The 53,439-nt window shown below is 40.6% G+C and carries 65 protein-coding genes and 1 other annotated feature; of the genes, 49 read left to right on the top strand and 16 right to left on the bottom strand.

The annotated features are described in order from the left end of the window. Positions 1 to 141: 141 nt before the first annotated feature. From J7I80_RS04145 to glsA, 4 genes are all read left to right on the top strand, one after another. A complete protein-coding gene (locus J7I80_RS04145) occupies positions 142 to 1,407 on the top strand; it encodes a LysM peptidoglycan-binding domain-containing protein (protein WP_214736131.1) in 1,266 nt (421 codons plus the stop codon). A gap of 166 nt (positions 1,408 to 1,573) precedes the next feature. Beyond that, positions 1,574 to 1,957, top strand: coding sequence for a phasin family protein (locus J7I80_RS04140; RefSeq protein WP_214736130.1), 384 nt, complete (start codon positions 1,574 to 1,576; stop codon positions 1,955 to 1,957). A gap of 15 nt (positions 1,958 to 1,972) precedes the next feature. Beyond that, positions 1,973 to 3,646: an ABC1 kinase family protein gene (locus J7I80_RS04135; protein WP_214736129.1), complete on the top strand. Its 1,674-nt coding sequence runs from the start codon at positions 1,973 to 1,975 to the stop codon at positions 3,644 to 3,646. 121 nt (positions 3,647 to 3,767) lie between these two features. Then, positions 3,768 to 4,694 carry a glutaminase A gene (glsA, locus tag J7I80_RS04130; protein ID WP_214736128.1) on the top strand — a complete coding sequence of 309 codons (927 nt, stop codon included), beginning with the start codon at positions 3,768 to 3,770 and terminating at the stop codon, positions 4,692 to 4,694. A gap of 194 nt (positions 4,695 to 4,888) precedes the next feature. On the opposite strand, the gene J7I80_RS04125 is transcribed toward glsA, so the two are convergent. Both J7I80_RS04125 and J7I80_RS04120 read right to left on the bottom strand, forming a co-directional pair. Further along, entirely contained in the window at positions 4,889 to 5,263 is a 375-nt protein-coding gene (locus tag J7I80_RS04125) for a hypothetical protein (RefSeq protein ID WP_251027579.1), read from the bottom strand. 5 nt (positions 5,264 to 5,268) lie between these two features. Then, the gene (locus J7I80_RS04120) at positions 5,269 to 6,459 is read right to left on the bottom strand and encodes a ParM/StbA family protein (RefSeq protein ID WP_214736126.1); all 1,191 of its coding nucleotides are present in this window, start codon (positions 6,457 to 6,459) and stop codon (positions 5,269 to 5,271) included. Between the two features lie 202 nt (positions 6,460 to 6,661). Here J7I80_RS04120 and J7I80_RS04115 point away from each other — a divergent pair, with 202 nt between their 5' ends. The 3 genes from J7I80_RS04115 to J7I80_RS04105 all read left to right on the top strand — a co-directional run bounded on the left by J7I80_RS04115 (position 6,662) and on the right by J7I80_RS04105 (position 9,750). Then, complete coding sequence (locus tag J7I80_RS04115) at positions 6,662 to 7,429, top strand: CsxC family protein (protein WP_214736125.1); 768 nt, start codon at positions 6,662 to 6,664, stop codon at positions 7,427 to 7,429. A 327-nt stretch (positions 7,430 to 7,756) separates the two neighbouring features. Then, complete coding sequence (locus J7I80_RS04110; RefSeq protein ID WP_192471762.1) at positions 7,757 to 8,536, top strand: CsxC family protein; 780 nt, start codon at positions 7,757 to 7,759, stop codon at positions 8,534 to 8,536. Between the two features lie 221 nt (positions 8,537 to 8,757). Continuing rightward, a complete protein-coding gene (locus J7I80_RS04105) occupies positions 8,758 to 9,750 on the top strand; it encodes a hypothetical protein (RefSeq protein WP_214736124.1) in 993 nt (330 codons plus the stop codon). Between the two features lie 43 nt (positions 9,751 to 9,793). Here the strand turns inward: J7I80_RS04105 and J7I80_RS04100 are convergent, their stop codons facing one another. Both J7I80_RS04100 and J7I80_RS04095 read right to left on the bottom strand, forming a co-directional pair. Then, the gene (locus J7I80_RS04100; protein WP_214736123.1) at positions 9,794 to 10,606 is read right to left on the bottom strand and encodes a CsxC family protein; all 813 of its coding nucleotides are present in this window, start codon (positions 10,604 to 10,606) and stop codon (positions 9,794 to 9,796) included. A gap of 242 nt (positions 10,607 to 10,848) precedes the next feature. Next, positions 10,849 to 11,526: a CotY/CotZ family spore coat protein gene (locus J7I80_RS04095; protein WP_214736122.1), complete on the bottom strand. Its 678-nt coding sequence runs from the start codon at positions 11,524 to 11,526 to the stop codon at positions 10,849 to 10,851. A gap of 195 nt (positions 11,527 to 11,721) precedes the next feature. Here J7I80_RS04095 and J7I80_RS04090 point away from each other — a divergent pair, with 195 nt between their 5' ends. From J7I80_RS04090 to hutG, 6 genes are all read left to right on the top strand, one after another. Continuing rightward, positions 11,722 to 12,303 carry a branched-chain amino acid aminotransferase gene (locus J7I80_RS04090; protein WP_214736121.1) on the top strand — a complete coding sequence of 194 codons (582 nt, stop codon included), beginning with the start codon at positions 11,722 to 11,724 and terminating at the stop codon, positions 12,301 to 12,303. 162 nt (positions 12,304 to 12,465) lie between these two features. Then, positions 12,466 to 12,900 (top strand): histidine utilization transcription antiterminator HutP, encoded by a 435-nt coding sequence (hutP, locus tag J7I80_RS04085; protein ID WP_214736120.1) that lies wholly within the window; start codon positions 12,466 to 12,468, stop codon positions 12,898 to 12,900. Positions 12,901 to 13,004: 104 nt separating this feature from the next. Then, a complete protein-coding gene (gene hutH, locus J7I80_RS04080) occupies positions 13,005 to 14,525 on the top strand; it encodes a histidine ammonia-lyase (RefSeq protein WP_214736119.1) in 1,521 nt (506 codons plus the stop codon). Positions 14,526 to 14,553: 28 nt separating this feature from the next. Beyond that, a complete protein-coding gene (hutU, locus tag J7I80_RS04075; RefSeq protein WP_214736118.1) occupies positions 14,554 to 16,221 on the top strand; it encodes a urocanate hydratase in 1,668 nt (555 codons plus the stop codon). A 79-nt stretch (positions 16,222 to 16,300) separates the two neighbouring features. After that, complete coding sequence (hutI, locus tag J7I80_RS04070; protein WP_251027578.1) at positions 16,301 to 17,581, top strand: imidazolonepropionase; 1,281 nt, start codon at positions 16,301 to 16,303, stop codon at positions 17,579 to 17,581. After that, a complete protein-coding gene (hutG, locus tag J7I80_RS04065; protein ID WP_214736116.1) occupies positions 17,550 to 18,491 on the top strand; it encodes a formimidoylglutamase in 942 nt (313 codons plus the stop codon). The genes hutI and hutG overlap by 32 nt, the downstream gene beginning before the upstream one ends. A gap of 75 nt (positions 18,492 to 18,566) precedes the next feature. Here hutG and J7I80_RS04060 read toward each other — a convergent pair whose 3' ends face one another. The 3 genes from J7I80_RS04060 to J7I80_RS04050 form a co-directional block, all read right to left on the bottom strand. Beyond that, on the bottom strand, positions 18,567 to 18,998 hold the full coding sequence (locus J7I80_RS04060; RefSeq protein ID WP_214736115.1) for a spore coat protein: 432 nt from the start codon (positions 18,996 to 18,998) through the stop codon (positions 18,567 to 18,569). Between the two features lie 29 nt (positions 18,999 to 19,027). After that, positions 19,028 to 19,462: a spore coat protein gene (locus J7I80_RS04055; protein ID WP_214736114.1), complete on the bottom strand. Its 435-nt coding sequence runs from the start codon at positions 19,460 to 19,462 to the stop codon at positions 19,028 to 19,030. Between the two features lie 134 nt (positions 19,463 to 19,596). Beyond that, positions 19,597 to 19,821, bottom strand: a complete 225-nt coding sequence (locus tag J7I80_RS04050) for a spore coat protein (RefSeq protein ID WP_214736113.1) — start codon at positions 19,819 to 19,821, stop codon at positions 19,597 to 19,599. Positions 19,822 to 20,025: 204 nt separating this feature from the next. On the opposite strand from J7I80_RS04050, the gene selB reads away from it, so the two are divergent. Further along, positions 20,026 to 21,909 carry a selenocysteine-specific translation elongation factor gene (gene selB / locus J7I80_RS04045; RefSeq protein WP_214736112.1) on the top strand — a complete coding sequence of 628 codons (1,884 nt, stop codon included), beginning with the start codon at positions 20,026 to 20,028 and terminating at the stop codon, positions 21,907 to 21,909. A gap of 343 nt (positions 21,910 to 22,252) precedes the next feature. On the opposite strand, the gene J7I80_RS04040 is transcribed toward selB, so the two are convergent. Next, on the bottom strand, positions 22,253 to 22,762 hold the full coding sequence (locus J7I80_RS04040) for a DUF3231 family protein (RefSeq protein ID WP_214736145.1): 510 nt from the start codon (positions 22,760 to 22,762) through the stop codon (positions 22,253 to 22,255). A gap of 206 nt (positions 22,763 to 22,968) precedes the next feature. Here J7I80_RS04040 and J7I80_RS04035 point away from each other — a divergent pair, with 206 nt between their 5' ends. Further along, positions 22,969 to 23,547: a hypothetical protein gene (locus J7I80_RS04035; RefSeq protein WP_214736111.1), complete on the top strand. Its 579-nt coding sequence runs from the start codon at positions 22,969 to 22,971 to the stop codon at positions 23,545 to 23,547. 33 nt (positions 23,548 to 23,580) lie between these two features. On the opposite strand, the gene J7I80_RS04030 is transcribed toward J7I80_RS04035, so the two are convergent. Next, a complete protein-coding gene (locus tag J7I80_RS04030; protein ID WP_214736144.1) occupies positions 23,581 to 23,784 on the bottom strand; it encodes a YbbN family protein in 204 nt (67 codons plus the stop codon). Between the two features lie 238 nt (positions 23,785 to 24,022). Here J7I80_RS04030 and J7I80_RS04025 point away from each other — a divergent pair, with 238 nt between their 5' ends. The 7 genes from J7I80_RS04025 (at position 24,023) to J7I80_RS03995 (ending at position 28,357) form a co-directional block, all read left to right on the top strand. Continuing rightward, positions 24,023 to 24,619, top strand: coding sequence for a class I SAM-dependent methyltransferase (locus J7I80_RS04025; protein WP_214736110.1), 597 nt, complete (start codon positions 24,023 to 24,025; stop codon positions 24,617 to 24,619). A 119-nt stretch (positions 24,620 to 24,738) separates the two neighbouring features. Further along, the gene (gene dnaN, locus J7I80_RS04020) at positions 24,739 to 25,860 is read left to right on the top strand and encodes a DNA polymerase III subunit beta (RefSeq protein WP_214736109.1); all 1,122 of its coding nucleotides are present in this window, start codon (positions 24,739 to 24,741) and stop codon (positions 25,858 to 25,860) included. A gap of 23 nt (positions 25,861 to 25,883) precedes the next feature. Continuing rightward, entirely contained in the window at positions 25,884 to 26,594 is a 711-nt protein-coding gene (locus J7I80_RS04015; RefSeq protein WP_214736108.1) for a class I SAM-dependent methyltransferase, read from the top strand. 45 nt (positions 26,595 to 26,639) lie between these two features. After that, positions 26,640 to 27,023: an HIT family protein gene (locus tag J7I80_RS04010; RefSeq protein WP_214736107.1), complete on the top strand. Its 384-nt coding sequence runs from the start codon at positions 26,640 to 26,642 to the stop codon at positions 27,021 to 27,023. After that, entirely contained in the window at positions 27,004 to 27,459 is a 456-nt protein-coding gene (locus J7I80_RS04005; RefSeq protein ID WP_214736106.1) for an NUDIX hydrolase, read from the top strand. Before J7I80_RS04010 ends, J7I80_RS04005 begins: the two co-directional genes overlap by 20 nt. An 11-nt stretch (positions 27,460 to 27,470) precedes the next feature. Then, positions 27,471 to 27,644 (top strand): hypothetical protein, encoded by a 174-nt coding sequence (locus J7I80_RS04000; RefSeq protein ID WP_214736105.1) that lies wholly within the window; start codon positions 27,471 to 27,473, stop codon positions 27,642 to 27,644. Positions 27,645 to 27,751: 107 nt separating this feature from the next. Continuing rightward, on the top strand, positions 27,752 to 28,357 hold the full coding sequence (locus tag J7I80_RS03995) for a LysE/ArgO family amino acid transporter (RefSeq protein ID WP_214736104.1): 606 nt from the start codon (positions 27,752 to 27,754) through the stop codon (positions 28,355 to 28,357). 50 nt (positions 28,358 to 28,407) lie between these two features. Here the strand turns inward: J7I80_RS03995 and J7I80_RS03990 are convergent, their stop codons facing one another. Next, positions 28,408 to 28,842, bottom strand: coding sequence for a hypothetical protein (locus tag J7I80_RS03990; protein WP_214736103.1), 435 nt, complete (start codon positions 28,840 to 28,842; stop codon positions 28,408 to 28,410). Positions 28,843 to 28,939: 97 nt separating this feature from the next. Next, entirely contained in the window at positions 28,940 to 29,077 is a 138-nt protein-coding gene (locus J7I80_RS03985; protein ID WP_023614298.1) for a hypothetical protein, read from the bottom strand. A 204-nt stretch (positions 29,078 to 29,281) separates the two neighbouring features. On the opposite strand from J7I80_RS03985, the gene J7I80_RS03980 reads away from it, so the two are divergent. The 4 genes from J7I80_RS03980 to argS all read left to right on the top strand — a co-directional run bounded on the left by J7I80_RS03980 (position 29,282) and on the right by argS (position 32,375). Continuing rightward, the gene (locus J7I80_RS03980) at positions 29,282 to 29,482 is read left to right on the top strand and encodes a hypothetical protein (protein ID WP_214736102.1); all 201 of its coding nucleotides are present in this window, start codon (positions 29,282 to 29,284) and stop codon (positions 29,480 to 29,482) included. After that, complete coding sequence (locus J7I80_RS03975) at positions 29,483 to 29,752, top strand: OsmC family protein (RefSeq protein WP_214736143.1); 270 nt, start codon at positions 29,483 to 29,485, stop codon at positions 29,750 to 29,752. It abuts the gene before it with no gap. Between the two features lie 146 nt (positions 29,753 to 29,898). Continuing rightward, a complete protein-coding gene (locus J7I80_RS23230; protein WP_214736101.1) occupies positions 29,899 to 30,375 on the top strand; it encodes a GNAT family N-acetyltransferase in 477 nt (158 codons plus the stop codon). Positions 30,376 to 30,414: 39 nt separating this feature from the next. Further along, positions 30,415 to 30,628: a binding site (T-box leader), on the top strand. A 43-nt stretch (positions 30,629 to 30,671) separates the two neighbouring features. Next, positions 30,672 to 32,375 carry an arginine--tRNA ligase gene (argS, locus tag J7I80_RS03965; protein WP_214736100.1) on the top strand — a complete coding sequence of 568 codons (1,704 nt, stop codon included), beginning with the start codon at positions 30,672 to 30,674 and terminating at the stop codon, positions 32,373 to 32,375. Positions 32,376 to 32,410: 35 nt separating this feature from the next. Here argS and J7I80_RS03960 read toward each other — a convergent pair whose 3' ends face one another. Together J7I80_RS03960 and J7I80_RS03955 are read right to left on the bottom strand one after the other, a co-directional pair. Next, entirely contained in the window at positions 32,411 to 32,707 is a 297-nt protein-coding gene (locus J7I80_RS03960; RefSeq protein ID WP_214736099.1) for a HesB/YadR/YfhF family protein, read from the bottom strand. 141 nt (positions 32,708 to 32,848) lie between these two features. Beyond that, entirely contained in the window at positions 32,849 to 34,012 is a 1,164-nt protein-coding gene (locus J7I80_RS03955) for a TIGR04053 family radical SAM/SPASM domain-containing protein (RefSeq protein WP_214736098.1), read from the bottom strand. Positions 34,013 to 34,261: 249 nt separating this feature from the next. Between J7I80_RS03955 and J7I80_RS03950 the strand changes: the two genes are divergently transcribed. The 8 genes from J7I80_RS03950 (at position 34,262) to J7I80_RS03915 (ending at position 39,146) form a co-directional block, all read left to right on the top strand. Beyond that, complete coding sequence (locus J7I80_RS03950) at positions 34,262 to 34,732, top strand: hypothetical protein (protein WP_214736097.1); 471 nt, start codon at positions 34,262 to 34,264, stop codon at positions 34,730 to 34,732. Positions 34,733 to 34,862: 130 nt separating this feature from the next. Then, positions 34,863 to 35,066: a DUF1657 domain-containing protein gene (locus J7I80_RS03945; RefSeq protein WP_214736096.1), complete on the top strand. Its 204-nt coding sequence runs from the start codon at positions 34,863 to 34,865 to the stop codon at positions 35,064 to 35,066. 57 nt (positions 35,067 to 35,123) lie between these two features. After that, entirely contained in the window at positions 35,124 to 35,327 is a 204-nt protein-coding gene (locus J7I80_RS03940) for a DUF1657 domain-containing protein (protein WP_214736095.1), read from the top strand. 10 nt (positions 35,328 to 35,337) lie between these two features. Continuing rightward, the gene (locus J7I80_RS03935; protein ID WP_214736094.1) at positions 35,338 to 36,198 is read left to right on the top strand and encodes a DUF421 domain-containing protein; all 861 of its coding nucleotides are present in this window, start codon (positions 35,338 to 35,340) and stop codon (positions 36,196 to 36,198) included. Positions 36,199 to 36,300: 102 nt separating this feature from the next. After that, positions 36,301 to 36,732, top strand: a complete 432-nt coding sequence (locus tag J7I80_RS03930) for a hypothetical protein (protein ID WP_214736093.1) — start codon at positions 36,301 to 36,303, stop codon at positions 36,730 to 36,732. Positions 36,733 to 37,102: 370 nt separating this feature from the next. Further along, a complete protein-coding gene (locus tag J7I80_RS03925) occupies positions 37,103 to 38,119 on the top strand; it encodes a C40 family peptidase (RefSeq protein ID WP_214736092.1) in 1,017 nt (338 codons plus the stop codon). 264 nt (positions 38,120 to 38,383) lie between these two features. Continuing rightward, positions 38,384 to 38,740: an STAS domain-containing protein gene (locus tag J7I80_RS03920; protein ID WP_192471792.1), complete on the top strand. Its 357-nt coding sequence runs from the start codon at positions 38,384 to 38,386 to the stop codon at positions 38,738 to 38,740. Positions 38,741 to 38,744: 4 nt separating this feature from the next. After that, the gene (locus tag J7I80_RS03915; RefSeq protein ID WP_214736091.1) at positions 38,745 to 39,146 is read left to right on the top strand and encodes an anti-sigma regulatory factor; all 402 of its coding nucleotides are present in this window, start codon (positions 38,745 to 38,747) and stop codon (positions 39,144 to 39,146) included. 77 nt (positions 39,147 to 39,223) lie between these two features. Here J7I80_RS03915 and J7I80_RS03910 read toward each other — a convergent pair whose 3' ends face one another. After that, a complete protein-coding gene (locus J7I80_RS03910; protein WP_158651627.1) occupies positions 39,224 to 39,358 on the bottom strand; it encodes a BA3454 family stress response protein in 135 nt (44 codons plus the stop codon). Positions 39,359 to 39,722: 364 nt separating this feature from the next. On the opposite strand from J7I80_RS03910, the gene J7I80_RS03905 reads away from it, so the two are divergent. Both J7I80_RS03905 and J7I80_RS03900 read left to right on the top strand, forming a co-directional pair. Next, entirely contained in the window at positions 39,723 to 39,872 is a 150-nt protein-coding gene (locus tag J7I80_RS03905; RefSeq protein ID WP_214736090.1) for a hypothetical protein, read from the top strand. Positions 39,873 to 40,207: 335 nt separating this feature from the next. Beyond that, positions 40,208 to 40,816 carry a hypothetical protein gene (locus J7I80_RS03900; RefSeq protein WP_214736089.1) on the top strand — a complete coding sequence of 203 codons (609 nt, stop codon included), beginning with the start codon at positions 40,208 to 40,210 and terminating at the stop codon, positions 40,814 to 40,816. Positions 40,817 to 40,884: 68 nt separating this feature from the next. Here J7I80_RS03900 and J7I80_RS03895 read toward each other — a convergent pair whose 3' ends face one another. Then, positions 40,885 to 41,337, bottom strand: coding sequence for a hypothetical protein (locus J7I80_RS03895; protein WP_214736088.1), 453 nt, complete (start codon positions 41,335 to 41,337; stop codon positions 40,885 to 40,887). A 174-nt stretch (positions 41,338 to 41,511) separates the two neighbouring features. On the opposite strand from J7I80_RS03895, the gene J7I80_RS03890 reads away from it, so the two are divergent. Then, positions 41,512 to 41,649 (top strand): hypothetical protein, encoded by a 138-nt coding sequence (locus tag J7I80_RS03890; protein ID WP_214736087.1) that lies wholly within the window; start codon positions 41,512 to 41,514, stop codon positions 41,647 to 41,649. Between the two features lie 125 nt (positions 41,650 to 41,774). Beyond that, entirely contained in the window at positions 41,775 to 42,245 is a 471-nt protein-coding gene (locus J7I80_RS03885; protein WP_214736086.1) for an STAS domain-containing protein, read from the top strand. Positions 42,246 to 42,282: 37 nt separating this feature from the next. Here J7I80_RS03885 and J7I80_RS03880 read toward each other — a convergent pair whose 3' ends face one another. Continuing rightward, entirely contained in the window at positions 42,283 to 42,708 is a 426-nt protein-coding gene (locus tag J7I80_RS03880; protein WP_214736085.1) for a CBS domain-containing protein, read from the bottom strand. 134 nt (positions 42,709 to 42,842) lie between these two features. On the opposite strand from J7I80_RS03880, the gene ltaE reads away from it, so the two are divergent. From ltaE to J7I80_RS03830, 11 genes are all read left to right on the top strand, one after another. After that, positions 42,843 to 43,868 (top strand): low-specificity L-threonine aldolase, encoded by a 1,026-nt coding sequence (ltaE, locus tag J7I80_RS03875; protein ID WP_214736084.1) that lies wholly within the window; start codon positions 42,843 to 42,845, stop codon positions 43,866 to 43,868. A gap of 236 nt (positions 43,869 to 44,104) precedes the next feature. Further along, positions 44,105 to 44,410 carry an antibiotic biosynthesis monooxygenase family protein gene (locus J7I80_RS03870; protein WP_214736083.1) on the top strand — a complete coding sequence of 102 codons (306 nt, stop codon included), beginning with the start codon at positions 44,105 to 44,107 and terminating at the stop codon, positions 44,408 to 44,410. Beyond that, on the top strand, positions 44,407 to 44,775 hold the full coding sequence (locus J7I80_RS03865; protein ID WP_214736082.1) for a hypothetical protein: 369 nt from the start codon (positions 44,407 to 44,409) through the stop codon (positions 44,773 to 44,775). Before J7I80_RS03870 ends, J7I80_RS03865 begins: the two co-directional genes overlap by 4 nt. 11 nt (positions 44,776 to 44,786) lie before the next feature. Then, positions 44,787 to 45,449: a cobalamin B12-binding domain-containing protein gene (locus J7I80_RS03860; RefSeq protein WP_214736081.1), complete on the top strand. Its 663-nt coding sequence runs from the start codon at positions 44,787 to 44,789 to the stop codon at positions 45,447 to 45,449. Further along, positions 45,436 to 46,182: an STAS domain-containing protein gene (locus J7I80_RS03855; RefSeq protein WP_214736080.1), complete on the top strand. Its 747-nt coding sequence runs from the start codon at positions 45,436 to 45,438 to the stop codon at positions 46,180 to 46,182. Before J7I80_RS03860 ends, J7I80_RS03855 begins: the two co-directional genes overlap by 14 nt. Positions 46,183 to 46,608: 426 nt before the next feature. Then, on the top strand, positions 46,609 to 47,889 hold the full coding sequence (locus J7I80_RS03850; protein ID WP_214736079.1) for a S8 family peptidase: 1,281 nt from the start codon (positions 46,609 to 46,611) through the stop codon (positions 47,887 to 47,889). A gap of 181 nt (positions 47,890 to 48,070) precedes the next feature. Then, positions 48,071 to 49,291, top strand: a complete 1,221-nt coding sequence (locus tag J7I80_RS03845) for a helix-turn-helix domain-containing protein (RefSeq protein WP_214736078.1) — start codon at positions 48,071 to 48,073, stop codon at positions 49,289 to 49,291. A gap of 342 nt (positions 49,292 to 49,633) precedes the next feature. Next, a complete protein-coding gene (locus J7I80_RS23445; protein WP_285289112.1) occupies positions 49,634 to 49,762 on the top strand; it encodes a hypothetical protein in 129 nt (42 codons plus the stop codon). Between the two features lie 113 nt (positions 49,763 to 49,875). Continuing rightward, complete coding sequence (locus J7I80_RS03840; protein ID WP_214736077.1) at positions 49,876 to 52,161, top strand: ATP-dependent DNA helicase; 2,286 nt, start codon at positions 49,876 to 49,878, stop codon at positions 52,159 to 52,161. Positions 52,162 to 52,270: 109 nt separating this feature from the next. After that, positions 52,271 to 52,804 (top strand): sigma-70 family RNA polymerase sigma factor, encoded by a 534-nt coding sequence (locus J7I80_RS03835; RefSeq protein ID WP_353050080.1) that lies wholly within the window; start codon positions 52,271 to 52,273, stop codon positions 52,802 to 52,804. Continuing rightward, positions 52,794 to 53,429 (top strand): hypothetical protein, encoded by a 636-nt coding sequence (locus J7I80_RS03830; protein ID WP_214736075.1) that lies wholly within the window; start codon positions 52,794 to 52,796, stop codon positions 53,427 to 53,429. The genes J7I80_RS03835 and J7I80_RS03830 overlap by 11 nt, the downstream gene beginning before the upstream one ends. Positions 53,430 to 53,439 lie beyond the last annotated feature (10 nt).

Here is a 53,439-nt window from a genome sequence, read left to right as displayed (position 1 = left end):
TCCATAGCGGTGATGGAGACATAAAAAGGAGCCGATCCTTAAAAAGCTTTGAGAAACGGCCACCTTTTAAAAATGACAGTACTATATCATATCTTAAACACCATATGATTATAAAAGGAAAAAATAAAAAGGTGTGATCAGATGACTGTCCACGTAGTTAGGTCGGGTGAAAATCTATGGGCAATTGCCAGAACTTATGGTGTATCGACCCAAAGTATTGTTGATGTCAATGGACTTCCTTCCGCCAGTTTAATCATTCCAGGACTGGCTCTTTATATTCCAGATCAGCAGCCTATAATTCGTTATTATAAAATCAAAGCTGGCGATACACTTTGGAGAATTTCTTCCCAATTCAAGACTAGTATTAGCAGCATTGTCAGTGCAAACCCTGGACTAGATCCCAACAGATTGTATATTGGCCAGAACATCAATATTCCTTCCCCTGTTGAACCACAGTTTTCTACACTTGGATTCATCGTACCTGGCTCCTCTCAAACTTTTCTGGCCGAACTGGAGAAAATGGCTCCTCATCTAACTTATGTTGCTATTGTGGCATTTTCCTTCACAGAAGAAGGATATGCCTATGTCTTAGGGGATGACGCCCCAATTGTCCGTAAAAGCAGGGATTTAAATATCATCCCTTTATTATTGATCCAAAATACTACTGCTGCCGGATTCAGTAAAGAGCTGGCCGGCAATGTATTGTCATCCCCGACATACCGCAGGAACCTCGTTGCCAGTCTTGTTAATTTAGCAACTCAACGGGGGTATGGCGGAATCAGTATCGACCTTGAATTTATTCCGCCGCCTCAAAGGGAAGATTTTAATTCCTTCCTTCGTGAACTGAAGGCGGCGATGGGCAATCTTATTTTACATGTGAACGTCCATGCTAAGACTGAAGATATCCCGACAAATCCAATTATCGGAGCCTATGATTATAAAACGATTGGGGAGATTGCCGACATTGTGGCCGTGATGACGATTGATTACGGATATCCGGGAGGACCGCCTGATCCTATTTCCCCTTTATGGTGGATCGCACTGGTTGTCAGGTATTCATTGACCTTGATTCCTCGAGAAAAATTGCAAATTGGTCTCCCCCTTTACGGGCATGATAAAGTGGTTTCAACCAATCAATATCGTGCGCTCTCCGTCCTGGACGCACAGAACCTTGGTATCTCTGTTGGTGCGGTCATCCAATATGATTCTGCAGCCAGATCACCATGGTTCAGATATTGGAAAGGAACCGAAGAGCATATCGTCTGGTTTGAAGACATCCGCAGCTATATCGAAAAGTACAGATTAATTGATTTATATCAGCTCAATGGAACAACATATTGGCAGCTTAGTTTGAAGGCTCCCCAAAACTGGGCTTATCTCAATAAGGCAGATGTTATCAAACTGTGACTGTAAATAAAGAACTTAAGCAGCCAAAGTGGGACCAAGGAACCCGTTATGGCAAAAGTACCTGTTCAGAAATATAAACAGGTGCTTTTTTATTTTATTTGGGTGATTGTTCAACATTTTGGGGTATCAATAAGTAAATTGATTTCTAAAAGAGGAGGTTCTATTAATGAATAATTTTCTGAAGAGCGGTTTTTTGTTAGGGCTGGGAGCTGCCGTTGCCGGTAAGGAAAAGGTAGATGAAACCATTATGAAGCTGGTTGAGAAGGGAAATATGACCCAGGCTGAAGCTGACACTATTTTTGGTGATTTTTTCAAAAAAGGCGAATCGAAAAGCGGTGAATGGAATGAAGAATTCCGGAAAATGGCCAGAACCCAGCTGACTGAGCTTGGATTTGTAACAAGGGAAGAATTAGACACAGTCCAGGCACAGCTTGTATTATTGCAGGAAGAAATTTTGCATCTTCGTAATAGCAGGTTAAATAATAATATTGACCAGGTTGAAAACGGAATGGAAAATATTCCGCCTGGATTTTCAAAAGACATTGAATAGCAGCGGGTGATGGAATTGACGGACCGATTGAGACGGTTAAATAGATATAGAGAGATAGCTTCATTGTTTGTAAAATATGGATTTGGCTATGTTCTGGAAGAGGTAGGGCTGTTTCATATCCTGTCATTGAAGGACCGGATCGCTGCAGATGTGAAAAGCGGGAACACCAGGGAAGCCGGTAACCGTATAAGGTGTATGCTGGAGGAATTGGGGCCCGCTTTTATAAAGCTTGGCCAGCTCCTCAGTATCAGAAGTGATATGCTTCCTCAAGAGATTGTTAAGGAATTGGAGCTGCTTCAGGACCAGGTTCCCCCAGTGCCTGTAGGTGAAATTAAGGAGAAGCTTCAACACGAATTTGGCAGGCCTGTTGAGGAAGTATTCCAATATTTTAACGAAGGATATGTAGCGGCAGCGTCGATTGGACAGGTCCATGAAGCGGTTTTGTCAACAGGGGAATCTGTCATGGTGAAGATCCAGCGGCCAGGAATTAAGCAGACCGTCCATACGGATCTTGAAATTTTAAGGGATATTGCGAGGCTGATCGAGCAGCGTTATGACTGGGCTCAATATTACAATATCACTGATATGGTTGAAGAGCTGTCAGAATCAATCCGCAGGGAACTGGATTATACGGAAGAAGCCCGGAATACGGATATGGTTCAAATGCAGTTTGAAGATTGCGAATCGATAAAGGTCCCAGTTATCTTTCATGAATACTCGACTCCTCAGATTCTGACCATGGAAAAGGTTGAAGGGATAAAACTCAACGAGTTGAATACAATTATTATTAAAAATGAGGAAAAACGAAGGATCGCTGATTTATTGGTAAGTGCATTCATAACCCAAATTCTAAGGGAAGGTTTTTTTCACGGTGATCCACACCCTGGTAATATCCTTTATAATCCAGAAGCTCAACAGCTTATTTTCATAGATTTTGGACAAGTAGGCCGGCTTTCAGCAAGCTTGAGATATGATTCGGCATCAATGATGATGGGAATTATGCAGGAGGACACCCACCGGATCGTCAGGTCTGTCTTCCGTATGGCTTATGTTCCATCCGATATTGATAAACAGCACTTTTATGACCGGGTAGATGGAATAAGGAAAACGGTTGAATGGTCATCAAAAGAAGGGCTAAGCTTGGGTTTGACGGTCAAGGAGCTTTTTGCTGCGGCACAGGAACATCGGATTATCCTGCCGAAGGAAATGACGATGATGGGGAAAGCCTTAATCACGATTGAAGCCATCATTTCTGAAATCGATCCAAACCTTGATATGATTAAGTTAGCCAGGCCTTATGGAGAACAGATAATGAGGGAACGGTATGATCCGATTAAAATGGGCAAAAGGCTTTGGAATAATGCGGAGAACTTATCTGATACATTCACCAATATTCCGAATCAGGTCGAAACTGTTTTGGATCAGGCTTCCAAAGGAGATTTGAAATTCGAAATCAGCTTATCGGAAATCAATCGGATTCTTCATAAATTTGACCGGATCAGCAACCAGGTATCTTTCAGTTTAACACTGCTTGCCTTTAGTATTGTTGTGCTTGGTCTGATTGTCGGCGCAACTTTTGGCAATAATACTATACTGACAAGCGTACCGGCAATCGAAGTAGGATTTATCATTGCATTCGGAATGTTTTTATGGATTATTTATTCTATATTGAAGTCAGGCCGTTTTTAACTTATGCTTAAATTCTTAAAATTTGGCAATGTTCATACCATTGCCTTTTTCTATGGAAAAGGCGGTTAACAGGAATGCGAGTTGGTAATTGTTCAAAATTAATGATTCGGGGGAGTAATTTATGCCTTGCAGAACGACTGATGAATTGAATGAACTTGTACAAGAAGCAAAAAAATACACTGACGGCGGGAAGGTGGCAGATTACATCCCTGCATTGGCGAAAGCGAATCCAGAAGAGTTGTCAGTGGCTATTTTTCATGATGATGGAACTTGTGTTTCGGCCGGGGACATACAGCAGAAATTGACTTTGCAAAGTGTTTCAAAAGTATTGACACTTGCGCTTGCCCTGATAGATTACGGTGAAGAAGCAGTTTTTGACAAAGTGGGTTATGAACCAACTGGCGATCCTTTCAATTCAATTGTCAAGCTGGAATTCAGTCCTTCAAAACCGTTGAATCCAATGATTAACGCAGGCGCATTGGCAGTTACTCATATGATTAAAGGAAATGATGCCGATCAGCGCTTTGAACGAATTCTTTCATTCATCCAGGAACTGGCAGGCAACTCTTCAATTGGTTATTCAGAGGAAGTTGCTCAGTCTGAATATGAAACTTCTGATCTGAATAGGGCCTTATGTTATTTTTTAAGGCAGCATGGCGTGATTGATGAGGATGTTGAAGAATTGTTAAAGGTGTACACGAAACAATGTGCAATTGAAATGGACTGTCTGGACCTTGCACGTATTGGATGTGTTTTCGCAATGGATGGTTTGGAGCCGGTCACGAATCGCCGGTTGATACCTGCACATGTCGCTCGCCTGTGTAAAACGTTCATGGTTACTTGTGGTATGTATAATGCTTCGGGAGAGTTCGCTGTCAGGGTTGGTATTCCTGCAAAAAGTGGTGTATCAGGCGGTATTATGGGTTCTGTTCCAAACAGATTCGGGATTGGCATCTTAGGGCCGGCCCTGGATGAAAAAGGGAATAGCATTGGCGGAATTAAACTGCTTGAAAGAATGTCTGCAAGGTATAATATGAGCATGTTTTAGCGATTTGTATTTGTAAAGATTCAGACAAATCACAGATCATGAATTCTAGTCCGTCACTAACCAGGAATACTCTCGACTGTTTCAAGCATAATTAAAGAATGATCTATCAGACCAATTTAAGCAGAAATTATTAAAAGACCCCTTCCAAAAGTGAAGGACGAGTACATGAGTACCGTCCTTTATTTTTCCAATGATTAGCCCCCGAATGCTTCAAGGATATCTTCAACTTCCTTCATGTTGAGTAATTTTGCAGCTTCTGTTTGTTCTTTCACGGTTCTTGCCTTAACAGGCGGCTGGAGTAGATAGGCGCCATTTTCAAGCATCGATCGAATGTCTGCTAGCTGCTGGAGAATTTCAGCAGAGCCCCCATTCAATGCCGGTTTGGGATTCAGGTAATGATGAAGGGCTGAAAGAACAAGATGGCCTAGCGAACTGTTATCGGCATGATATTCGATTTGCTCCTCAATTTTTGGTGAAACTGAATACGACTCACCTGTTTTGACATCAATATATCGTTCAGGGACTGTTATCGCGATCTTATTTACATAATCCGTATAGGTGTTTGACATACCGATCATCCTTCAATGGAAATTAGTTCCTCGGTATTCTCATGTTGTTTTTTAAGTTGGTTCATTTTGGCTAAAATCATGAGTCCGAAGACGTTCAGTTTTTCCAGGTTCTCTGGAAAAGTCAGTTCAATCGGGCGCCCCTTATCAGCCCATCTAACTGCAGCTTCCTGGATTTGCTTCTGGGCAAGTTTTGCTGCACCGCCAACTGCGATGTAGCGGGATGCCCCCTTGATCTCGCTTGAACTGCTCCTGGCACGGTCAAAGTGCTCAAGGTATTTTATAGCCATGATCCTCAATTGAGGGATCACGTACTTACTGATATCTTTCCTGACACCGGCAAATGGTTCGACATACCATTCTGATTGGCCGGCGAAAAGTTTTTCTTCAAGCTCTGACCTTGAGTCAAAAGTGTATAATTCGTTCTTGCTTACTTTTTTTATAATTGTATCCAAAAATAAATTGATTCCAAAATGATCACCTTCAACTGAGGCTACAGGCTTACTGTTCTTGATTCCAACGAAATCTACTGAATCCCCGCCAAGATCACCAATGATGATTCCTTTCTTGGAGTCCTTTACGAGGGTATCGTCCTTGATTGTCAATGTGTCAATGTCCCGAATTAAACCTAAATAGGCACAGGCTCCCTCAGCGCCAACAATTACATCTTTGATTTCCAACTTGACAATAAGCTCTTTTGGCTCAGGAATTCCCGGCACCTTATGGAGTGTGATGGTATGGCTGCCAATCAAGCGCTGCTTCAGTAATTCTTTTCTCTCCTTATATTGTGTAGTTGGTAGAGATACAGCTAATTGGTCAATACAATAGTTTAGTTCAATATCGTTTGGATTTATGATGGAAGCATGGTAGGCTGCAGCGGCAAACAGAAGGATATAGGTGCGGTCTTCGTCAGCTTTCTGATTATTGCTTGCGGTCAGGCTGACATTCCTTTGCTTGGCAGCCGCCTTTCCTGCGTAAAAAATTTCTCTTTTGTTTGTGATCGCCGGGCTTTTTATCTCTACGATCAAGTTTTCCTCGAGATTAATATCTTCCTCGTCATAGGGCTTTTCATAAAACTCATCATCGTACAATGCGATGGCGTTTGGCATTTGGTATTCCCTGAGCTCTCCATGGTCAGAGGCCAGGACTTTATACCAGCTGTTCCCTATATCGACTGCAAAATAATTATAATTGTTCATTTTATCCTCCTCCTTTTGAATCCTATGCAGAAAGCATGTTCAATTGTGCAAGTACCCATTGATTATAGAATTAAAGAATTTCAATCGTGTAAAATTCAAAGAATGCGAAAAATCCGCATTTGTTCTGATTCATTCATCTAGTCCAAAAAAAATAGCAGGAATAGGATAAATTGTATAAGAAATTTAAAAGGAGGAAATATGAATGACTAATGAACATAAAGGTTCACGTGGTTGTGTGAATGTGAATAAATCTGCTTCAATGTCGGAATGCGAAAATGTTAGGGCAGTTCCTGCTGGAGTAGGCCCTCTTGCCAACCTTGCTGTAACACTGGCTGATGTGAGAGTATCAGATCATCTTGTTGCGGAAATCCACTTCCCAGACCCAGTACTTGAAATTAAGGATATTAAAAAGCGGGTGAAAATTGTCCAATGCAGATTGCTTCTAGGAACTACATTCCCGGCAGCAGGCGTCCCGTTGTTCATCAAAGGCTACGTCCGGAAGAATATCCAGTATGCTACACCTTGCCCTCACGCTAAGAGTGATTGTGTATCATCAGAAATGCGCTCTTTGACTGTTGATGTACCTTTTGAGTGTGTAACTGTCCTGACACGCGATCGCTTCATTAGAGGACCAATTTTGCCTGTAGCGAATACTCGTGATGAATTTGATTTCTTCAGAGCTCAGAAGCTAGGACATGGATTCCCTGAGAAGGATGAATTGCTATCAAGCGACTTGTCTCAATTCCATCAGGTAAGCACTCAAAACTATAATCCAATCACATTTTGTGAATTAGTGGAAAGCAGCATTGTTCAATGGGATGAAGCAATCGACCGTTATCCGCTGCCTAATAATGGACCATTCGAGGAAGGAACATTCCAAACAATCATTGAAAAAACATTCCTGCAATTCCGTGTGAGAGTTTATCAAAACCAGCAAATCGATATCTCTGATCTCTTCGATGGAGATTAAGAAATAGCAGAACTCAATTATCCAGTATTATGCAAGATGATAAAAGCATGGCGAAGTCCAGAAAAATCTGGAGCCGCCATGTTTTTTCTTTATGCTTCATACATATTCACGATTAACACTTTTTGCTAATTAACAATAGAAGCAAACAAAGTGTCAAAAAATTTTTTAAGTGGGTGTTTGGCCAGTACATCACAAATAAATAAAGGGTTTACACCGGATACCTGCATTGAAATTTCTCTTTGCATAAGGGCAATCGCCTAGACCCAAAAAGTCGAAGCGCATAGGATAAAACATCTTCACTCTAAGGAGTTTAAGGAGGAGCCATGTATGTTTGAACCAGATAAAAATAAAAAGCCTGATTTCGAGTGTAAGCCTTCAACTGATCATTTTGAATGCTCACCTCGACACCACCATCCACATGTAAGCCTTGGAAAGGTCGTAACAAAAGTTCCAGTCGTTCTTGCGGAACTGACTCTGCACGTGAATCTGGATACGATGATTAATTTCCCAGAACCGGTGCTTGAGATTAAGGATATTAAAAAGCGGATTAAATTGACTCAATGCAGACTGCTGTTGCCGACGAATAAATTATTTATCAAAGGGTTTGTCAGAAAGAACATCCAATATGCAAGCCCGAGCCAGGAAATTGAAGCTTCATCATCTTCATCCGTAGCTTCTGACCTGCACTCTTATACAGTCGATATTCCGTTCCAGGTAGTAACAGAGGTGAAGAATTTCCTTTCCCATCCAGTAATGCCGCAAGTGAACAACAGGAAGGAATTTGATTTCTTCGTTTCAAAACCTTTGTCAACTGGATTCCCGGAAAAAGATGAATTGCTGACTAGCGACTTGAGCCAGTTCCACCAGGAAAGCTCACAGCATTATAATGAATTGCCTTTCTGTGAATTAGTATCCAGCCAGATCATTGAATGGGATGAAGCGATTGACCGTCAGCCGTTACCGACATCTTCACCAATCGATGAAGGATATTTCCAGACGATTGAAGAGAAAATGGTCATCGATTTCACTGTACGTGTACTTCAAAATCAGCAAATCCGCGTTTCTTCAGCAACAAATGATCCAGATTGTTATGACGAATCAGAATAAATATTAGATAAAAGGCGGGGGAATATACTAGACACCAACAGTATATGCCCCTTTATGTTTTACGGCTATAGCGAAAGGAGGGTAGGGATAGGTTGCAATAAAAGCAGACCCTTCCATTGAAGATGGAAAACAGAAGTAGAACGTTTCACGAAATGAATCTGTTTCAGGGCAATTGGGGAAATAATTCATTGGGCCGCGGGAGTTCAGATGGTGATTCAGAAATGGAGAGAATTTTTGAAGAAATCGATAAGGATTTAGGCGAGAATTTCAATGATACGAGATTACCGCCTCAAGGTAAGAGTTCGGGAAAGCCATTGATCCTCGCTCCTCCTGTTATTAAAAGTGTTGAAGAAAAGCCTTCTTCTTCAAAAAGACAGTTTACAATAGAAGAGGAAGAGTCAAGCGAGCTGCTAGAAATCATTAGTGACAGAGAGGATCTAATAGAGGAGGCAAGTCAGGAAGATTATGAGGAATCCTCTAGTGAAATAATGTTAGAGGAGTCCAGCGTTCTTCCTGATGAAAGTGACAATCAGTTATTGGCTTTTTCAGAGTCCGGTGATGAACTTTATTACAATGAAGAACTTGATGAATCCGCAGATTATCATTATGAATCATCTGAATCTTCCTCGGAATCTATTAAATTAGCTACAGCCGCATACAGTGGGAAAAATATGAAAACAGAAATGACAAAGGTGAGGCTTCCTTTACAGCTGGCAGATGTGGATCTCGAGATAGACATATTTGATACATTCAGCCTCTCCAGGCCAATCTCCACGGTTTCTAATGTTGAGTGTTCACTTCACTCCATTGATGCTGAAGTATTACTGCCATCAGCCAGCTTATTCACCAAAGGAACCCTTCTCTTAGACATTGATTATGTAAGTACTGACGATAAAGGGACGATGCATTCACTTAAGATACACATCCCATGGAAGAAAATCATTTCCGTAGACTGGATTCATCAGCCTGAACTTTCTTTCAAGGACAGCAAGGAATATTTATTCACTTCAAATCTTGGTATGGAAGAAGGGTATACCCGCGAATATAGCGAGAAATTAGCGGAAAAAGTGGATTTCAGCCTATCGGGTTTGCATTGTATATGGAATGAACAATTCATCCAAAACGACAGAGTCATGTTCCAGGGTATGGCAAGAATGAAAATTGGTCTCTATCAAAAACAATGTCTGGACTTACAAAAGCTGCTTTCTCTATAAAGGAAGAACAGGGTGCCTCAGATGAGACACCCTTGCTCATGTGTTAACCTTCATTGCGTTTCATTAAATCTTTCATCCTGTCCTTCATGCTTTTTGGCTGATGTTCCATCTTATAGCCTGAGTCACATGAAGAGGAGGATTCTTCTTCTTTGCCGCCATAGCAATAACCCAGGTTAACCTGCTGCTTCTGAAGCAATTTGAAGAATAAGCCGACTTCCATCTTCTCGGTGATTCGGCTGAATCTGCCCCAGTTGTCAAAATCTTTGTAAAGATCCAGGTCATTGACAAAAGATGCTAGCAGTTTGCAGTCGATTGGCTCATTGTAGTACTCATACGTGTATGCTCCAGATGTGCAATTATCGGCACCATGGCCTTTCTTGTCAATGAACCTTCTTTCATATACTGTGTTCTTTTGGCTCAAGTGTTCATAATCAGGATAATTGTAAACTTTGACAGCCTGACTGCAAGTAAATGGTACATCGACACTGTAGTCCCTCAATACTCCGCTGCATTGCTCAACATATTGGATATTCTTGTGAACAACACCAGAAATATATAGTTTTACCTTGTCATAGTCCATTGCTGAACGGATTGCCTTACATTGTGTCAGGGATACATTCCTGCGCATGTGTTTGATCTCACGTGCGGCAGTTGGCAGTTCAATGTCACTTTCAACTTCTACCTGCAGCTCCACTTCTGCTAATGCAACATCAATGTCAGCGACTGGGTACTGAAGATAATTGCCATAAGGATAGTAAGAATCATTATCGCAATCAACCCGAAGTGTTTTAGCTTCATCACATGAAAGCTGTGGCGGACAGCCATGGTTTGAATTGCAACCTGTATTTCTCTTCATATCTTTCACTCCTTTTTTTTTAATCAAAAGCAGTAAGAAACAGTAAAAGTCTGCTCCTTTCTTTTGACTTACTATTTTATATGCCAGTACAACTGTAAATGAATAGACGAATGATAGAGGGCAATCACATATTTTTAATTTCAAGGGAGTGAGGTTAATAGAACTCGGGACAAGTGCTGAGTATTTGACACAAAACGGAACCCCACATAGAAGTGGGGTGATTGTTTTTTCTATTCAGGAAATCAATGTCCAGAGCATAACAGTTTCTTTGGATCCATCTTCTTCGCTTTTACAGGCGGGAAGCAGGTAATACCGACAAAATCTTTTAAGTCGACTTCGAAGCATGCACCAGTTCTAACGAATCCCTCAATCCCATGGTGCTTACCTTTGCATCGTTCCGGACAGAGCAACTCGAGGATCGCACAGCATTTGGATCCCTTCGTAAAGTCAACTACTCGGAAAAAAGAAGACTTGATGTCATAAAAGCAGCCACCGATTTTAACCACGCCAGTACCTACGAAAGTCTCGCAATCCCCTTTGCTGCATCCGCATAATAATTTGAACGGGATTGTATCATAGTTGGACTGTTTGCATTGATTCAAAAGCTCTCTGATTGATCTTTCGCAGCTGACGTCACAACCATGACTCTTTTGTTTTACCTTGTGTTGTGCTTCATTTATATCCCTTACCTTTTTGCATACACAGTGATGTGAATGTTTTTCATCATGATGGCCTTTTTGACAGCCGCAATCATGTTTGTCATCGTCCCAATCCTTGTGTTTGTCTTTATCCTTCTGTTTCTTCCAATCTTTATGGTCATCCCAGTCTTTGTGCTTCTCTTTATCACGGTGTTTCGACTTTTCCTTTTTATGATCGTAATCATCGTCTGGCCGATGATCATCTTTGTAATAATAATTCATTAAACGCGCCTCTCCTTTCTTATAGAGTGGTGATGTACTAACAGGATATGGGGAAAAGCAGTGGTTTGTATGGGGATGTGACCATATAGACGAAATTCTTCATTGGTTTTTGGGAAACCTGATCTAGAATATTTGCTATTTGCCCAATTACCATTCAATATAAATAGCAGCTAAATAAATATGGAGGCAATAAATATGTTAAAGAACCAGGTCGAGAAGTATATAACAATTCAGAAGAATCCCGTTGAATTACATAATGAAGAAAAAGAATATGCAGTGCGTCAAGGACTGCTTCATGGAGTTGAAGTAAAAGAATTAGAATCAGATGCTCGTTTTGCGGATGCTTATGTTGAGAGAGGAAACAAAGAAACTGAAGAGTTCCTGGGTGAAGAATCATTTAAGTTCCTGAATCAGCCAATTGCTTATTTTAAAGAGCGGAAAAATGAATTCATGTATTTGGAATCCAAATGGTTTGACCTGATCGGTGTTGATGCCGTCAGTCTAGAAAAAGATGATGTGTTCGGAACATATGACGTTATGCTGGGACTTAAGCTTCAGAAGAAATATGAATCTGGCATCAAGAAATACCTGGAGGAGAACCTTCATGGTGAGGGGTCTAGGTATGATCTGATGTTCGATGCCAATGAGGGAGTATGGAGCCTGAATTTCGCATTGAATGGGCTGGACGGTTACAGGGAAGATCTATTGATCAGAGATGCTTATAATCTGATCTACGGCTTTCTTTTCAGGCTTGCAGAGTCTTTAGAAAATAAATAACAAAAAGCGCCTGTTGGCGCTTTTTTCAATGCTTTAACATGGTATCATACTACTATATTAGAATACTAAAATTTACCATATAGGTTGACATTAGCGATGGGGAAACATAAAATTAATATAAGTTATTAGTCAATAGTTAAAATTCAGAAAACGGGGTTTGTCATGAGCAAAATTGCGATTGGGAAAACAGCGATCCTGCTGGCATCTTTTACGGAAGAAGAAATGGTTTTTTTTCAGGATTCCTTAAAAGATGTAAGCTATTGCCTTGGAAAAGTTGGATCGATGAATATGCAGAAAGTTATTTCCGCAGTGGAAACTGCTGCCAAGCGCCATGGTCTCATACATCCAAATTTGTACCGTGAAACCCATGCACTATACCATGCGATTATGGAAGGCATGGAGGGGGTCACGCGGGGGCATCTTTCCATTGGTGAAATGAGCCGTACTGTCGGCCTTCGTTTTGCCGTTGTCCGTGGAACACCTTTTACCGATGAAAAAGAAGGAGAATGGATTGCTGTCGCTTTTTATGGAACGATTGGCGCTCCTGTAAAGGGGTCTGAACACGAAACGGTTGGTTTAGGAATCAATCATATATAAAGTTGCATTGCCTATAGTCCACTAGTCAGTAGGAGGCGATGATGGTTTAAGTATGCCATTGTCGTCTCCTTTTTATTTTATCCAGTGATCAGGAGGTTACGAAAATGGTTGTTTTAACAGGTGAAACGTTATCTTTGGAGCAAATCAGACAGGTTTGTTATCTCGACGAGGTAGTCGCTATCAGTCCCGATAGTATGAAGAAGGTTTCTGAAAGCAGGGAAGCCGTAGAGAAAATTGTAGCCGACAAGCGTACGATTTATGGAATCAATACAGGATTCGGCAAATTTAGTGATGTCATCATTAATGAACAGGATGTCAATGCCCTGCAGTTAAACTTGATCAGGTCACATGCATGCGGAGTTGGGGAGCCATTTCCAGAGGTCGTTTCCCGAGCGATGGTCTTACTCAGGCTCAATGCCTTGATTAAAGGGTTTTCCGGGATCAGGCCGGTAATCGCTGAGAGGCTGAAGGAATTGCTCAACCTGCAGATCCACCCGGTTGTCCCGCAGCAAGGCTCGCTTGGCGCTTCGGGTGATTTGGCGCCGTTATCACATCTGGCACTAGTACTGTTAGGTGAGGGCAAAGTGTTTTATGAGGGAAGGGTTTGTGCAACAGAAGAGGCTTATAAGAAAGAAGGGCTTGAGCCAATTGTACTGCAGGCGAAAGAAGGTCTTGCCCTGATAAATGGAACTCAGGCAATGACGGCAATGGGTGTTGTCAACTGGATTGAAGCAAATGATCTGGCCCATCAGTCAGAGTGGATCGCTGCCCTGACAATGGAAGGTCTTGAAGGTGTCATTGACGCATTCCATCCTGCGATTCAAGAAGCGCGCGGCTACCAGCAGCAAATGGATGTAGCGGAGCGCATGAGAGATTTATTGGCTGGAAGTAAGCTGACGACACGACAGGGTGAAAAAAGAGTCCAGGATGCCTATTCACTAAGATGCATTCCTCAGGTACATGGTGCCTCGTGGCAGGCGCTTGATTATGTAAAAGAAAAGCTGGAGATTGAAATGAATGCGGCAACGGATAATCCGCTGATTTTTGATGGTGGAGAAACCGTCATTTCGGGAGGCAATTTCCATGGGCAGCCAATAGCGATTGCGATGGACTTTATGAAAATAGCAGTTGCTGAATTTGCAAGTATCTCTGAAAGAAGGATTGAAAGATTGGTAAACCCGCAACTAAATGACCTGCCTCCATTCTTGAGTCCACAACCGGGACTTCAGTCTGGTGCGATGATCATGCAGTACAGCGCTGCGTCACTAGTTTCTGAAAATAAGACTCTCGCTCATCCTGCTAGCGTGGATTCCATCCCATCCTCTGCCAATCAGGAGGATCATGTGAGCATGGGAACGATTGCTGCCCGTCATGCACACAGTATCATCCAAAACGTTAGGCGCGTTCTGGCAATTGAATGTATTTGTGCCCTGCAGGCAGTCCAATATCGTGGTATTGATAAAATGTCACCTAATACAAGGGGCTTCTATGAGGAAGCAAGAAAAATAGTTCCCTCCATTACTGAGGACAGAATTTTCTCTGAAGATATCGAAAGACTTGCAGAATGGCTAAAAAAAAATAAACCGCAGTGGACAGCTATAAAAAGACAGGAAAGCCTGGTTTGAAATTTGAAAATTGAGGAGAGTGGAAAAAATGGCGATTGAAGCAAAACGCAATATTAAAGCAAAAAAAGGTCTTGAACTTGAATGTAAGGGATGGGAGCAAGAAGCTGCATTGAGGATGCTTTATAACAATCTTGATCCAGAGGTCGCTGAAAAGCCGGAGGATCTAGTTGTATACGGCGGAATTGGCAAAGCGGCACGGAACTGGGAGGCATTCGACGCAATTGTTGAAACGCTGCGCAGGCTGGAAAATGATGAGACGATGCTTGTTCAATCAGGTAAACCTGTCGCTGTTTTCAAAACGCATAAGGCAGCACCAAGAGTATTAATTTCTAATTCTGTACTGGTACCTAAATGGGCGAATTGGGACCATTTTCATGAACTTGATAAAAAAGGCTTGATGATGTACGGACAAATGACTGCAGGAAGCTGGATTTATATTGGTTCACAGGGAATCCTTCAGGGCACATATGAAACATTTGCCGAGGTTGCGAGACAGCACTTTGGCGGCACCTTGAAAAATACTATTACGTTGACAGCTGGACTTGGAGGCATGGGTGGAGCGCAGCCTCTCGCAGTCACGATGAACGATGGGGTGTGTATTGCTGTAGAGGTCGATCCAGAACGGATCCAAAAGCGGATTGATACCCGATATTGCGACAGGATGACACATTCAATTGATGAAGCCATTGAGTGGGCTAAGGAAGCCAAGCATAAAGGAGAAGCTCTATCAATCGGTCTGGTCGGAAATGCAGCCGAAGTCCATCTTGAATTATTGTCCAGGAATTTTAGAGTTGATATTGTAACGGACCAGACTTCTGCACATGACCCGCTAAATGGATATATTCCCGTTGGTCTTACTTTGGAGGAAGCAGCTAAACTTCGCGTGGAAAATCCTGAAGAGTATGTAAAGCAATCATCTTTCTCAATGGCTAAGCACGTGGCATCCATGCTTGAATTCCAACGGAGAGGTGCAGTTACATTTGATTACGGCAATAACATCCGTCAGGTTGCCAAGGATCAGGGGGAGGAGCATGCTTTTGATTTCCCTGGTTTTGTTCCTGCTTATATCAGGCCCCTGTTCTGTGAAGGAAAAGGACCGTTCCGCTGGGCAGCTTTATCAGGAGATCCGGCTGATATCCACCGGACAGATGAATTGATCAAGGAGCTTTTTCCGGAAAATGAAGCCCTTCAGCGCTGGATTGACATGGCCCAGGAAAAGGTGGAATTCCAGGGTCTGCCTTCACGGATTTGCTGGCTTGGCTATGGTGAGCGAGTGAAAATGGGATTGGCAATCAATGAACTCGTTCGAAAAGGTGAATTGAAAGCGCCGATCGTAATTGGACGCGACCATTTAGATAGTGGGTCCGTTGCCTCTCCAAATCGCGAAACAGAAGCAATGAAAGATGGCAGCGACGCAGTCGGTGACTGGGCGATCCTCAATGCACTTGTCAACGTCGCAGCTGGTGGCTCTTGGATCTCTGTCCATCATGGCGGCGGCGTAGGCATGGGATATTCCCTTCACGCAGGAATGGTCGTAGTGGCTGATGGCACAGACCTTGCTGAAGAAAGGCTTAGAAGAGTACTGACTACAGATCCCGGAATGGGCGTAGCCCGCCACGCAGATGCAGGCTATGACAAAGCGATCGAAACAGCGAAAGAAAAAGGCGTCGATATCCCGATGCTCCCTGAAATGTAACTAGCAGTATTTGGGGTAAATGAAATATATATTGAACAGAAATCAACAGCCTGATTTTAGAAAGAAAGGGTGGAGAAGATTGACATACGATTTGATTATTCATAATATCGGCCAGCTTATTTTACCCAAAAGCTCTGACAAGCCACTAAAGGGGCATGCCATGAAAGAGCTGAACATACGTGAGAACGCAGCAATGGGAATCCTGGATGGGAAAATTGCCTGGCTGGGTTCGAATGCTGAAGCCGGAGCACTTAAAGCTTCCGAAAAAATCGACGCACAGGGAAAGGTTGTTTCCCCTGGTCTCGTTGATCCTCATACTCATTTGGTTTTTGGAGGATCTCGTGAACATGAACTATCCTTGAAGCAAGCTGGAGTACCTTACTTAGAAATCCTCGCTCAGGGAGGCGGAATTTTATCCACGGTAGGATCTACTAAAAAAGCGACAGAGGAAGAATTGTTTGAAAAAGCTTCCTTCCATCTGGAGAGAATGATTTCTTACGGGGTCACGACTCTGGAAGCTAAAAGTGGATATGGCCTGGATGCAGATACAGAGATCAAGCAGCTGAGAGTGGTCCGAAAATTAAAGGAAAAGTACCCCGTTTCTGTCGTTTCGACATTCCTCGGCGCGCACGCTGTTCCGCCAGGTTTTAAAGGGAAAGAAGATGAGTTCCTGGAAGAAATGGCAAAGTTGTTCGATGATATCAAGAATGCCGAACTTGCCGAGTTTGTCGATATTTTTTGCGAGACAGGTGTATTTACCATCGAACAGTCAAGGAAGTTTCTACAACTGGCAAAAGAAAAGGGATTTGGCTTGAAGATCCACGCTGATGAAATTGATCCGCTTGGAGGCACTGAACTGGCGGTGTCACTTGGAGCTGCAAGTGCAGACCACCTGGTTGCAGCCTCCGATGAAGGAATCAGACAGCTCAGCGAAGGGGATACAGTCGCTGTGTTATTGCCTGGAACGACATTTTACCTCGGGAAGGACCACTACGCACGTGCGAGAAAGATGATTGATGAGGGTGCGGCAGTCGCTTTAGCGACAGATTTCAATCCGGGAAGCTGTGTTACTGAAAACCTGCAGATGATTATGTCATTGGCTGCATTGAAGCTGAAAATGTCTGCGGAAGAAATCTGGAATGCCGTCACAGTCAATGCTGCGCATGCAATCGGAAAAGCATCCGAGGCAGGGACATTAGCAGAAGGTCGATCAGCAGATTTGGTCATCTGGGATGTTCCTAACTATAAATATATTCCGTACCACTTCGGTGTGAATCACGCACAAAGTGTTTTCCATTCTGGTAAAAAACTTTGGGAAAGGACCGCTTATGGTGAAATTCAGTTATCTTCAGCCCGGTAAGCCTGCGGTTTTCAAGGATCGATTTGTCACGAAGGTAAATGAGTGTCTTATACCTTATTCAGAAGGTGAGAAAGGGGACATTGGCTTAATCGGTCTTCCCTTCTCTAAAACATCGATTTCTTTATCACAGGCTTCAGATGCGCCGAAAACAATCAGGGCAAGCATGAGTTCATTCTCCACTTTTTCAGGTGAAAAAGAGAAAGATTACAAGGGGATTAGCATCATTGACTTTGGCGATGTGCATACCCATCCCACTGATTTGGAGGAATCCATCGAGAGACTGCATATCAGTGTTGGGGAGATGCTTGAAAAGAACGCCTGTCAAAGGTATATCATGCTGGGTGGTGACCACGGTATCAGCTATCCTTCCATACGCGCTTTCAAGGAACATTACGGTGAAGTAGGGGTTATTCAATGGGATGCACATCATGATGTAAGGAACCTGGTTGATGGCGGACGGACAAATGGCACGCCATTCCGAAGTCTTATTGATGGTGGTCACCTGAAGGGTGGCAATCTTGTCCAGATAGGGATTCGAGATTATGCGAACGCGAAGGAATATCATGATTATACAAAGGATAACGGGATTTCTGTCTATACAATGGAAGATATAGAGATTACAGGAATAATCCCAATCATAAAAAAGGAACTGGAAAGACTAGCTGAATTAGTAGATTTTATCTACTTATCTGTTGACATGGACGTCGTAGATCAGGCTTTCGCGCCAGGTTGCCCGGCAATTGGACCGGGTGGGATAACCAGCAGGGAATTACTAGCGAGTATCGCCGCTGCCGCTTCCCATGAAAAAGTTAAGGCGATGGATATCGTAGAAATAGATCCATCGAAAGACTTCCGGGATATGACAAGCAGACTGGCAGCCGGCGCTATGCTGCGTTTTATGTACAATTGACTCACAAATCAAACAGCCTGCAGACTGTTTTAAATGTCTGCAGGCTGATCTTTTTTGGTCAAAAATGAGGGGATATTATAGAATATCCAGCTTGGCAACCAGGGTAACCAGAATCTGCAGGAGCGCCTGGATATTCACGGCGATATCAGTATCAGTTGTCTTGACCTCAACATGTTTTGAACCTTCAATAATGGTTTTTTGTGTATTTCGCTGTTTAGTTTTGATTACTTGTTTGATTTCATTGACGACAGCTTTACCTTTCTCAGAATCCCCAATCGCAATGCTAATGACAGCAGCAATTGCAGCCTGGAGTCCAAGTTGAAGGGAGATGGCAGCCTGAGTATCAGTTGTGTGGACATCAATGCATTCTGAATCTTTGATGATAATCCATTCAAAAGACTGTTGCTTTGTGACCATTTTTTGATCGGCTTCCTGCGTCACATCCGCTTCATTTCCCTTTCCAGTGTCACAATGATCCATTGCTCTCCATTTTTTTTCTTTGCTCATCATTTTCACCTCTTTCAAGATTTAATAGATTACAGAATGTCCAATTCAGCAACGAGGGCAACCAGAACCTGCAGTAATGCCTGAACATTGACTGCTACATCTGTATCAGTGGTAGTGACGTTGACATCTTTGGAATTATTGATGATGATTTTCTGTGTGTTCGACTGTTCAGTGCCCATTTCCTGAATTAGCTGCTGGGCGACGTACTGGCCTTGATCAGAATCGCCAATTGTGATGCTGATGACTAATGCGATAGCTAACTGAAGGGCAACCTGCAAGGAAACCGCAGCTTGTGTATCGGTAGTATGAACCTTGATGTTGCAAGAGTCTTTAACCCAAATTAATTCATCAGAGTCCTGCTCGGTATACTCCAACTGGATTGCCTCCTGCTCCACATCTGCTTTTTTCTTGCAGCTTTTACCAGAATGGTGCGGTTTATGGTGATCATGATAATAGTTTGACATTGCTTTCACTCCTTTTAATCTAGTATGGAATATCTTATTAATGAAACCTTCGGATAGCTTGTGTATATACCCTAAATAGAGTCCCATTTTGAAAAAATAGACACCCATTTATAGGGTGTCTGGGGGTTAGTCTATTATTTTTTCTCTGAATCTTTTTTAGGCTTGCTGTTAGCATTGACGAATGACTCCACTTGCTTGCTTAAGTCTTCAACTAATTCTTTTATGGCCATTTTCTTATCATCCGTGATCTTATCCTTTATATCCTTTTTGCTAATACCGTTTTTCTGCAGGATGTCTGTTACAAACAGGTCAACAAGACTATTTGGGATTGGGTTTGGCTTTTGTTGATTGTCACTCAATTTAATCACTCCCTGAAAATTATTTCGTCTTATTAATATATGAATGAAAATTAGATATGGACAGGGCGGAAATCTTATACTTGAGGATGTTCTTAAGTTTTCAGCATGAATAGGCAGAATAATAATTGTCTGATTTCCGTTGCTTGAACTATTTTGCTTTTAAAGTTAGAGTTATTTTATACATATCAAAAGAAGGTGTAAGGATTGAGCAAGAGGTATTTTACCATTGGGATGGCAGGTCATATTGACCACGGGAAAACATCGCTGACTAAAGCGTTAACGAATGTGGATACTGACCGCCTGAAAGAAGAAAAGGAACGGCAGATATCAATTGAACTTGGATTTGCGCCATTATATGAGGATGAGGATCTGCAAATTTCCGTTGTGGATGTTCCGGGACATGAGCGCTTCATCCGCCAGATGATTGCCGGTGTTGCTGGAATTGACCTTGTAGTACTGGTAGTTGCTGCGGATGAGGGTGTCATGCCACAAACACGGGAACACCTCGATATTCTTGGATTCCTCGGAATCCGTTCAGGTATTATTGCAATTACAAAAATTGACCGGGTTGAAGAAGAGTTCGTTGAACTTGTGAAAGATGATATTCTTGGTGAACTTGAAGGGACAGTCTTTGAGGATGCGCCGTTTATGATGGTCGATAGTCTATCTAAAAAAGGAATTCATGAATTAAAAGATTTGATTATAGAAACGCTGAAAGAGCAAGAAATGCGTGATGCTAAGGGGGCCTTCCGGCTGCCGATTGACCAGGTATTTACAGTTAAAGGCCAAGGTACCGTCGTCCGAGGTACTGTTTACGAAGGGACAGTCGAAGAGGGCCAGCTGCTAAAAGTCCTGCCGTCTGGAATTGAAGTGAGGGCACGTCAGCTGCAGGTGCATCATCAGCCGGCAAAAACGGCTTTCGCCGGCCAGAGGGCAGCCATCAATCTATCGGGGGTTTCGAAGGATGACCTTGAACGCGGGGAAGTCCTGGTTTCCTCTGAACACTTTATTGTTACGAATACGATTGATGTCGCTATAAGAGTGGTCGAGGACCTCGAGCATTTGGTAAAACAAAGGACGCCAATTAAGTGTCATATCGGCACCGCCGAAGTAATGGGACGGATTGTCTTTTTTGACCGAAATGAACTAAAAGAAGACAATGGGGAAATCCTTTGTCAGCTGCGTTTGGATGAAAAAATTGTTACGAAGCGCGGAGACCGGTTCATTGTCCGCAGGCCAAGCCCTCAGGAAACGATTGGCGGCGGATGGGTAATTGACCCGCGTGGAAATAAATATCGATTTGGTCAGCAGACAATAGAAGAACTGGAGAAAAAGAAGGCAGGTACACCAATTGAACGAATGAATGCCGCTTTATATGAAGCAAAGAGTTTATCTGTGGAAGACCTGATTAAGCGGACTGCTCTAGATGAAGGATCGATTTTGGCCAATCTGAACGATGACCAGTTTGTCCGGGTTTCGAATAAGGAATATGCCCTTGTCTCAGTTGTCGAACTCATTGAAGAGGATATCAAGGACCGGCTGGGAGATTACCATCTGGAAAACCCTATGAGAACCGGGATGAACAAAGCTGAGCTGCTTCAGTCACTGCAAAAATCTTTCTCGAAAACTTTGCTTGAATTCATTATTGATAATGGCACCAATAAGGGCTTATTTTCCAGGAAAGAACAGTATATTTACCTTGCAAGCTTCGTTCCTCATGTCCCGAAAAACTGGGTGAAGCGGACAGAGAATATGCTTAACGAACTCAAGGAAGATGGCCTAAAAGTTGCTTATCTGAATGATTATATAAAAAATGCCGGCATCCCGGACTCCATAGCAGTTGAGTTGAAACGCTTCCTTGAAGACCAGGGAGAGATTGTCCTGCTTGATGATCAGTATGCCTGGTACGGAGCTCATTTTGCCGATGCGGTTGAGAGACTAAGAAAATATACAGGGGATGAGTTTGAGGTACCCCAAGCTAAGGAAGCCGTGGAGTTATCGCGAAAATACATGATTCCTTTCCTTGAGCGTCTCGATGCACTCGGATACACAAGAAGAATTGAAAACAAGAGGATTTGGCGGAAATAGTTAAAGGTGAGCTCACATTGATTGTAGTATGGAATATGTATTCCACCGCTATTCAATGATTTATACCGAACCCGGGCCTACTTCGGACAACTTTTAAAGAAATCAACGGAAAGTTGTCCGAACCTGGGTCAACTTCAGACAGCTTTGAGAGAAATGCAACGGGATTTTCTATATTGAAAGGCTTCGGGGTAACTTCGGACAAAAGTAGAAGTTGAGCAGCAAAATTTTGTCCGACTCGAACAATTCCCAGGGCGAATCACCATGTACAATAAATAATCAATCTAAAACAGCAGACCACTTTGGCCTGCTGTTGTCCTTCAATAAGTTTACATAACAATATTATTTAACTCTCGGTAGATTTCACTTGCAATGGAGGAGGAATTAACCATCCTTTTGTTTTATTCAGTTTTAGCATCTTAGCTCCGAATTGTGCTTTGGCCATATGGAACTGTCCATACATTACTCCAATGTCCTCCCTGATGGCTTGACCAATCATCGTGCTGGCAGCTACTAAGCCTTCCGCAACGTCCTTCGAAACTGCAGCGGCAATTTCAGGGTCACTGAATCTTGCTCCCGGTGGAATATCTTCCAGATGGGCAACCGGGCGTTCAGGAAGTGAGGGAGGAAGACCAATCCCGTTTGACTTAAGCAATTCCGCAACCTGCTTGTTTTCTTCCTGCATTGCTTCAATGGCTTCTTGAACAAGCTTTTTTAGATCCTCATCACCAATATGATTGATAAATGTCTGGTAAGCTGCAATTAGTCCGTGATTGACGGATAAATGGCTCCACGTGCCATATACCTCACCATAATGCATTGGTTCATCTTTAGGATTCCCGCTTAATATACCCATGATTGCACTCCTTATCGTTTCTATATTCATGCTTTGTCTCCTTATGAAAGGAAGTTGATCCATTAATTATTTTGCTATATACAAAGGTATTCATACCCTAATCTAAATGGAAATTTATATGTTAAAATTCAGTCAATCTTAATGCATTATATCTATCTTCCGTGTTGAATACGTATGTTACAGTATAGGTGAAAGGGTGATTTCTATTGAACAAGACAGTATTGACAGTTATTTTAACAACCAGTGTTTTGTTTGCTGGCTGTAGTGATGAACAGGCAGATGTCACCGTCCAAGATCAGAAGACGATTGAACAGGCGGCTTTGGATAGTGGGATTGAAACTGCCAATATTATTTTTACTGATAAGACAAATAATAAAGATGCTTTTTCCATATACGAAAAAATCAATGGGTATGGTGTCATTCAGTATGTAAAAGAAGATAAAGGTTGGCAATATCGAGGAGCTTCAGGTTTTGAACAATCTGGCTCCGGTCCCACCGATCCTATTTCCTTTGGGGCATCAACATGGTTACAGGGAGAGTATTACCAGAACGGGAGTAATACATATAGAACCGTGTTTATTGGAGAAATCTTTCAGCCCGAAATCGAGAAGATTATTCTAGAGGTTAACAATCGCAAGTATAATGCCGAAATCATAACAAGCAATAGCAGGAAATACTGGTATCATCAATCGGATGTTGAAAATGCACAAAGCCTTGTGACTAAAATTTCTGCATATTCATCACAAGGAAAATTAATATATGAAAACAACCTAAACCTGGAATAATGAAAAAGAGCTTGGTTTTGCCCAAGCTCCTCCTCATTCACCGAAAAAACCTTCGTAAATTCTGTTAAGATCTTCCCTTAGCTTTTCAACCTGGACAAATCTGGCTTCCCTTAAATATTCTCGCCCGTCTGCATAGAGGACGATCACGGGAACGGTAAAGGCCATCAGGAAACCCGCTATTTCTTCGACCTTTCCAGCATTGACTAGGCCGGTTTTAATTTTTGGGAAATCCTTCATCACTTCCTCAACCTGAGGAAGCAGACCATGGCAGACACTTCAACTGTCAGTCAACACATAAACAAAGCTTAATTCATTATCGCTGATCAAGCTTTTGACTTCGTCCATCGAAAATAATTCTTTCAACTTAATCCACCTCCTTATCTTTTTTTACCCATTAAAAAATAGGTTAGCCTTATGTTCTTTAATCATACTAAAAAAAGGGTATTGGGTATAATAATCAGGAAGGAGTGAGAGTATGGGAAATCCGTGGAATGAGCGATTTGGCTCTGAGCAATATGTTTATGGTGAAGAGCCGAACCTTTTTATAAAAAAACAGGCAGATAGGCTCGAGAAGGGAAGAAAAGTTGTATGCTTCGCTGAAGGTGAAGGCAGGAATGCTGTTTACCTTGCACGGCAAGGTCTTGAAGTAACAGCCTATGATTATGCGCAGAATGGCTTGGAAAAAACTGAAGCACTGGCTCATCGTTATGGAGTAAATATCAAAACAAAACAAAAAGATTTAATCCAGGATGAGGTACCAGTTGAGGAATTCGATGCAGCCATCATGGTTTTTGGCCATTTTTCCAAGCAGGACCAAAAAACAGTATTCGACAAACTTGTATCGGCTGTCAAACCTGGAGGCATAGTCATGCTTGAAGTATATTCAGAGGACCAGATCCAATATGGAACAGGCGGGCCCAAAACATTAGATATGCTATACGATCCAGCTGACCTTTTACAATGGCTGAAAGGGTTCAAAATAATGCATTTCTTTTACGGAGAACAGGAACGAGTTGAAGGTCAATTGCATACCGGAGTAGGGCATGTAATCCAGGCAATAATCGAAAAATAAAGCTTTGTATATTCAGCGATTCTTCTGGAAAAGAAGGTCGCTTTTTTTTCTAGTTTTACAAGGATTTTCCAAAATTTTGTCGAATTAAATTATATAGGTGAAATGAAGGGGAAAAGGTCATGAAATTTAAAATTGATAGAAGCAGTTTTTATGAAGCAATATCTGAATTAAGCAGGAGTATATCAGCTAAAGCAGAGCCGCAAATCATGAATGGAATGAAAATGACAGCTCATGCTGAAGGGTTGACTCTTATCGTCAGCAATCATTTATTTTTTGTTGAAAAAACAATCCCTCTCGAGGCTGAAGGAAATTTGACTGTTTATGAAACAGGAAGCGTTGTGGTTCCTGCAAAATATTTAGGTGAATTGGTGAAAAAGCTCCCTGAAGAACTGATGGTTGAGTTAATTGATCTGCATAAACTATCAATCAAGACTGAGGAAATCTCTGTCGTGTTGAGCAGTTTTGACGTTGAGGCATATCCTAACACTCCAGTCCTGGATCTTCGTAAGAGTGTCCAAATACCTGGCCTTCTGTTAAATGAAATGATAAGCCAAACGGCGTTTGCTGCTTCGACAATTGATAACCGCCCAGTTTTGACCGGGTTGCTGGTCACTTTACAGGATAACAAAATGATATGTGCAGCCACCAATTCCCACAGATTAGCGATGAGAGAAAGCGAAGTTGAAATTGATATCGAAGGTTCCTATATAATACCGCTAGCATCAGTTAAAGAATTGATGAGACTATTCAGCAGTGCCAAGGATTTGATTACTATATATGTTTGTGAAAATTACCTCGTATTCAAAACTCTAAATCTAGCAATGTCCACAAGATTAATTGAAGGAAATTATCCTAATCTTAACAGTCTTATTCCAGCACATCCAAAGACAATGATTACTGTCCAAAATTCCAAATTATTAAAAGGAATCGACCGCGCCAGTTTATTTAATCGGGAATCAAGGAACAACAATGTGAAATTGGAATTAATAAATGGAAGCACCCTTAAGATTACCTCATATTCCCCGGAATTAGGCAAAATTGAAGAAACTCAGCAAATCATGGATGTATATGGTGAAAAGGAATTATCACTATCGTTGAACAGCACCTTTTTAATCGAGGCGCTAAAAGCTTTTACGGAAGAAGAAGTTACGTTGAATTACTCAGGATCAATGAGGCCGATATTAATAAAACCAAACAGCAACAAACGTCACCTCCACCTTATATCACCGGTGAGAGGGTAAACACGAGATTTTGGAGGGGAATTATGAAAGAAACCATACATAGTTACGAGGATTTATTAACAATGCTGGATCATCTTCTTAAAGAAAAAAGTGAGTTCAATTGGGATCAGTTTTACTCTGACCGGGAAAGAAAAGTTCCTTTTTTTGAAAACCATCCCGATGAGAATTTAGTGGAGTATATGGAAAAGAGCAGGATAACAGCGGGAAAAGCGCTGGAGTTAGGCTGTGGACCTGGAAGGAATGCAATTTATTTGGCCCGAAATGGCTTTAATGTCCATGCCGTCGACCAGTCGGCAGAAGGACTGGAATGGGCTATAGAAAGGGCAAAAGAACAGAAGGTACATGTGAATTTTATTCAACGTAATATTTTTGATTTGGATATTGAAGAGGGTACTTACGATCTTGTCTATGATTCTGGCTGCTTCCACCATATCCCGCCGCACAGGAGAATGGATTATATCTGCCTCGTTAAAAGAGCCTTGAAGCCTGGTGGTTCCTTTGCGCTAACCTGCTTTGTAGAGGGTGGAGAGCTTGGCGGGGCAGACATTTCCGATTGGGAAGTATACAGAGGCAGAAGCATGCGAGGCGGTTTGGGCTTTTCTGATGAAAAACTCAAAGGAATTTTTCATGATTTCACAGCGGTTGAAATCCGGAAAATGAGAGATATGGAAAATGAGACAAAACAATTTGGAAAATCGGCGTTATTAGCTGCGTTATTCAAAAAAGAAACTTAGCTCATTGTTCCGAAGTGGAGAAAAATAATGAAAAGAGGTGTTTAAATGTTTGCTGAACCAAGATGGGAGGATTTCTATTGTGAAGAGGTATTATCCGGCAAAACCCAGGTAGAAAAGGTGTTTGAAACGGAGCACACTCTCGCGTTTTACCACACTCGGCCATATTATGAGGTTCATATTATTGTCATTCCCAAAAAACATATTTTATCTTTTTTGTCAGTTTCCAATGAGGAAGCCGAAATCATGAGTGATGTTCTCCATGTAGTAAAGCAGGCTGCTTCTATGCTTGAAAAGGATTATGGCGCATGCACGATTTCTACAAACACTGGAAAATACCAGAGCAATAAGCATATGCACTGGCATGTCCACTTTGGTGCAAGGGTGCGTGACGAGCAAGGACGGTTGCTTCATGGTCACGAAGCAGAATAATGGTTTTGAATTGATAGAAATTCTAGAAATCAAAGAAAAGGATATGGGGCAATACCAGCCGCTGGCTGGATCGTATGCCATTATTAAGGTGAAGGGTCAATATTTAATTGGATACAACACCTTCAGGCAGCAATGGGAAGTGCCGGCAGGAAAGAGGGAGAAAGGCGAAACACCTTTGGATTGCGCTCGAAGAGAACTTCTTGAAGAAACAGGACAATCCATCGTTGATCTTAAATTTGTTGGCCTGGCGAGGGTGAAAAACTACCTGAACGGAGCTGAAAAGTTCAATCCAGTATACTACTCGGCAACTAACTCTTTGCGCCCCTTTCAACAAAACGAAGAAATGTCTGATATAAGACTCTGGGATCTTGAAGAAAATCTACACATTGACCAGGTTGATTTGGCAATATTAGATTTTGTGAGTCTATTAAAATAAAGGAGTAAAAAATGAAAAAGAAATTAAATGTCTCTCAAGTTCTTTTCGCAAGCTTCTTTATCGCTACAATCCTAACATTCGCCAATAATATAATTGCTTGGGAAAATAAAATCTACTCTGGCATCTTTGCATTTATTATCACTTTAGCTGTTTTCAGTATCTCAGAGAAAATATTAAAAGATTAATTGAAAAGGACTTTGTGCTAAGTCCTTTTCTTTTGTGAAAATTGTCATGGCAGTCGTTTGCTGCCTTGGAATAAATTCAGTTGTATTGAAGAAGGAGAAGTAGACTTATGCTAGCAGCAGGAATTCATGGTTTCATCCTCGCTTTCGGGCTGATCCTTCCGTTAGGAGTCCAAAATGTGTTTGTCTTCAATCAGGGATCGATACATAAAAAATATAGGAACGTATTGCCTGTTATCCTGACAGCTTCGATAAGTGATACACTCTTAATCACTTTGGCTGTTCTGGGTATATCGGTTATCGTTCTTCAGATTGCCTGGCTAAATACATTGCTTTTATCAGCAGGGATACTTTTTTTAATCTACATGGGTTATTTAACCTGGAGAAGTAAGCCATCTGAAGTTACAGCTGAACAGGAGGCCTTTTCCCCAAAAAAACAAATAACCTTTGCTGCTTCGGTTTCTTTGCTTAATCCCCATGCGATCATGGATACGGTCGGAGTGATCGGAACGAGTTCTCTTACCTATTCGGGACCAGCGAAATTCACTTTTGCTCTCGCCTGTATCTTAACTTCATGGATCTGGTTTTTCGCCCTTGCTTTTGTTGGCCGTCAAGTGGGGAGGTTAGGAAAATCAAAGGGTTTTCTCGGTATCATAAATAAGATATCGGCTATGATTATGTGGGGAACAGCTATCTATTTGCTACTTAATTTTTAATCCGCATAAAAATTGAGTTCTCCATAGTGAATGAAGGACTCTATTTTTATTCATCGTCTCCTCCGTCGTTTAAGAGATTGGACAGTTGCCTCGAGTTCTTCAATACGACTGCTTTGTTCGGCCAGCAGTACCTTTGTTGCACCCAACTGCTCTCTCAACTCGCCCAATTCTGATGAAAGCTTGTCGAGCTTATGATTTAAGCTTGTAGTGCTTGACTCCTCTTTATTTATTTCTGTCTTATTCAATGTCTTTGAAATCATGGATAAAGTAGTTGGATTTACCATACCCTGTACAGCACCCATCAGAGAATTAAGGGTATCTGTATTTAATTCACTTTTCCCAGGTGGGTTAATAAGCTCAGATACTTTCTCGTTAGTGTCCTCTGGTAATTTCTTCAACACCGCTTGAGAAAAATTAAGTATTTCACTTAATGACGGATCTTTTTTTAAAGATTCAAGATGGGGCTTTAGATCTTTCTCATTCATTAAAGATCATCCTTTCTGTTTAATTAAGATCTCCCCAGCTAATACCGGTATAGCCAGGGAGACTGTAAGGAACTTCAGGTCACAAATCTTTCAGAGATTAAGCAGCACCGTTTTCTACAGCAATTACTTCACCGATGCAAGTGTAAAGGACATCAGCTAACGCATCCTGACCCAACAAGATTGCAACGACCAAAGCAAGAGCCAGCAAAAGAACAACAATCGCAGTGATTAACATCTCTCCACCTCCTTCCGTTTTAGAAGATAGGTAAGATCCGAACCTTACAACAACATCATATGAAAAAATATCGGACGAGCATCAGCTTGTATCATAGAATAAAAAAGTCGGGCTGCCTTTTTTAAAAGAAATTAGGTTATTATTTGAAAAATTGCGCAGTTTCTTATATGTTGGAGTCAGAAAAACAAGGAGGGATCGTATAAGTTGTCAGAGCCAATTGCGCTAACGAAGATTGCAGTGTTCCAAAAAGATACTCCCAACAAAATCAGGGAGGCATACATTGAGGGTTTTAGTGAGCCTTTGATTTTTGGCGTCCATGGTGGTGTAAAGCAGTTCTATGGTGTAAACCCGGAGGTAGAATATCCGTCAACGCTTGACCATATTGTTTCTGCAGCAGGCGGCTGACTGGTCGGAACCCTATCTGGCGCGCTGGAGGCGCGTAAAATACCAACTTTCCCTGATAAAGTCATGGCTAAAGTCCAAGGAACAATTGAAGCACCGGAAGGAGTCCTTAAAATCACGAAAATCAGCTGTCACTATGAATTGAAGGTCCCTGCAGGAAAAAGTGAAGCTGCCGAAAGAGCATTGAATGTCTTTGAACAAGGGTGTCCGGTCGCACAAACATTAAAGGGCTGTATTCAGTTTACACATACTTGGCATATAGAAGAATACTAGTATAATGAGTCCTTATCTAATAAGATGAGGGCTCATTTTTGCTTTATTTACAGGGTGATTTATAGATTAATTTTTCTAATGATAAAAAGGATTTCCGGTTAAATGCACGAATTCTTATTTATAACTTTTAAAAAAGGGGAATCCATGTGATTGATTTAGTACGTGTAAAACAAGAAGAGGAACAAATTCTTCAAAGTTTAGTCCAATTTTATATTTACGAATTTACCGTCTTTCAGGATATCAAGCTTGAAGTGAATGGCAGCTTTGCTCCATTTGATTTACAACCATATTGGTCTGAAGCAGATTTACATGCTTTTTTTATCATGCATGATGGGGACCTTGCAGGTTTTGCAATGGTTGAAAGTGGAGACCCCAATGTCATCCTTGAATTTTTTATCATGAGGAAATTCTACCGGAAGGGATTTGGAAAGGATGCGGCCGTCAAGCTTTTTGATCTATTCCCTGGGAACTGGAGTATTACCCAGGTTGAGAAAAATGAGCCGGCAAGGAACTTTTGGCGCAAGGTAATTGGAGAGTATACCGGCGGCAACTATATTGAAAAGTATGATGAACACAAGCGTTCAATCCAAGAATTTAATTCGCTGATGGTCGTGAAAAATTGATTGCAAAATGGTTCATTGATTGTTTATAATGGTAAAAATATCAAATCGATGAAAAAGAGAGTAATTATTCTAAACTTGCTATAGCGAGCCAGGGACGGTGGAAGCCTGGTGCAAATGAATGATGAAGCGCACTTTTGAGATGCTTGCCTGAAAACGAGTAGGGCCGGCCGGGATTTACCCGTTATCAACGAAAGCAGGTTCTTTATTATGGAACAATATGAGTGGTACCGCGGGATAAACTCTCGTCTCTTATTTAAGAGACGGGAGTTTTTTATTTTTATTAGGGAGGTTTTTTAATGAATTATGTAAAACTGTTTTCAGAATTGCTTGCCGCTCGGATCGATGGCCTTCTTTCTTCTAATGAAATAGAGGTGTTAATTGAGAAACCGAAATTTCTGCAGCAGGGAGACTTAGCGTTTCCATGTTTCCAATTGGCGAAAACGATGAGGAAGCCACCATTTGAAATTGCCAAAGAATTAAGTTTACGCTTGCAAAGCCGGGTCGATGAACCATTCGATCGGTTTGAAGCGGTTGGCGGCTATGTAAATGCATTTTTAAATAAGTCTAAAGTCGCCAAAGAACTTTTAAATGAAATTCAGCAAAAGAAGAACCATTATGGTGATTCTGATATTGGTGAAAGTCAGACTATAACAATTGACCTTTCCTCGCCCAATATCGCTAAACCATTTTCCATGGGTCATCTGCGGTCTACCGTTATAGGGAATTCACTTTCGCTTATTTATGAAAAATGTGGTTACAGAACAGTAAAAATCAATCATCTAGGTGACTGGGGAACTCAGTTTGGCAAGCTAATCACGGCATATAAGCTTTGGGGAAATGAGGAAAAAGTGAAGGCTGAACCGATTCAGGAGCTGCTTGCGCTGTATATAAAATTTCATGAAGCCGCAGAAAGTCAGCCTCAGCTTGAACAAGAGGGCCGCGACTGGTTCAGACGTCTGGAAAATGGGGATCCTGAAGCACTTAGACTTTGGAAGTGGTTTAAGGATGAATCATTGAAGGAGTTTAAGAAGATATACAATCTTTTGGAAATAGAGTTTGATTCATATGCTGGTGAAGCTTTTTATAATGATAAGATGGAACCAATCGTGGAAATGCTGCGAGAAAAGGGACTGCTTGATGAATCTGATGGGGCACAAGTAGTCAAATTGGATGACATAGAACTTCCGCCTTGTCTTATAACAAAATCAGATGGTGCCACCTTGTATGCTACAAGAGATTTAGCTGCGGCCATGTACAGATTCGAAGAGTATAGTTTTGTGAAATCAATATATGTGGTTGGCAATGAACAAAGCCTTCACTTTAAACAGATAAAAGCAGTGCTTGAAAAAATGGGTTTTCCATTGGCGGATGGTATTACTCATATTCCATTTGGGATGATGTTAAAGGATGGCAAAAAAATGTCCACAAGAAAAGGCAAGGTCGTTTTGCTTGAAGATGTTCTCAAAGATTCTATTCAGTTGGCGGAAAGAAATATAGAAGAAAAAAATCCATCTTTGGTCAATAAAATAGATGTTGCCAAAATGATTGGTACCGGTGCAGTTGTTTTTCATGATCTTAAGAATTTCCGCATGAATGATATTGAGTTTTCCCTTGATGAGATGCTAAAAGTAGAAGGCGAAACAGGACCTTATGTTCAGTATACAAATACCCGGGCACAATCATTGTTGAAAAAGGTGGCATTTCAAGATGAATCTGTGAATGAGGACACCAATCTGGCAGCTGTTGCTGAATGGCCAGTGATCACTGAGCTGCAAATATTCCCGGATACCATCAAGAAAGCGGTTGAAAGAAATGATCCATCCCTTGTTGCTAAATATGTCCTCAATCTGTCACAGGCGTTTAATAAATATTACGGAGAAGTGCGGATCCTTGGAAATGATGCGGAGAAGAATGCGCGGCTCCAGTTAGTACATGCTGTCAGCATTGTCCTCGAGGAAGGGCTTAGAATATTGGGGATCAAAGCTCCAAAAGAAATGTAAAAGAGTCCCAGGTTAATACAGGGACTCATTTGAGTTTAATTGTGTTCTATATAATTGGCGAATAATTCACCAGCGGTGTCGCTGTACTTAAGTTCAACATCTGTCTCATCAAAAAACCATGTATCATTTGCTTCAACATAAAAGGTAATTCCGTCAATCTCATGCTGTTCGGCGGCAATGGCAGGAGCTTCAAGCGAGAAGGCCAGGCTATAGCCCTTGTTCTTGTCGCCAAACCCGGCATATTGAGGGTAAAGGCGGATGTGAAACGGTTTAGGTGTATCAAATTCTTTTTCAAACCATTTGTATGCGTTTTGATCAATCTTGATTGTCATCTTTGCACCATCCTTTCGTTAGTTTTATTGTAAAACCTGAAAGGTCTTGGCTGCCGTGCTTTATGTCACAGTTTTGGCGATGTCATGAAAGTGTCAAAGATGATAAAAATAAATACAGCTCCTAAGAAGGAGCCGATGATGTTAAACCTTTGTTTCCTTTTTACGCATTGCCTCTGGAATATGGACACAGAATGGTTCGCTGTCCATATAGTCTCCAGTCACTGCATACGTTCTGGAGCGTGAACCCCCGCAGACAAAGCGGAATTCGCATACACCGCATTTGCCTTTATATTTGTCAGGGTTCCGCAAGTCTTTGAAAATAGGGGAATTTCGATATATATCAGCCAAAGGCCTTTCACGGACATTCCCGCCAAAAAGCGGCAGCAGTCCTGATGGCATAACATCACCAGTGTGAGAAATAAATAAAAATCCGTTTCCGTCATTTACCCCTTTTGGTGCTCGCTTCAAGCCATCAGTCATAGAGGCCATATCTTTAGTCAAGGTATCCTCATACCGAATCCCATCTGCCTTATTAACCCTGTTTTCCCGCGCCTTTTGTTGAAATACTACACGTCGGTAATGCTGGGCCGCAGTAGTTTTAATATCGTATGGTGCGGATTTGCTTAATTCATAAAGCCACCTGAACACCTTTTCATGTTCAGCTGGAGTCAGGCAGGCATCTACCTGCCCCCGGCCTGTAGGCACCAGCAAGAAAATGTACCACATGACTACCTTGAGTTCTTTCATTAATTCCGCCATTTGTTCAAGATGGTTGTAATTGTAGCGGGAGATAACTGTATTAAGCTGCAAAGGCATGTTTAAATCATTCAGGTATTTCACTTTTTCGATTGTAAGGTCGAACGAACCAGGAGTGCCGCGGAAATGGTCATGGATCTCAGGGGTGGGACCATCAAGGCTGAAAGCCCATCTTGAAAGTCCTACTTCCTTCGCCCTTTCCATTTTTTCTTTTGTCACATTATCTGTGGCGCTTGGTGTCATGGAGACCCTCATACCCTTTTTAATCGCATAATCAGCAAGGTCAAACAGATCCTCTCGCATCATACAATCTCCACCCGTAAATACGAGCATGGGATTTCCCATTTCATAAATTTGGTCGATCAATTTTATACCTTCTTCAGGCGTTAATTCCCTTGGGTCCGGTTTATTCTGGGCGTCTGCCCTGCAATGCAGACATTTAAGCTGGCAGGCCCTTGTCACTTCCCAGATAACGATATAAGGATTTTCATTAAAATCAATCACAGCAGGATGTCCAACCGAAGGATGGGAAAATCGAACTTCATGCATATTCATCACCAACTTTTTATCAATTATTTATTCATTATAAAATAAGAGATGTTATACGCATGTAATGAATGTTACATACTATCGAAAATGGATTACACCAGGAAAAAGTTTATAAGGTATATAAGAAATTGTATAAAATTACCAAACGCAAAATATTGATTTTGATTAAAAGTTAACTGAAAATTTGAAACTTTTTTGCTGATTTCCCCGTCTATTTAATGGGAAGCAATCCGGAAATGGGGGATCGCGGTGAAGAAGTCTGTTCCGTGGCTAATATTGTCTTTCTTGTTTTTATTATGTGTAATCAGCTGGAGCACTTATAGCCGTTATAAACCTGTTCCTCCTGATTTAGAAGTGGTTGTAGCAAAACATACTATTGAGATTAAGCCTGTAACATATTCCTTGAGTAAATGGGGGCGGACTTCTGCGGCAGATAATAATATCGATCCTGCTGTCCTTGCAAGGGAATCTAACCCGATCATTGTTGAATCTGGTGATAACATTAAACTCTTATTTGAACAATCACCTGATTCTGTGAAATGCTACTTATGGGAAATGAAATCGGGAAAGCTCGCATATGAAGGGTTAAAAGGATACCCTATCAACCTTGAGGATTCGAATGTAGCTTCTGGTGATTATGCACTGGAAATCCGCGCAAGATGGGAAAACGGCTACGTATTATATAACACAAGAATTATGGTGAACGAAGATAAAAAATAACCTGCCATTGGTTTGCTTAAAGCATGCTGGTGGCTTTTTGCATTGAAATAACTATTTAGCCTGGCATATTTCTTTTCAGCCTAGTCATACTAAAACAGTACAAATAATTCTGTAGAAAGAAGGGACCATGATGACAGTTGGAGCGCAAGTAAAACAAACAATTGCTGGTCTAAAAAGTGCTCAGGCAAGTTTAGAAACGTTTGCACTTGGAACAGATAATCAGCAAGCTAAGCAACTTTATCAGACAGCTGCCCAACAAACTCAGGCAGTTATAGATAGCATTCAACCACGTCTGCAGGAAATTGTACAAGAAGAACCACAATATAAACAGTGAAACTGAAGGAGGGCAGGGGGAACCCGCCCTTTTCCTATATACACAGGGGGGAAACAAATGACAATCGCATCAGACGTTAACCAGGTCCTTTCAACGATTAAAGGAATCGAAGCACAGTTATCTTCTATGGCATTGAATACCAATATTCCTGAGGCAAGCAAAGTTTTTCACGAAACGATGCTGGTCATAGGAGAAATAAAAACGGACCTGCAAAACAGGAAAACTCAGCTTGAAATGGAAGAGCCACAGTATAAAAGCTAGAGGTGAGAAAATGAATGAATGGATGCACATTATTATATCGTCTGTCTTGTTTGTAGTGACTTTGTTTGCAATTACGAAAATTGGCGGAAAGAAACAACTGTCGGAGCTGTCCTTCTTTGAATATGTTTCGGGTATCACGATAGGAAGTATTGCTGGTGAAGTAATAATGGGTCTTGATGGGAATTTATTTCATGGGGTATTGGCCATTGTAATATTCGGATCCTTTACATATTTGCATGACCTCATCGGAATCAAAAGCAAGAAGTTCAGAGATTTATTTGAAGGAAAGGCAACGGTAATAATTAAAGATGGAAAAGTGATGGAAGAGAATTTAAAGAAGGAAAAATATACAATCGATGAATTGAATTCATTATTAAGACAGAAAAATGTTTTTAAGACTGCAGATGTTGAGTTTGCTGTCCTGGAGCCAAAGGGTGATTTAAGTGTTTTGCTAAAGAAAGAATTGCTACCACTAACACCAAAGGACTTGGATATGCAGGTAGCTCCTGAAAAAGAAACATATACTGTCATAATGGATGGAAATGTCTTGAATGACCAATTAGCATCATCTGGTAAAAACAAAGGATGGCTGGATATTGAGCTAGCTAATTTAGGAGTGACGCTAGACAATGTTTTTTTAGGCCAAGTAGATTCTTATGGGAAGTTATTCATTGATACGTACGATGACCAAATTCAAATTCCATCACCTCAGCCGAGGAAATTATTGCTGGCTATGCTTAATAAATGCCAGGCAGACCTTGAATTATTTGCTCTTGCGACAGAGTCTTCGAGTACTAAGGCAATGTACAATAAGAATGCCAAAAAATTGGAGAAAGCCATCCGAAAAATAAAGCCATTTTTGAAAGAATAATCAGCTGCTTATGTAATCTTTTTCCGGTATATCGATCGGCAGAAATCAAATACTAATTGATGGAGGAGATGACTCCTCTAATTTAAAAAGGGGTGCTGCCGGATGAATAGATCTGCATGGATTTCTGCGTTAATGAGATCAAATATACCTCAAAACATGATGAAAATGTTCGGGTACAGACCTAAAAGAAATCGCTCCATGACGTTTTCGATTATGGGAGTTGTAGCAAGTGCAGCAGCAGCTTTTATTTTTCGAAATCGAATGGGAGATGGAATGAGGCAGCTTTTCCAGAATACCAATCCAAGTACTGCTTTTAATAAGCCGGTAGCTGCAGGGATAACAGAATTTGCAAAAGAAATAACGTCTGGTTTAGATACGAACAAGACAAACAAAACTACAGGTTTCCATTCAACAAGCTCTACAAATCCGGAGAGCAGTCAAATGATCAACCAAATTGCATCAGCTGCCAAAGAAACAGGAAATAGCGAACAGGTGGATCACTTAGCTAATCAATTAATCAAGCGCAACCTTTAATACATGTAAACGTAAACCCCGCTGTCATGACAGCGGGGTTGTTTTGATTTTCTATCAAGAAAAATCGATATTTGTTCAACTTATTAGGTCATTTTGACCTTGTTATGACAATGAACTGGGTCAACTGGCATAGTCACTTAAAATTACAGCAAGATTAAGCTTATATTTCAATAGTGTAACAAAAAGGGGTCTTAAAAGGAAAAAAGAGCCTGTAATCCCTTCAAAATTGGGATTTTGCGAACTTTTGTCATGAAAACGATATTTTTACCAGAGGAAAACAATTCCTTGTAAACCAATATTTATAGATTCAAAACTAGTTTGGGAAACTCTACTATTAATTTGTAATCGAAATCAAAGGAGTTGCTCTAACATGAAAAAACAGCTTTTGACGGTGGCTGCAACAGCCGGGATTTTATTTACATCATTCAATGGTTCTGCAAGTGCTCACGATAAATTACACACAGTTCAATCTGGAGATTCTTTATGGAAACTTTCAAATATATATAATGTTGCTATAAATGATATTCAAAAGTGGAATAATCTATCAAGCTCAACCATCTATGTAAATCAAAAACTATCAGTTCTAGCGCCGCACAGTCATTCAACTGATGCTAGTACTGCCGTAAGCACATCTGGTACTACTTATGTCGTAAAGACAGGCGATACGTTATGGGGAATATCAAAATCATATGGAATGTCCATTAGCGGACTTAAATCATTGAACGGGCTAAAATCCGATGTGATTCATCCTGGACAAAAATTAAAAGTATCTGGGACTGCAGCTACAACGGCAGCAACAGCACCAGCCAGCTCATCCAGCACATATACAGTCCGTAGCGGAGACAATTTGTCAACGATTGCTGCTCGCCATAATTTATCGCTATCACAATTGATGTCTATCAATAATCTTAAGTCGCATCTTATCTTCCCTGGTCAGGTATTGAAGCTATCGGGTTCAGCTGCAACACCAGTTGCTACTAATGTATCATCAGCAAGCACTCCTGTTATGGCAACATATGGTTCTACCTCTAAAGTGAACTCATTAATTGCTGAATCCAAAAAGTATATTGGTGTCCCTTATGTTTGGGCAGGAAGCACGCCGGCAGGGTTTGATTGTTCAGGATACTTAAACTATGCATATAGCAAAGTCGGTATTTCAATCCCGAGAACAGTTGCGTCCATTTGGGATGCTACAAAACCTGTTTCTTCACCACGTGTAGGAGACCTAGTGTTCTTTGAGACATATAAGGCAGGTCCCTCCCATGCAGGTATTTATCTAGGCGATGGTAAATTTATTCATGCCGGTTCTTCAAGAGGAGTAGAAATCAGTGACATGAATAACTCTTACTGGAAGCCACGATACCTTGGGGCAAAAACTACATTTTAGTCAGTTGTTTAAACCTTTACCCAGCTCTTTGACTTTTAAAACCTCCTGACCGGAGGTTTTTTATTTTATTTATTATTTTGTTATCCTTTGTGCTTAACATACATTAAACACTGCTTTTAATTTGTAAACCACTTGTTATATAGCGTATAATCCAATTAAAATCTTATTTACTAACGTGCAAGTGTTTGGATGCAGACCACCTTGAAGGAAATTTATTTGTACATAGTGAATTCTGGTGAGTTTAATGATTTGGAGGCATATAAAATGAGAATTCCTATATTAAAATTAAAGGATTATTTATTAGTTTCAATTCAAGTAGAACTAGACGACCAAACGGTACTGACTTTTCAAGAGGACTTATTGAATAAAATTAAGGATACAGGAGCGAAAGGTGTTGTCATCGATTTGACTTCTGTCGATATGATTGATTCGTTCATTGCCAAAGTTTTAGGCGATGTAATCGTAATGACAAGCCTAATGGGTACGAGAGCTGTCCTGACAGGTATCCAGCCAGCGGTCGCTATTACTTTGATAGAACTTGGCATAACATTGGAAAATGTCCATACTGCACTGGATCTTGAACAAGGAATTTCGATATTAAGCCAATTGTTAGAGGGTTAACCAGATGACAGAACCGATTATTATTAATATTAATAATGAATTTGATATAGTGCTTGCCCGTCAGAAAGGGAGAGAAATCTCTAAAGAACTCCAATTTGGTGGCGTAGACCAGGCAAGAATAACGACAGCAATATCGGAACTCGCAAGAAACATTTATTTGTACGCGGGCAGCGGCCAGATTACAATTAACGTTTTAGAAGAAAATGGACGAAGAGGTATTCAGATATCTGCTGCTGATAATGGGCCGGGCATAAATGATATAAGGATGGTCTTGCAGGACGGGTTTTCAACCTCAGGTGGTCTTGGTGCAGGACTTCCGGGGGTTAAAAGGTTAATGGACAATTTTGATATCGATTCCATGCCGGGAACTGGGACAAAAATTACGATTACGAAGTGGGCCAGATAAAAGGAACAAGGATTTTTAAAAAATGAAAAGCAATTTAAAAAAGGATGTTCAGCGAACTTGAACATCCTTTTCCCTATTTAAAAGAGCCATTGCTCTTGAACTTGCTTTCGTGCCATCTCTAAAATTTCTTCCTCTGATGTTTCACGGTCTGCAATGACATTTGTTAAATAATTTTTCCCCTTTAAATCCACCGTTACTGTTATTTCTCTCATTTTACATTTTCCTTTCCTTCTGTATTTACATGGTAAGTTAGGCTTTAACGTAAACTTTGCTGCCTTCACACCGGTGAAGTATTACGGATCGTTTTCTCTATCCGATTTGGAAGCTTCTTCGAAACCCTGAAACCTTTCCAGTTAAGAAGGTTCTTGTTATTCTAATTACCATCTATAGAGTTTATGTAAACATCCTGGACAGGCAGAAGTTCACAATCTGTTTGTTTTCGGTGTCTTGATCAGTCATAAGCATCGGTGAAATTAGATAACTGCTGGGAACCAAACATTTGCTCTTCTGCATTTGTGTTTGGTTGTTTTTCCATTAGGGAATAGCATGAATACTAAGGCTAAGGAGGGAATTACCATGGCAGGTTCAAAAAAGGATCAGCAAAGCTTGGCGGAATACGAACGAGAAAAATTAGGGGAAGCTAAAAAGATTGATGAGTTCAAGGATCAAGGAAGGGTTCCCGATCAGCAAAATAGGTTAAAAGACCAGGAAAATCTTAGAAAATAAACAAAAAACAAGCTGGACATTGTCCAGCTTGTTTTTTGTTCCCAGTAAGGAAATGTGAAGCCTCTGATTCATGTGACATCATTTTGATCATGCAGACCAATCTGCTGCGGACACTTAAAAAATGCTGTTCGGATGATGATAGGGCGCATGAGAATGCGTCTAGAGATTGAACCTGCAATTAGCTTGTTTATTCATACATAATATTATTCAAGGCAGAATTTAATAATGTTCAGCTGGAATTTTATAAAAAAAATATCCTTTTAGGAAGGAAATTTTTTACTTTAAGGTGAATATATATTATAGAAATATAGAGAATAGAAAAGGGGAACAAGATTTTGAGTGCTCATAATGCTGACCGTGCGGGGAGCTTGCTGATAACAGTCGCCGTTATTCTTCTCTTCGCATCTGTACCAATTGGTATTTTTATCGTTACTTTCATTCATCAATCGGTTTACATTCATAAGTCCCACTGGTTCTTTGACAGTCCGATGTCATCCTATGTTGCAATGGTTGCAGTGTTTTTGATTATACCAGTATTACTGATCATCATAGCAATCTATCTTTTTAAAACAGATGAATCGAGAAAGAGGAGTTTCAATGTTTTTATTGCCTCCGCACTCACACTGGTAATCATGGCTGCTGGAGGCTACTTGAGCATTGACAATTACTATTATATGGACAAGAATGCCTTATATTATGACGAACTTTGGAAATTAGAACAAACTGTATATCCGTGGGATAAAATTACAGAGATGAAACAAATCAACAAAAAAGAGAGTGGTACCCTAACACCTGACAAAGTGATCTTTATTTATGATGATGAAAGAATTGAATTGCCGTTGACTCCAAAGCTTAGTAATGAAATTGATCCTGTAATCAGTTATATTGAGAACACCAAAGGGGTCGAACTGGTCATGGAGAATATCACTATTGATGAAGAATAAGCGAAAACCCTTCCATCAGTTTAGCGGAAGGGTTTTATTTAATTCTAAACGATTAGACATAATAACATTTAACGTTTAGACTTTTGAAATAAATGCTGAAAACCGTAGGCAAAAATTGCAAATGAATAAATGATACTTAAAAAATGCAGTGGTTTCAGCCGCTCTAATTGATAGATGTTAATTTTCTTAAAAAACTTAGTGACGGGAAATGCTAATAAATAATCAATCACCAGATTTATTCCTAAATACTGCCAGATGTTACCGTAAGCCAGACGGAAAATCCATAGATTTGTTACAAAAAAAGGACCTAAAGTGAAACAAAGGTCATTGAAAATACGGGTTTTGATACTTCCAGATACTTTCCATAGCTTGTATGGATGAGATATTACCAATAAGATGGATACCATTCCTGTAACAAATATCGTGACAGGAAGAAACCGTTTGAAGTCACGTTTCGGATATAAGAGTAAAGTGGCCCAGGATATTAACAGCATACCCAGCCTGAATATATTATGTAACATGGTTGCTCCTTTCTTATAGATAAACACGAAACATTTGATGTATTAATGAATAGTTTCTCCACATATGCAAAATATAATAATGAGGTTAGGAAAATTAATGGTTGTTTTAAGGGAAAAAATCATGATAAATTTAAACATACACATGACTTTTATCCTATTAAGGAGAATTCTGCCATGATTAATGAAGAGGAAAAATTAATTTTTCTAAAAGAACTTGGACGTTTGATTGATGATTACAAGAGATGCTGTGATGACGAATATCAAGAACAAATTTATGAAGATATCATGCATTTAATTAATGTTATACATTGAGGGTTATAGGGTGACCTTTTACTTGCTGCTTCGATAATAGAAGCAGTTTTTTTCTATACAAAATATTCCTCAAAAGGTATCATAGTAAAAGCAAGGTGAATACGTCATCGGAGGGGTTTGGAATTTTGGAAACAAATAGACTCAAGGAGCTAGAGAAAAAAATTCAAGAATATGAGACGATTATTTCTGAAATGTCCGCGCCAATCATACCTTCTATTGTTCCTCAGACAATACTGGTACCTATTACAGGGTTAATTCGAGCAGAGCGATTTGATAAAATAAGCGGGAAAATCCTTCACTTTATCCATAATAAGGACATAGAAACGGCAATTATAGACTTAACTGATATCAGTGGAGAAAGAATTGAGGATGTTTGCCTTGAAGAAATAGGCAGGGAGCTTCATGAAATGGCTTCTTCTATCTCATTGATGGGTGTCAAAACGTTATTTGTTGGAATGAATCCAGAATTGGTCAAGCGGATGGTCCTTGATGGAATAAAATTAGAAGCACAATCTTTTTCAACCTTTCAAGCAGCCTTAAAGCATTTAATGAAGGAAAAAGGGCTGGAATTCAGAAAAATAACAGAATCAGAATAAAATACCCCGCCAGCCGGCGGGGTATTTCAATATTAATTTACTTTTCAGGCTCTGCCGGAGTTGAAATATCCTCAAGAGCTTGTCCTGCTTCATCATCAAGCTTTTCCGTCACGGCCAGGTCTCCTAATGATATAATTCCAATCATTTTACCATCTTCTACAATTGGGAGTCTTCGTATTTGTACGTCTGCCATCAAATCTGCAGCCTCCTCGGCCGTCATATGAACAGTGCCGCGCACTGGATCGGTTGTCATGACTTCTGATATGGGTGTATCCAATGAAGTGTTTTGCGCGACTGCTTTCAAAACAATATCCCTGTCAGTAGCCAGGCCTGTCAACTGGTCATTCTCGCAAATAGGCATTACCCCAACATCAAGATCCTTCATTTTAGAGGCTACCTCGTGAATGGGTGTGTCAGGACTGCAATATTCTACGTCTCTAGTCATAACTTTTTCGATATTCATACTGTATTCCTCCTTTTTTTAGTGTATATAAAACAAATACCCGATTGCTTTCCAATAGAAACTGTTAGTTTTTTGCAGGTTCTGTTGGTAGAATATGAATAAATACGAATTTACATAGAAATGAGGGGGAAGTAATGATTGACTTAAGAAGCGATACTGTCACAAAACCTACTGAAGAAATGCGCAAAGCAATGTACACAGCAGAGGTGGGTGATGATGTCTATAAAGAGGATCCAACAGTCAGGGAGTTAGAAGAAACGGCAGCTGAAATACTTGGCAAGGAGGCGGCCTTGTTTGTCACAAGCGGAACACAAGGAAATCAAATTGCTGTTTTAACGCATTGCCGACCAGGACAGGAATTGCTGTTGGAAGAAGAATCACATATTTTTTATTATGAATCTGGTGCAGTAGCTGCCCTTGCCGGAGTCCAGACCAGGACCATTCAAGGGCACAGGGGAGCCATGGATCCACAGGATGTTTTGAATTCAATCCGAACTGAGGATATCCATTATCCAGAAACAGGGTTGATTTGTTTGGAAAATACGCACAACCGAGCAGGGGGAGCAGTTATTCCGGTTGAAAATATGAAAGCGATCTATAGTATTGCCCAAGCCAATAAAGTACCTGTTCATCTCGATGGTGCCAGATTGTTCAATGCCGCAGCGGCTGCAGGTGTGAGTGTGAAGGAATTCTCCAAAAATACAGATACAGTTCAAATATGTCTTTCAAAGGGACTCGGAGCACCGGTTGGGTCAATCATAGCTGGTGATGGAGAATTCATCTCAAAAGCCCGTAAATGGAGGAAGCGCCTTGGCGGCGGTATGAGGCAGGCTGGTGTCATCGCTGCACCTGGTTTGATTGCCCTGACTAAAATGAAAGATAGACTTGGAGAAGACCAATGGAATGCAAGGGTACTGGCAGAAGCAATCGAATCGATCCCTGGAATGAAACTTGCCAGACAGCCGGAAACAAATATTGTCGTCGCAGATGTAGCAGGCTTGAACATCCCTTCCGATGTATTTGTAGAGAGGCTTCGCTCTGAAGGAGTCATCGCCGGTACGTTTGGGCCTACTTTTGTAAGGTTTGTAACCCATTACGATGTAAATGAAGATCAAATCCAGGAGGCAATCGAAGCGATCACGACGGCAGCCAGACAATAAGACGAAAGCTGGATGGGCTTACATCCAGCTTTTTTATTTACACTGTATCAGGTTTCAAATCAACCCAATTTCTCCCTCTCATAGCTTAATAGTATATTATCTAAATGATAATAATTTAAACAGCTACTCTAAAAGGTGGTCTGCTATTTCTACTGTGAAGATAGTAAATTTGAATGGTTACTGCTAGAAATGTATACTTGTACTATGTTTTAAAAGGGATGAGGGGGAAATGGATTATGTATATCGTTCATTCAACTGTGAATATACCAGAAGGCAAGGTTGATGAAGTGATCGGCATCTACCAAAAAAGATCGAGACTAGTAGATGAATATGAAGGATTTATTTCCTTTCATTTGCTGCAAAATGAACAAACACCATCAGAGCTGACCGTTCAAATTTGCTGGGATACAAAGGAAAATTATATAAAATACATTACGAGTGACGCATATAAGAAGGTTCATGAACTTGAAAAAAATTATCCAGACCAGGAACTGGCGACAATCCGGCCCTCAGTCGGTCGTTACAAGGTGGTAGCTGAATGAACCTCTCATTAATGAATTCAATTATAGAAGAAGTTACCGAAGGGATTTACAGGGATTATCCCGTCCTGCTCGAAAAATATGGAGAACGGGGAAGGCAAAAATGCAAAGAGGACAATGAGCATCATATTAAGTATCTCCAAACTGCTGCTAGCATGGATGAAGAAAAATACTTTATTGATTATGCTCATTGGCTAAATGGCATCCTGACCTCCAGAGGGATGAAAACAGAGCATCTTATTGATAATTTTCAAAGATTGATAAGTGCCTTTGAAAAGTCCAATGATGACAAACGTGTGAGGGTATTTATCCACATGCTTGAAAGCGCAATTGATTCATTATCAGGTGAGGCAATAATAGAAGAATGAGGTGAGGTGAGATGGAGAAGGCTATTGAGCTTTCGCAGCTATTGCTTGAAGGCGATCAAGATGCTTCCTGGGAATTGTTAGAAGCAGAGATAAAGGCATCAAAAGACAGTTTATATATTTATGAACACATCATTACTGCTGCAATGAGACATATGGGTCACTTGTGGGAGACCAATAAAATCACTGTTGCCGATGAGCATCTGGCAACTTCAACCTGTGATTATTTATTGGCAAGATACATTTGGCAAAAGGGAAAAAATCAGCCGGTCTCTTCCATTGGGAAAAAAGCGATGTTTCTTTGTGTTGAAAATGAACAGCATTACCTTGGACTGAAAATGGCTAGCCAGCTGTTCATTGAATATGGTTGGGAAACAAAATACCATGGTCCAAATCTTCCCCTGGAATATATCAAGAAAGCCGCTGAGGAATGGAAACCAGATGCTATTTGCCTCTCTTTTTCAATTCTTTATCATGCAGAGAACCTTCGCCCTTATATTAAAGAATTGGAGGAGCTTCCAAACCACCCAGCCGTCATTGTAGGTGGGCGACTCTTAAGTCAGTACGAATTTGATCGATATGGTTCGGAAAAGACGCTTTTCCATAAAAACCTGGAAGACGTAAATGATTGGCTTGACCGTCATCGGCATGGAGTGAAATCAAATGTTGGATCTTAAATTTTTGCCCCAACCATATTTTTTAATAGACCTTGACTATAATATTCTTGATTTTTCTCAAGTAAGCTCAGAATTATTTTATATAAGGAAAAATTTTCTTGACCTAGTTGACAGGGAAAGCCAGGGTAAAACAAAAAACATATTGGGGAATTTGGAAGGCAGGTCGGAAGGCGAATTGATCATGAAAACCAAAGAATCCCCATATGCCCTGTTTGACTTAAGTGTAAATTGGAATGACAGGCGGGGTCATATCATTTGTATTGAAAAAGACCATCGCCTTATAGAATTAGAAAGTATAGTTGAAAAACACCGTAAACGGCTGGCAGACACAAATCTTGAACTGCTTGAAAAAAAAGAGCTGGTCGAAAAAACGCTTTTCGAGATCAAAAGTCTTTCCTGCCCATTCATTAAGTTAACCCAAAGTACAGCCTTGGTGCCTCTTTTTGGTAACCTTGATAGTGAATTGATCAGCCAAAACGAAAAGAGGGTATTGGAAAAGTCACAAGATGGGGGCTATCAAGAGGTACTGTTCGATTTTAATGGTGTCGGAAATTTAACAAGCGAAGGTGTTGAAGCATTCGTTGCTCTTGTTAAGGAGCTGCAGGTCATGGGGCTTCAGCCATGTATTATCGGGATAAAGCCGAATCATGCTTTTTACCTTAATAATTCAAAAACTGTCCCCGATGTGCCTTTTTTAAATACTCTCAGCAAAGCATTTAAAAAATCTTTTTAGAATGAACACTTCGATAATGACTATCGGAGTGTTTTTTTGTACTTCAGAAGGCTGTGTTTTTGGCCGTTTCTTATGTCCTTTTTCCCAAAATACCCTCTATGAAAGCAATCGGTTTCCCAATATTTTCGAATGGAGATTTACCATTTTTTTATTTTGCCAGCAGCAGCAATTTTTAGTATTAATTAGAGATGCATATATGGAAGTGAAACAATATTACATAGTTAAAGTTCCAGCAGGAACAGGTTATTGAATTGGAAATGTTAATGGTAAACCTATACCAAGTAAGCGCCAATACAGAGTTTTTATACACCATTTTTCCCAATCAAAACGGCTCGGTTATCTGTTGATATTAGCTGAAAATTTAAAATATACTTATTTCTGCAGCCGGCAAGCTGTAAAATTTTCAAAGGTGAGAGGAGCAAGAGAATGAAGAAGAAAAGAATATTCGGATCCGCAGTACTTAGTTTAGCAATGGGTATTTCGATGTTTGCGACAGGGGCTTTTGGTGCGGGAGTACAAGAAAGCCAGGATACTTATCGAGTTTTAATTAAGGGTCCGAGTGCAGAACAAGCAAAAGCGAAAGAACAATATGGCAAGCGATGGGACTTTGGTAATCAAGGATTCACTACAGAAGTAAACAGCAAGCAATATCAGGCTTTGTTAAAAAATAAGAATATCGAAGTTTCCCAGGTGGACACTCTTACAATCGACGCCCGAGTAGAAGGGAATGGAAACGGTAAAGGCAAGGGTGACTATACTGCTCAGGCATCTTATCCATCTGACCAGACTCCTTGGGGAATTCAAGCGATCTATAATGATAACTATATCCAATCTACAAGCGGCGGGAATGGGATCAAGGTAGCCGTCCTTGACACAGGGATTAACCGCAATCACATTGATCTGACTGATAATGTTGAACAATGTAAGGATTTCACCCAATCCTACTCTTCAATGGTCAATGGATCATGTACTGACCGTCAGGGCCACGGCACACATGTTGCCGGAACAGCTGTCGCGAATGGCGGATACGATGGAGCAGGAGTGTATGGAGTAGCGCCGGAAGCTGAACTTTGGGGCTATAAGGTGTTAGGCGATAATGGTTCAGGGTATTCAGATGATATCGCAGGGGCAATCCGACATGCTGCAGATGAAGGTGTTCGCACAGGAACCAGAGTGGTTATTTCGATGTCATTAGGTTCAAGCGGCAAGGATTCCATGATTGCAAGTGCTGTTGACTATGCATACAGCAGAGGTGCATTAGTTGTTGCAGCAGCAGGTAACAGTGGACCAAGTGCTAACACGATTGGATATCCAGGCGCTTTAACAAATGCAATCGCGGTAGCGTCACTGGATAATGCCTTCGTAAATGGCACCCATAAAGTATCAGATTTTTCTTCTCGTGGTAACCCATATACGGACGGCGACTACTATATCCAGGAAAAGGATGTTGAAGTAGCAGCACCTGGCGGCGGAATTTATTCAACAGCCGTAGATGGAAACTATGCTACGATGAGCGGTACATCAATGGCTACACCACACATCTCTGGCCTTGCAGCTAAATTATGGTCTGCGAATAAATCTTGGAGCAACTCTCAGCTTCGCTCTGAAATCCAAAGACGCGCGAAGCTATATGACATCAAAGGTGGAACAGGAGCAGCTACTGGCGATGACTATGCATCAGGTTTTGGTTTCCCACGCGTAAGATAATAGCAAACTCACATCCATGCCAGCCATCCGGGTTGATTGATCCGGGTGGCTTTATTTTATTATTTGTTGTACTATATGAAGAAACAATTTATAAAATATAGAATTTTTAAAAAATAGTACTTTTGCACTGTTTAAAAAGTTAAAAAAGATGGTAGATTAAAAGAAAACGGAAGGTGAATGTATGCAGTTTGGACCACTCATTAAATTTTATAGAGTTCAGCAAGGTCTAACACAGAAGGAACTGGCAAATGGCATATGTTCAGTTCCCCATTTAAGCAAGATCGAAAGCAATTCAAAGGAAGCCAATGAAGAAACCATGGGCCTGTTGCTTGAAAGGCTTGGCGTCAATCTTGCTTCTATCACAGAAAATGAGGATCAAATTAAACAACTAGTGGCGGAGCTGAATGAAAAAATTGATTATTTTTTGAACGATGAAGCCGATGATGTGATGGAAAGATTAAAGGAGTTTGAAGGGATAATTCCATTTTCCAATAATCTACATACATATGAACTAGCGAAATACAGGTATCTGATTTTTAAAGAAATGTTGAATGCCGCACAAAAACAATATGACCTTTTAAATAAACAGAAGAATATATTTTCCCAACCTCAATTGGCTTTATTTTCCTATCTTTATGCTGTATGGTTATTAAAGAAAGGCATATATAAAAAAGCAGATGACTTATTGGGATCGATTGGTAAGGATTCCAAAATAGAGATTGCTAGTGGCGAGTTGTTTTACCACCGAGCAATCGCTAAGACCACCTTAGAAGAACCTGGATATGCTATTTATTACGGAAAGCTTGCTCTGCAGGAATTCATGGAAGAACATAATTTTAAACGAATACTTCATGCAATGATGTTACTCGGAATCAACTATACTCACTCAAAAATTTATGAAGAAGCACAAGATTGTTTTAAACATTTAATTAGGAATGCAGAGTTATTGAAAGAAACAAAACTTTTGCCAGAGATTTATCATAATATGGGATACTTACAAAAGAAATTGGACAATGTCGAGGACGCGCTTCTTTTCTTTGAGAAGAGTAAATCCTTACAAACAAACTATAATGCCCATTATCTGATAACAACTTACTCTATCGGAGAGATTTACTTAGAGTTAAATAATGAAATCAAAGCTCGAGAAGCTTTTCAGGAGGTTTACGAACTATCCAAGAAGTTGGAAAGTCGTAAATATAGAATACTTTCAAACTATTACCTAATGAATCTTGAATCGCCTGAGAAGTCACTTGCTTATACAGAAGCTAAAGTTATACCTTACTTGGAAGAAAGTGATGGCAAAAGTGAGGAATTAATTGGATTTTACAAAATGCTATCAAACCACTATCAGCAGATAGGCAGGTTTGATCAAGCAGTAAAATATATTCAAAAAATAAATTAAATGGAGGAATGAAAACATGAAAAAGAAGTTTTTTGCTTTATTCACTGGTGCAATGGCTTTAGGAGTTTTAGTTGCTGGTATGCCACCAATCCTGCCTCCAATCTGATTAAAAAAAACAAAAAGGGTCCTAAATTGGACCTTTTTTGTTTTTTCGGCGTATTATCTTTAAGTATTTAGATGGTGAATTATAAAGAGGATTTCAAGTTGGCCTAAACTGTAGATTTTAAAACTTGGGAAAATTTTCTCGATGTTAAATTACCCCCAGAACCCTCATATAATAAACGAACTATTTTCACGAAGCCGGACATAGGTTCTGTCCAGCATAAAATGAGGAGGTTCGGTATGGGAACAATTAGCATGGATATTGACGAGCTGTTGAATGAGACAACGGAAATTGCTGAAAATGATCTGAGTTTTACACTGAACCCAATTGAGATTGACACTTTGCTTGAAATAACTCGCCATTGGTAAGATATTAGTCCGTTCCAGGATTCTCTGGGACGGATTTTTTATATGATTGGATATATAAGAACATATGTACTATAATTAATTATAATCATTTTTAGATTGGGCCAGGTGAGTGGATGAAGAATGAAATGAAGATATCGGTGAGAACTTTGGCGGAGTATGTATACAAAAGTGGAAGTATCGTATCCGGGTTCAGGACTGCTTCATCGTTTACCGAAGGTTCTCGAATCCATCGTGAAGTCCAGAAAACATATAACGAACAAGATCAAAGTGAAGTTTTTTTAAAGACTGAAATAGAATATGAAAACATTCATTTTATTATTGAAGGCCGTTGTGATGGGCTTCTTATAAAGGATGGGCGGATCACCATAGATGAAATTAAGTCAACCTCTTTAAGCCTTGAATTGATCAATGAAGACAGTAATCTTGCTCACTGGGCCCAGGCAGAATGCTATGCTTACATGTACATGGAGGATCATGAATTAGATTGTATCGATATCCAGCTTACATACGTGCAGAAATCATCCGGTGAAGTGAAAAGATTCATAAAAACTCGGACATATGATGAAATAAGAGAAGCAATGTTGATAATGGTATCTGCATTTGCTCCTTACGCAAAATGGCGTCTAAAGCATGAACGGAATAGGAATCAGAGCATAAAAGATTTGGAATTCCCTTTTGCTCAATATCGTAAAGGACAACGTCAGCTTGCTGGATCGGTATACAAAACAATTCAGGAAAAGAAGACTATTTTCGCAAGTGCTCCTACTGGCATCGGAAAGACCATTTCTACACTCTTTCCGTCTGTTAAAGCAATCGGCGAGGAACACCTGGGTAAGATTTTTTATCTGACTGCCAAGACAACTACCAGGCAAACAGCAGAGGAAGCTTTTAGCCAACTGTTTGATCATGGCCTTCAAATGAAAGCAGTGACCATAACGGCCAAGGACAAAGTTTGCTTTACAGAGCAGGGGATATGCAATAAAGACCATTGTGAGTTTGCGGAGAGTTATTATGACAAAATCAATGGCGCTATCCTCGATATCTTACAAAATGAAAATTCTTTAAATCGACCATGTATTGAACAATATGCCCTCAAACATAAGATTTGTCCCTTCGAATTTTCTCTGGACCTTGCATACGCAGCTGACACAGTCATTTGTGATTATAATTATATATTTGATCCAAAAGTATCATTGAAACGTTTATTCGATGACCAAAAGAAAGAAACTGTCCTTCTTGTTGATGAGGCTCACAACCTGGTTGACAGAGGAAGGGATATGTTTTCATCTACTTTAGAAAAGACAGCATTTTTGCAGCTGAAAAGGGACTTTAAGGGGACAAACGAAAATATACATAGGATTTGCAAGCGAATAAACGACTGCTTTATCAAAATAAAAAAGCAGGCGGAACCTTCAAAAACAATGGTGTTTAAGGAACCGCAAGGAGAACTAAATCAGTTGGTATTGGAATTTATCGACTTTGCCGAAAAGGAGCTTCTAAGTGATCGATCTGAGAACCCTGAGCAGTTGCTTGATACCTATTTTGCGGCGCAGAATTGGCAAAGAATCAGTAAGCTGTTCGACGACCGTTTTATTTTATATGCAGAGGTTCAAAGGAATGAGGTTATAGTAAAGCAATTTTGCCTTGATCCTTCTTATCTGATTAAGCAAGCAGGTAAAAGCTTTAAGTCCCGTGTTTTCTTTTCGGCCACCTTGAGTCCTATTGGATATTACCGTGATATGTTAGGTGGAGACGATGATGATTATGTTGTCAGAATTCCCTCTCCATTTTCACAAGAACAAAACCAGGTAATGATCCAACCTTTATCAACAAGATATAAGGATAGAGAAAACTCGATAGAACCAATTGTTAAAACACTGATTGAGACCATTCAAAGTAAGCCAGGCAACTACTTAATCTTCTTTCCTTCCTATCTATATCTTAATTCGGTATGGGAATACTGGAATCATGGCAATTACGGGATACCTACAATTGTTCAGGGTACAGGGATGGGAGATGCCGAACGTGAAGCGTTTCTGGAATCCTTCAAACCAGGCGGATCAGGTTCTCTGGTTGGTTTCGCTGTCCTGGGAGGGATTTTCTCGGAAGGAGTAGATTTAAAGGGTGATCGACTGAATGGTGTATTGGTAGTGGGTGTTGGTCTGCCTCAGATCGGCTTTGAGCGGGATTTGATCAAACAGCATTTTTCATCCAAAGGGAAAAATGGATATGATTACGCCTATGTTTATCCTGGGATGAATAAAGTGCTCCAGGCTGGCGGCAGGTTGATACGGTCAGAAAAAGATACAGGAACGATCATATTGATCGATGATCGGTATTTACAGCATAAATATCAGTCTCTGCTTCCAGATATATGGAGAAGATATGGGATTTTATAGGGAAACATCCTGCAAGTAGTACAGGATGTCTTTATTTTGTATTTTTTTAGAGGATTTAAAGCCAAAGCGGCGAAACTTCCGTCTAATGAATAAGAACGGTAACAAGGGGGTGCACCTATTGCTGAAGTTGATAAAAAAAGCACAGAAGGGAAATGACAAAGCATTTCTCGAGCTTTTCCAGCAATATGAGGAAGATCTATACAAGATGGCGTTTATATATGTCAAAAACCAGAATGACGCATTGGATGTTGTACAGGAAACTGCGTACAAGTCTTTCAAATCCATTAAAGAACTGAAAGAGCCCAAATACTTTAAGTCATGGCTGATCAGAATAGCCATCAGCTGTTCCCTCGACATTCTTAGAAAAAGGAAAAAAATTGTGCCGCTGAACCCCGATTTTGATGAATATATTTCCGGAGCAGTTGATGAAGATTTAACATCCGGAATTACTTTAAAGGGAATGATTGAAGAGCTGCGGGAAGAAGAAAAAAGTGTAATCCTTCTCAGATTTTATCAAGGAATGACATTAAAAGAAGTTTCAGAAACATTGAATATACCACTAGGTACAGCAAAGTCAATATTGTACCGGGGATTGGGCAAGCTTCGCAAAGACTTGGAGGGAGATGAGGTAAATGAGCAATAAAATCCAAACAGAAATGAATAAAATTGAAATACCCAAAGAATTGAGTAAACGAAGCAGAATTGGGATTGACAAGGCAAAAACGGAAGTAGGAAAAAGCAATAATAAGAAATGGCTCGCCTTTGCAGCCCCCGGCCTTGCTGCGATCATTGCCCTGGGCATCGCCGGTCCTGGATTGCTTTCTAATCAGCCTCCCGTAAATCACGTGATTCAAACGGTACAAACCAGTCATGCTTTTGATGTGACTGACCCACAAAGGCTTGTCGGATGGGCTGACAATGTGTTCATTGGAAAAGTCATAAAGATGTCTGGAACTTCTGAAGAAAGAGGGATGCTTGAAACACAGTTCAAAGTGGAAGTAGCAGAGAGCATCAAAGGTGAATTGCAAGGTGAGGTAACAGTCAACCAGCAAGGTGGCTATGATGGGAAGAAGCTGATTCTGGTGGAAAATGACCAGCTGCTTAAAGAAGGAGAAAGCTACCTGTTCATATCCAGGAAGAATGAAGAACATGACTTTCATACAGTAGTTCCGGTATACGGAGACATTTTAATTAACAGTGAAGCACATAAAGAGGAACTGTTAACCAAATACGAAAAGGCGTATCAGGAAGAAATTCCATTTGAGTAAGTTTAAAAGA

The sequence above is a fragment of the Bacillus sp. ISL-41 genome, from assembly GCF_018613235.1.
Classification (GTDB): domain Bacteria; phylum Bacillota; class Bacilli; order Bacillales; family Cytobacillaceae; genus Mesobacillus.
The sequence above is the reverse complement of the archived record's forward strand: the minus strand, read 5'-3'. Positions and strand labels throughout refer to the sequence as shown.

What these genes read in the sequence shown, in the direction of transcription:
- J7I80_RS04145 (WP_214736131.1), top strand. Translation starts at nt 142, where the DNA reads ATGACTGTCCACGTAGTTAGGTCGGGTGAAAATCTATGGGCAATTGCC.
- J7I80_RS04140 (WP_214736130.1), top strand. Translation starts at nt 1,574, where the DNA reads ATGAATAATTTTCTGAAGAGCGGTTTTTTGTTAGGGCTGGGAGCTGCC.
- glsA (WP_214736128.1), top strand. Translation starts at nt 3,768, where the DNA reads ATGCCTTGCAGAACGACTGATGAATTGAATGAACTTGTACAAGAAGCA.
- J7I80_RS04125 (WP_251027579.1), bottom strand. Translation starts at nt 5,263, where the DNA reads ATGTCAAACACCTATACGGATTATGTAAATAAGATCGCGATAACAGTC.
- J7I80_RS04120 (WP_214736126.1), bottom strand. Translation starts at nt 6,459, where the DNA reads ATGAACAATTATAATTATTTTGCAGTCGATATAGGGAACAGCTGGTAT.
- J7I80_RS04115 (WP_214736125.1), top strand. Translation starts at nt 6,662, where the DNA reads ATGACTAATGAACATAAAGGTTCACGTGGTTGTGTGAATGTGAATAAA.
- J7I80_RS04110 (WP_192471762.1), top strand. Translation starts at nt 7,757, where the DNA reads ATGTTTGAACCAGATAAAAATAAAAAGCCTGATTTCGAGTGTAAGCCT.
- J7I80_RS04105 (WP_214736124.1), top strand. Translation starts at nt 8,758, where the DNA reads ATGGAGAGAATTTTTGAAGAAATCGATAAGGATTTAGGCGAGAATTTC.
- J7I80_RS04100 (WP_214736123.1), bottom strand. Translation starts at nt 10,606, where the DNA reads ATGAAGAGAAATACAGGTTGCAATTCAAACCATGGCTGTCCGCCACAG.
- J7I80_RS04095 (WP_214736122.1), bottom strand. Translation starts at nt 11,526, where the DNA reads ATGAATTATTATTACAAAGATGATCATCGGCCAGACGATGATTACGAT.
- J7I80_RS04090 (WP_214736121.1), top strand. Translation starts at nt 11,722, where the DNA reads ATGTTAAAGAACCAGGTCGAGAAGTATATAACAATTCAGAAGAATCCC.
- hutP (WP_214736120.1), top strand. Translation starts at nt 12,466, where the DNA reads ATGAGCAAAATTGCGATTGGGAAAACAGCGATCCTGCTGGCATCTTTT.
- hutH (WP_214736119.1), top strand. Translation starts at nt 13,005, where the DNA reads ATGGTTGTTTTAACAGGTGAAACGTTATCTTTGGAGCAAATCAGACAG.
- hutU (WP_214736118.1), top strand. Translation starts at nt 14,554, where the DNA reads ATGGCGATTGAAGCAAAACGCAATATTAAAGCAAAAAAAGGTCTTGAA.
- hutG (WP_214736116.1), top strand. Translation starts at nt 17,550, where the DNA reads ATGGTGAAATTCAGTTATCTTCAGCCCGGTAAGCCTGCGGTTTTCAAG.
- J7I80_RS04060 (WP_214736115.1), bottom strand. Translation starts at nt 18,998, where the DNA reads ATGAGCAAAGAAAAAAAATGGAGAGCAATGGATCATTGTGACACTGGA.
- J7I80_RS04055 (WP_214736114.1), bottom strand. Translation starts at nt 19,462, where the DNA reads ATGTCAAACTATTATCATGATCACCATAAACCGCACCATTCTGGTAAA.
- J7I80_RS04040 (WP_214736145.1), bottom strand. Translation starts at nt 22,762, where the DNA reads ATGGGTATATTAAGCGGGAATCCTAAAGATGAACCAATGCATTATGGT.
- J7I80_RS04030 (WP_214736144.1), bottom strand. Translation starts at nt 23,784, where the DNA reads ATGAAGGATTTCCCAAAAATTAAAACCGGCCTAGTCAATGCTGGAAAG.
- J7I80_RS04025 (WP_214736110.1), top strand. Translation starts at nt 24,023, where the DNA reads ATGGGAAATCCGTGGAATGAGCGATTTGGCTCTGAGCAATATGTTTAT.
- dnaN (WP_214736109.1), top strand. Translation starts at nt 24,739, where the DNA reads ATGAAATTTAAAATTGATAGAAGCAGTTTTTATGAAGCAATATCTGAA.
- J7I80_RS04015 (WP_214736108.1), top strand. Translation starts at nt 25,884, where the DNA reads ATGAAAGAAACCATACATAGTTACGAGGATTTATTAACAATGCTGGAT.
- J7I80_RS04010 (WP_214736107.1), top strand. Translation starts at nt 26,640, where the DNA reads ATGTTTGCTGAACCAAGATGGGAGGATTTCTATTGTGAAGAGGTATTA.
- J7I80_RS04005 (WP_214736106.1), top strand. Translation starts at nt 27,004, where the DNA reads ATGGTCACGAAGCAGAATAATGGTTTTGAATTGATAGAAATTCTAGAA.
- J7I80_RS04000 (WP_214736105.1), top strand. Translation starts at nt 27,471, where the DNA reads ATGAAAAAGAAATTAAATGTCTCTCAAGTTCTTTTCGCAAGCTTCTTT.
- J7I80_RS03995 (WP_214736104.1), top strand. Translation starts at nt 27,752, where the DNA reads ATGCTAGCAGCAGGAATTCATGGTTTCATCCTCGCTTTCGGGCTGATC.
- J7I80_RS03990 (WP_214736103.1), bottom strand. Translation starts at nt 28,842, where the DNA reads ATGAATGAGAAAGATCTAAAGCCCCATCTTGAATCTTTAAAAAAAGAT.
- J7I80_RS03985 (WP_023614298.1), bottom strand. Translation starts at nt 29,077, where the DNA reads ATGTTAATCACTGCGATTGTTGTTCTTTTGCTGGCTCTTGCTTTGGTC.
- argS (WP_214736100.1), top strand. Translation starts at nt 30,672, where the DNA reads ATGAATTATGTAAAACTGTTTTCAGAATTGCTTGCCGCTCGGATCGAT.
- J7I80_RS03960 (WP_214736099.1), bottom strand. Translation starts at nt 32,707, where the DNA reads ATGACAATCAAGATTGATCAAAACGCATACAAATGGTTTGAAAAAGAA.
- J7I80_RS03955 (WP_214736098.1), bottom strand. Translation starts at nt 34,012, where the DNA reads ATGCATGAAGTTCGATTTTCCCATCCTTCGGTTGGACATCCTGCTGTG.
- J7I80_RS03945 (WP_214736096.1), top strand. Translation starts at nt 34,863, where the DNA reads ATGACAGTTGGAGCGCAAGTAAAACAAACAATTGCTGGTCTAAAAAGT.
- J7I80_RS03940 (WP_214736095.1), top strand. Translation starts at nt 35,124, where the DNA reads ATGACAATCGCATCAGACGTTAACCAGGTCCTTTCAACGATTAAAGGA.
- J7I80_RS03935 (WP_214736094.1), top strand. Translation starts at nt 35,338, where the DNA reads ATGAATGAATGGATGCACATTATTATATCGTCTGTCTTGTTTGTAGTG.
- J7I80_RS03930 (WP_214736093.1), top strand. Translation starts at nt 36,301, where the DNA reads ATGAATAGATCTGCATGGATTTCTGCGTTAATGAGATCAAATATACCT.
- J7I80_RS03925 (WP_214736092.1), top strand. Translation starts at nt 37,103, where the DNA reads ATGAAAAAACAGCTTTTGACGGTGGCTGCAACAGCCGGGATTTTATTT.
- J7I80_RS03920 (WP_192471792.1), top strand. Translation starts at nt 38,384, where the DNA reads ATGAGAATTCCTATATTAAAATTAAAGGATTATTTATTAGTTTCAATT.
- J7I80_RS03915 (WP_214736091.1), top strand. Translation starts at nt 38,745, where the DNA reads ATGACAGAACCGATTATTATTAATATTAATAATGAATTTGATATAGTG.
- J7I80_RS03910 (WP_158651627.1), bottom strand. Translation starts at nt 39,358, where the DNA reads ATGAGAGAAATAACAGTAACGGTGGATTTAAAGGGGAAAAATTATTTA.
- J7I80_RS03905 (WP_214736090.1), top strand. Translation starts at nt 39,723, where the DNA reads ATGGCAGGTTCAAAAAAGGATCAGCAAAGCTTGGCGGAATACGAACGA.
- J7I80_RS03895 (WP_214736088.1), bottom strand. Translation starts at nt 41,337, where the DNA reads ATGTTACATAATATATTCAGGCTGGGTATGCTGTTAATATCCTGGGCC.
- J7I80_RS03890 (WP_214736087.1), top strand. Translation starts at nt 41,512, where the DNA reads ATGATTAATGAAGAGGAAAAATTAATTTTTCTAAAAGAACTTGGACGT.
- J7I80_RS03880 (WP_214736085.1), bottom strand. Translation starts at nt 42,708, where the DNA reads ATGAATATCGAAAAAGTTATGACTAGAGACGTAGAATATTGCAGTCCT.
- ltaE (WP_214736084.1), top strand. Translation starts at nt 42,843, where the DNA reads ATGATTGACTTAAGAAGCGATACTGTCACAAAACCTACTGAAGAAATG.
- J7I80_RS03870 (WP_214736083.1), top strand. Translation starts at nt 44,105, where the DNA reads ATGTATATCGTTCATTCAACTGTGAATATACCAGAAGGCAAGGTTGAT.
- J7I80_RS03865 (WP_214736082.1), top strand. Translation starts at nt 44,407, where the DNA reads ATGAACCTCTCATTAATGAATTCAATTATAGAAGAAGTTACCGAAGGG.
- J7I80_RS03860 (WP_214736081.1), top strand. Translation starts at nt 44,787, where the DNA reads ATGGAGAAGGCTATTGAGCTTTCGCAGCTATTGCTTGAAGGCGATCAA.
- J7I80_RS03855 (WP_214736080.1), top strand. Translation starts at nt 45,436, where the DNA reads ATGTTGGATCTTAAATTTTTGCCCCAACCATATTTTTTAATAGACCTT.
- J7I80_RS03850 (WP_214736079.1), top strand. Translation starts at nt 46,609, where the DNA reads ATGAAGAAGAAAAGAATATTCGGATCCGCAGTACTTAGTTTAGCAATG.
- J7I80_RS03845 (WP_214736078.1), top strand. Translation starts at nt 48,071, where the DNA reads ATGCAGTTTGGACCACTCATTAAATTTTATAGAGTTCAGCAAGGTCTA.
- J7I80_RS23445 (WP_285289112.1), top strand. Translation starts at nt 49,634, where the DNA reads ATGGGAACAATTAGCATGGATATTGACGAGCTGTTGAATGAGACAACG.
- J7I80_RS03840 (WP_214736077.1), top strand. Translation starts at nt 49,876, where the DNA reads ATGAAGAATGAAATGAAGATATCGGTGAGAACTTTGGCGGAGTATGTA.
- J7I80_RS03830 (WP_214736075.1), top strand. Translation starts at nt 52,794, where the DNA reads ATGAGCAATAAAATCCAAACAGAAATGAATAAAATTGAAATACCCAAA.